The sequence below is a fragment of the Erwinia sp. INIA01 genome, from assembly GCF_025947915.1.
In the GTDB taxonomy this organism is placed as follows: Bacteria; Pseudomonadota; Gammaproteobacteria; order Enterobacterales; family Enterobacteriaceae; genus Erwinia; species Erwinia coffeiphila.
The window spans coordinates 1-57,671 of the sequence record NZ_JAPDNC010000003.1 but is presented as its reverse complement, the minus strand read 5'-3'; the positions used below and the strand labels follow the sequence as shown (position 1 = coordinate 57,671).

52 protein-coding genes (1 of these 52 running past the window's edge) are annotated in these 57,671 nt (G+C 58.8%); 28 read left to right on the top strand and 24 right to left on the bottom strand.

Going from position 1 to position 57,671, the window contains the following annotated elements; genetic code table 11:
- The 10 genes from purF to OMR58_RS05865 all read right to left on the bottom strand — a co-directional run.
- A protein-coding gene (gene purF, locus OMR58_RS05910; RefSeq protein ID WP_105591245.1) for an amidophosphoribosyltransferase crosses the window boundary here: on the bottom strand, positions 1–923 show its 5' portion. Its footprint begins 595 nt before the window's first position; only the first 923 of its 1,518 coding nucleotides appear in the window; it begins with the start codon at positions 921–923; its stop codon lies off the left edge, out of view.
- A gap of 35 nt (positions 924–958) precedes the next feature.
- Complete coding sequence (gene cvpA, locus OMR58_RS05905) at positions 959–1,444, bottom strand: colicin V production protein (protein ID WP_105591244.1); 486 nt, start codon at positions 1,442–1,444, stop codon at positions 959–961.
- 294 nt (positions 1,445–1,738) lie between these two features.
- On the bottom strand, positions 1,739–2,506 hold the full coding sequence (gene dedD, locus OMR58_RS05900; RefSeq protein ID WP_264545452.1) for a cell division protein DedD: 768 nt from the start codon (positions 2,504–2,506) through the stop codon (positions 1,739–1,741).
- Positions 2,496–3,758, bottom strand: a complete 1,263-nt coding sequence (gene folC / locus OMR58_RS05895) for a bifunctional tetrahydrofolate synthase/dihydrofolate synthase (RefSeq protein WP_200546147.1) — start codon at positions 3,756–3,758, stop codon at positions 2,496–2,498. Before folC ends, dedD begins: the two co-directional genes overlap by 11 nt.
- Positions 3,759–3,824: 66 nt before the next feature.
- Entirely contained in the window at positions 3,825–4,736 is a 912-nt protein-coding gene (gene accD / locus OMR58_RS05890; RefSeq protein ID WP_200562933.1) for an acetyl-CoA carboxylase, carboxyltransferase subunit beta, read from the bottom strand.
- A gap of 168 nt (positions 4,737–4,904) precedes the next feature.
- Positions 4,905–5,567, bottom strand: coding sequence for a DedA family protein (locus tag OMR58_RS05885; protein WP_123335254.1), 663 nt, complete (start codon positions 5,565–5,567; stop codon positions 4,905–4,907).
- 29 nt (positions 5,568–5,596) lie between these two features.
- Entirely contained in the window at positions 5,597–6,412 is an 816-nt protein-coding gene (gene truA, locus OMR58_RS05880; protein ID WP_105591239.1) for a tRNA pseudouridine(38-40) synthase TruA, read from the bottom strand.
- Complete coding sequence (locus tag OMR58_RS05875) at positions 6,412–7,422, bottom strand: aspartate-semialdehyde dehydrogenase (RefSeq protein ID WP_264545451.1); 1,011 nt, start codon at positions 7,420–7,422, stop codon at positions 6,412–6,414. The genes truA and OMR58_RS05875 overlap by 1 nt, the downstream gene beginning before the upstream one ends.
- A 106-nt stretch (positions 7,423–7,528) precedes the next feature.
- Positions 7,529–8,665, bottom strand: coding sequence for a 4-phosphoerythronate dehydrogenase PdxB (gene pdxB, locus OMR58_RS05870; RefSeq protein ID WP_264545450.1), 1,137 nt, complete (start codon positions 8,663–8,665; stop codon positions 7,529–7,531).
- Between the two features lie 81 nt (positions 8,666–8,746).
- Positions 8,747–9,523: an AraC family transcriptional regulator gene (locus tag OMR58_RS05865; protein ID WP_264545449.1), complete on the bottom strand. Its 777-nt coding sequence runs from the start codon at positions 9,521–9,523 to the stop codon at positions 8,747–8,749.
- Positions 9,524–9,630: 107 nt separating this feature from the next.
- Here OMR58_RS05865 and OMR58_RS05860 point away from each other — a divergent pair, with 107 nt between their 5' ends.
- Both OMR58_RS05860 and flk read left to right on the top strand, forming a co-directional pair.
- Positions 9,631–10,527, top strand: a complete 897-nt coding sequence (locus tag OMR58_RS05860; protein WP_200546141.1) for a DMT family transporter — start codon at positions 9,631–9,633, stop codon at positions 10,525–10,527.
- Between the two features lie 111 nt (positions 10,528–10,638).
- Positions 10,639–11,649 carry a flagella biosynthesis regulator Flk gene (flk, locus tag OMR58_RS05855; protein ID WP_264545448.1) on the top strand — a complete coding sequence of 337 codons (1,011 nt, stop codon included), beginning with the start codon at positions 10,639–10,641 and terminating at the stop codon, positions 11,647–11,649.
- Positions 11,650–11,841: 192 nt separating this feature from the next.
- On the opposite strand, the gene OMR58_RS05850 is transcribed toward flk, so the two are convergent.
- A complete protein-coding gene (locus tag OMR58_RS05850; protein WP_264545447.1) occupies positions 11,842–12,291 on the bottom strand; it encodes a rhodanese-like domain-containing protein in 450 nt (149 codons plus the stop codon).
- Between the two features lie 90 nt (positions 12,292–12,381).
- On the opposite strand from OMR58_RS05850, the gene pdxR reads away from it, so the two are divergent.
- Entirely contained in the window at positions 12,382–13,815 is a 1,434-nt protein-coding gene (gene pdxR / locus OMR58_RS05845) for a MocR-like pyridoxine biosynthesis transcription factor PdxR (protein WP_264545446.1), read from the top strand.
- Here pdxR and OMR58_RS05840 read toward each other — a convergent pair.
- Positions 13,805–14,989 carry an MFS transporter gene (locus OMR58_RS05840; protein ID WP_205066299.1) on the bottom strand — a complete coding sequence of 395 codons (1,185 nt, stop codon included), beginning with the start codon at positions 14,987–14,989 and terminating at the stop codon, positions 13,805–13,807. The genes pdxR and OMR58_RS05840 overlap by 11 nt on opposite strands.
- Before the next feature lie 581 nt (positions 14,990–15,570).
- On the opposite strand from OMR58_RS05840, the gene OMR58_RS05835 reads away from it, so the two are divergent.
- The 15 genes from OMR58_RS05835 (at position 15,571) to OMR58_RS05765 (ending at position 33,403) form a co-directional block, all read left to right on the top strand.
- Positions 15,571–16,557: an autoinducer 2 ABC transporter substrate-binding protein gene (locus OMR58_RS05835; RefSeq protein WP_105591230.1), complete on the top strand. Its 987-nt coding sequence runs from the start codon at positions 15,571–15,573 to the stop codon at positions 16,555–16,557.
- 52 nt (positions 16,558–16,609) lie between these two features.
- Complete coding sequence (locus tag OMR58_RS05830; RefSeq protein ID WP_200562949.1) at positions 16,610–18,109, top strand: sugar ABC transporter ATP-binding protein; 1,500 nt, start codon at positions 16,610–16,612, stop codon at positions 18,107–18,109.
- Entirely contained in the window at positions 18,102–19,088 is a 987-nt protein-coding gene (locus OMR58_RS05825) for an ABC transporter permease (protein WP_200562951.1), read from the top strand. Before OMR58_RS05830 ends, OMR58_RS05825 begins: the two co-directional genes overlap by 8 nt.
- A 1-nt stretch (position 19,089) precedes the next feature.
- Positions 19,090–20,043 (top strand): ABC transporter permease, encoded by a 954-nt coding sequence (locus tag OMR58_RS05820; RefSeq protein WP_200562953.1) that lies wholly within the window; start codon positions 19,090–19,092, stop codon positions 20,041–20,043.
- A 15-nt stretch (positions 20,044–20,058) separates the two neighbouring features.
- Entirely contained in the window at positions 20,059–21,696 is a 1,638-nt protein-coding gene (locus OMR58_RS05815) for an FGGY-family carbohydrate kinase (protein WP_105591226.1), read from the top strand.
- Positions 21,693–22,301 (top strand): KpsF/GutQ family sugar-phosphate isomerase, encoded by a 609-nt coding sequence (locus tag OMR58_RS05810; RefSeq protein ID WP_105591225.1) that lies wholly within the window; start codon positions 21,693–21,695, stop codon positions 22,299–22,301. Before OMR58_RS05815 ends, OMR58_RS05810 begins: the two co-directional genes overlap by 4 nt.
- 158 nt (positions 22,302–22,459) lie before the next feature.
- Positions 22,460–23,644, top strand: a complete 1,185-nt coding sequence (gene uxuA / locus OMR58_RS05805) for a mannonate dehydratase (RefSeq protein ID WP_105591224.1) — start codon at positions 22,460–22,462, stop codon at positions 23,642–23,644.
- A 107-nt stretch (positions 23,645–23,751) separates the two neighbouring features.
- Entirely contained in the window at positions 23,752–25,218 is a 1,467-nt protein-coding gene (locus OMR58_RS05800; RefSeq protein WP_264545445.1) for a fructuronate reductase, read from the top strand.
- Between the two features lie 16 nt (positions 25,219–25,234).
- Positions 25,235–26,647, top strand: a complete 1,413-nt coding sequence (uxaC, locus tag OMR58_RS05795) for a glucuronate isomerase (protein WP_264545444.1) — start codon at positions 25,235–25,237, stop codon at positions 26,645–26,647.
- A gap of 88 nt (positions 26,648–26,735) precedes the next feature.
- Positions 26,736–27,518, top strand: a complete 783-nt coding sequence (gene uxuR / locus OMR58_RS05790; RefSeq protein ID WP_264545443.1) for a Uxu operon transcriptional regulator — start codon at positions 26,736–26,738, stop codon at positions 27,516–27,518.
- 15 nt (positions 27,519–27,533) lie between these two features.
- Positions 27,534–28,124 carry a TetR/AcrR family transcriptional regulator gene (locus OMR58_RS05785; RefSeq protein WP_200546129.1) on the top strand — a complete coding sequence of 197 codons (591 nt, stop codon included), beginning with the start codon at positions 27,534–27,536 and terminating at the stop codon, positions 28,122–28,124.
- Positions 28,125–28,491: 367 nt separating this feature from the next.
- Positions 28,492–30,297: a beta-glucuronidase gene (uidA, locus tag OMR58_RS05780; protein ID WP_264545442.1), complete on the top strand. Its 1,806-nt coding sequence runs from the start codon at positions 28,492–28,494 to the stop codon at positions 30,295–30,297.
- Positions 30,298–30,303: 6 nt separating this feature from the next.
- Complete coding sequence (uidB, locus tag OMR58_RS05775; protein WP_105591219.1) at positions 30,304–31,701, top strand: glucuronide transporter; 1,398 nt, start codon at positions 30,304–30,306, stop codon at positions 31,699–31,701.
- A gap of 20 nt (positions 31,702–31,721) precedes the next feature.
- The gene (locus OMR58_RS05770) at positions 31,722–32,999 is read left to right on the top strand and encodes a glucuronide uptake porin UidC (protein WP_264545441.1); all 1,278 of its coding nucleotides are present in this window, start codon (positions 31,722–31,724) and stop codon (positions 32,997–32,999) included.
- Between the two features lie 137 nt (positions 33,000–33,136).
- Entirely contained in the window at positions 33,137–33,403 is a 267-nt protein-coding gene (locus OMR58_RS05765) for a YceK/YidQ family lipoprotein (RefSeq protein ID WP_264545440.1), read from the top strand.
- Positions 33,404–33,438: 35 nt separating this feature from the next.
- Here the strand turns inward: OMR58_RS05765 and fabB are convergent, their stop codons facing one another.
- Positions 33,439–34,662 carry a beta-ketoacyl-ACP synthase I gene (gene fabB, locus OMR58_RS05760; protein WP_200562972.1) on the bottom strand — a complete coding sequence of 408 codons (1,224 nt, stop codon included), beginning with the start codon at positions 34,660–34,662 and terminating at the stop codon, positions 33,439–33,441.
- A 159-nt stretch (positions 34,663–34,821) separates the two neighbouring features.
- On the opposite strand from fabB, the gene mnmC reads away from it, so the two are divergent.
- The 6 genes from mnmC (at position 34,822) to OMR58_RS05730 (ending at position 42,551) form a co-directional block, all read left to right on the top strand.
- The gene (gene mnmC / locus OMR58_RS05755; RefSeq protein ID WP_264545439.1) at positions 34,822–36,822 is read left to right on the top strand and encodes a bifunctional tRNA (5-methylaminomethyl-2-thiouridine)(34)-methyltransferase MnmD/FAD-dependent 5-carboxymethylaminomethyl-2-thiouridine(34) oxidoreductase MnmC; all 2,001 of its coding nucleotides are present in this window, start codon (positions 34,822–34,824) and stop codon (positions 36,820–36,822) included.
- A gap of 162 nt (positions 36,823–36,984) precedes the next feature.
- The gene (locus OMR58_RS05750) at positions 36,985–37,458 is read left to right on the top strand and encodes a (2Fe-2S)-binding protein (RefSeq protein ID WP_264545438.1); all 474 of its coding nucleotides are present in this window, start codon (positions 36,985–36,987) and stop codon (positions 37,456–37,458) included.
- Positions 37,455–39,707: a xanthine dehydrogenase family protein molybdopterin-binding subunit gene (locus OMR58_RS05745; RefSeq protein ID WP_264545437.1), complete on the top strand. Its 2,253-nt coding sequence runs from the start codon at positions 37,455–37,457 to the stop codon at positions 39,705–39,707. The genes OMR58_RS05750 and OMR58_RS05745 overlap by 4 nt, the downstream gene beginning before the upstream one ends.
- A complete protein-coding gene (locus OMR58_RS05740; RefSeq protein WP_264545436.1) occupies positions 39,704–40,999 on the top strand; it encodes a c-type cytochrome in 1,296 nt (431 codons plus the stop codon). The genes OMR58_RS05745 and OMR58_RS05740 overlap by 4 nt, the downstream gene beginning before the upstream one ends.
- Complete coding sequence (locus tag OMR58_RS05735) at positions 40,996–41,580, top strand: nucleotidyltransferase family protein (protein WP_205066316.1); 585 nt, start codon at positions 40,996–40,998, stop codon at positions 41,578–41,580. The genes OMR58_RS05740 and OMR58_RS05735 overlap by 4 nt, the downstream gene beginning before the upstream one ends.
- Entirely contained in the window at positions 41,577–42,551 is a 975-nt protein-coding gene (locus tag OMR58_RS05730) for an XdhC family protein (RefSeq protein ID WP_347710564.1), read from the top strand. The genes OMR58_RS05735 and OMR58_RS05730 overlap by 4 nt, the downstream gene beginning before the upstream one ends.
- A gap of 61 nt (positions 42,552–42,612) precedes the next feature.
- Here OMR58_RS05730 and OMR58_RS05725 read toward each other — a convergent pair whose 3' ends face one another.
- The 3 genes from OMR58_RS05725 to OMR58_RS05715 form a co-directional block, all read right to left on the bottom strand.
- Positions 42,613–42,891 carry a YfcL family protein gene (locus OMR58_RS05725; RefSeq protein ID WP_105591211.1) on the bottom strand — a complete coding sequence of 93 codons (279 nt, stop codon included), beginning with the start codon at positions 42,889–42,891 and terminating at the stop codon, positions 42,613–42,615.
- A 34-nt stretch (positions 42,892–42,925) separates the two neighbouring features.
- On the bottom strand, positions 42,926–43,471 hold the full coding sequence (locus OMR58_RS05720) for an elongation factor P hydroxylase (RefSeq protein ID WP_200562984.1): 546 nt from the start codon (positions 43,469–43,471) through the stop codon (positions 42,926–42,928).
- 67 nt (positions 43,472–43,538) lie between these two features.
- The gene (locus OMR58_RS05715; protein ID WP_264545435.1) at positions 43,539–44,360 is read right to left on the bottom strand and encodes an AraC family transcriptional regulator; all 822 of its coding nucleotides are present in this window, start codon (positions 44,358–44,360) and stop codon (positions 43,539–43,541) included.
- Between the two features lie 131 nt (positions 44,361–44,491).
- Between OMR58_RS05715 and iolE the strand changes: the two genes are divergently transcribed.
- Together iolE and OMR58_RS05705 are read left to right on the top strand one after the other, a co-directional pair.
- The gene (gene iolE / locus OMR58_RS05710; protein ID WP_264545434.1) at positions 44,492–45,385 is read left to right on the top strand and encodes a myo-inosose-2 dehydratase; all 894 of its coding nucleotides are present in this window, start codon (positions 44,492–44,494) and stop codon (positions 45,383–45,385) included.
- A 9-nt stretch (positions 45,386–45,394) separates the two neighbouring features.
- Entirely contained in the window at positions 45,395–46,567 is a 1,173-nt protein-coding gene (locus OMR58_RS05705; RefSeq protein ID WP_200562990.1) for a Gfo/Idh/MocA family protein, read from the top strand.
- 217 nt (positions 46,568–46,784) lie between these two features.
- Here the strand turns inward: OMR58_RS05705 and OMR58_RS05700 are convergent, their stop codons facing one another.
- From OMR58_RS05700 to prmB, 4 genes are read right to left on the bottom strand one after another with little or no spacing between them, the layout of a single operon-like run.
- Complete coding sequence (locus tag OMR58_RS05700) at positions 46,785–47,582, bottom strand: sulfite exporter TauE/SafE family protein (RefSeq protein WP_264545433.1); 798 nt, start codon at positions 47,580–47,582, stop codon at positions 46,785–46,787.
- Positions 47,583–47,614: 32 nt separating this feature from the next.
- Positions 47,615–48,439 carry a penicillin-insensitive murein endopeptidase gene (mepA, locus tag OMR58_RS05695; RefSeq protein WP_264545432.1) on the bottom strand — a complete coding sequence of 275 codons (825 nt, stop codon included), beginning with the start codon at positions 48,437–48,439 and terminating at the stop codon, positions 47,615–47,617.
- Positions 48,440–48,444: 5 nt separating this feature from the next.
- Complete coding sequence (gene aroC, locus OMR58_RS05690) at positions 48,445–49,530, bottom strand: chorismate synthase (RefSeq protein ID WP_105591203.1); 1,086 nt, start codon at positions 49,528–49,530, stop codon at positions 48,445–48,447.
- A 26-nt stretch (positions 49,531–49,556) separates the two neighbouring features.
- The gene (gene prmB, locus OMR58_RS05685) at positions 49,557–50,489 is read right to left on the bottom strand and encodes a 50S ribosomal protein L3 N(5)-glutamine methyltransferase (RefSeq protein ID WP_105591202.1); all 933 of its coding nucleotides are present in this window, start codon (positions 50,487–50,489) and stop codon (positions 49,557–49,559) included.
- A 201-nt stretch (positions 50,490–50,690) separates the two neighbouring features.
- On the opposite strand from prmB, the gene smrB reads away from it, so the two are divergent.
- Positions 50,691–51,242 carry an endonuclease SmrB gene (smrB, locus tag OMR58_RS05680; protein ID WP_105591201.1) on the top strand — a complete coding sequence of 184 codons (552 nt, stop codon included), beginning with the start codon at positions 50,691–50,693 and terminating at the stop codon, positions 51,240–51,242.
- A 92-nt stretch (positions 51,243–51,334) separates the two neighbouring features.
- Here the strand turns inward: smrB and sixA are convergent, their stop codons facing one another.
- The 4 genes from sixA to OMR58_RS05660 form a co-directional block, all read right to left on the bottom strand.
- Positions 51,335–51,817, bottom strand: a complete 483-nt coding sequence (gene sixA, locus OMR58_RS05675) for a phosphohistidine phosphatase SixA (protein ID WP_105591200.1) — start codon at positions 51,815–51,817, stop codon at positions 51,335–51,337.
- 170 nt (positions 51,818–51,987) lie between these two features.
- Entirely contained in the window at positions 51,988–54,144 is a 2,157-nt protein-coding gene (gene fadJ, locus OMR58_RS05670) for a fatty acid oxidation complex subunit alpha FadJ (protein WP_264545431.1), read from the bottom strand.
- Entirely contained in the window at positions 54,144–55,454 is a 1,311-nt protein-coding gene (gene fadI, locus OMR58_RS05665; protein WP_264545430.1) for an acetyl-CoA C-acyltransferase FadI, read from the bottom strand. Before fadI ends, fadJ begins: the two co-directional genes overlap by 1 nt.
- A 177-nt stretch (positions 55,455–55,631) precedes the next feature.
- Complete coding sequence (locus tag OMR58_RS05660) at positions 55,632–55,928, bottom strand: YfcZ/YiiS family protein (RefSeq protein ID WP_200562998.1); 297 nt, start codon at positions 55,926–55,928, stop codon at positions 55,632–55,634.
- Between the two features lie 372 nt (positions 55,929–56,300).
- Between OMR58_RS05660 and fadL the strand changes: the two genes are divergently transcribed.
- Positions 56,301–57,584 (top strand): long-chain fatty acid transporter FadL, encoded by a 1,284-nt coding sequence (gene fadL / locus OMR58_RS05655; protein WP_200563000.1) that lies wholly within the window; start codon positions 56,301–56,303, stop codon positions 57,582–57,584.
- Positions 57,585–57,671 lie beyond the last annotated feature (87 nt).

Sequence of the window (57,671 nt, the reverse complement as noted above, 5' to 3'; positions counted from 1 at the left end):
TCGCAGGAGGTTTCAGGGATTGGGATCACCACGTCGATGTCCAGATCTTCCCATTCGCGGGCGATTTTCTCACCCAGCTTGGTGCCCATACGCACACGTGCGCTGTACACCGAAATCTTGTCGAGGAAGGAGTCCGGGCGCGCGAAGTAAACGTACTCGAACAGGCACGGGTTAACCTTTGGATTCTCAGCGCACTGGCGGGTAAACAGCTGACCTTTTTCAGTCACGTAAACCGCTTCGCCTGGGGCAACATCGCGCAGGAACTCAAAGCCCAGCGTATCCAGCGCCACGCTTTCAGAGGCCACCATATACTCGGTACGGCCATCAACCAGCGCGCGCTTGCCGATCACTAACGGACGAATGCCGTTCGGATCGCGGAAAGCAACCAGACCGTGACCGATAATCATCGCTACGCAGGCATAGGCACCGCGCACGCGCTGATGCACAGCGGCAACGGCGGAAAAGATATTTTCGGCTTCCAGCGGGTCCTGTTGGAAACGATCCACTTCCTGCGCAAAGATGTTCAGCAGGATTTCAGAATCCGACGTGGTATTAACATGACGGCGACCGGTTTCAAACAGTTCTTTACGCAGCTCGTGCGCATTGGTCAGGTTGCCGTTATGGGCCAGTGTAATCCCGTAAGGAGAGTTCACATAGAAGGGCTGGGCTTCAGAAGCGCTGGAGCTTCCTGCGGTTGGGTAACGCACGTGGCCGATACCCATATTACCCTGCATACGTTGCATGTGGCGGGCTTCAAATACATCGCTGACCAGACCGTTTGCTTTACGCAGGCGGAAGCAATTTAATGCATCGATGGTAACGATGCCTGCGGCATCCTGCCCACGGTGCTGAAGCACCGTTAACGCGTCATAAATCGACTGGTTGACCGGCATAAAACCGGCGATCCCGACAATACCGCACATATTGACATTTCCTCATAGCCGCAACCCCGGTGCGATTACCGGGGCAAAAAACTCGACGTACTCTTCAGGTAGTCAAAGAACCACCCGATAATGTAACTGAACTGAGGGATTAACTTCGACTGCTGCCAGTCGAGGCTTTTGGAAAAGCCGGTGAATGTATCGAGGAAAAACAGCATAGCGGCCACAATCAGTACGCCACGCAGTGCCCCAAAACAGACGCCCAGTACTCTGTCGGTACCCGACAGGCCGGTTTTCTCAACCAGCGAACCAATTACATAGTTAACGATTGCGCCAACGATTAGCGTGGCAACAAATAACACTGCAATGGCGATTCCATTCCGAATCAGCTCGTCTTCAAATCCTGTGAACCAGACGGCAAGGTAGGAGAAGTAATGACTGGCGACAAAGAATGCGCATCCCCAGGTGACGAGAGAAAGTGCTTCCCGAATAAACCCACGGATCAGGCTAACCAGAGCCGAAAAAGCTATAACCGCAATAATGACGTTATCTATCCAGACCATGAACTCTTCCAGTGACAGTAATCGTGAAAACGCCCCTGCATCCAGTTCGGGGCGAATTCTAACAGAAAAAGAAAACGTTTGCGTAGGGTTTTCCTGCGTCGTTTTAAATAAACGAAAACGCTGAAAAAACCGTCGGGTGGGCGACATTCCTGCCGCTCACCACGCCAGAATGCAATTCGTTGATTTGCTTTATATCATGTTGCCTTCGGCCAGACACAGCCCGGTGCCACACCGCGCTTCAACGGGTGGCACCTGTTACAGCTATTGTTGTTTCCGCTCAATCCGCAGGGGCGACTAGCGTGCACCCCAGGGCTTGACGACGCCACCAAGGCCGGAAATGCCCTGTAGCTCACCGACTGCCGCCTGCATTTTGGCTTTCGATGCATCCGGACCGACGTAGATACGGGTGATCTGTCCGGCAACCGGCGTTGCTGGCACGGTGAAAGCACGATAGCCCGAAAGCCGCAGCTGCGCGACGATTTCGTTAACCTTGGCCGCATTTTTCAGCGCACCCAGCTGGACCACATACGCCTGGCCGGTCGGTGCGGCTTCAGCGGCAGCCGGTTTCTCAGCAGGCGTTTCCACCTTAGGCTGAGTCTGCTGCTGCTGCTGAACAGGAGGCTTCTCAATCGGCTTCGGCTTATCGACCGGTTTTTCCACCGGTTTCGGTTTCTCTACCGGCTTCGGCTTTTCAACCACTTTCGGCGGCTGCTGTACCGGTTGCTGGACCGGCTGTTGCTGCACCGGCGGCGGCGAAACCAGCGTGGGCTGATTGTTCGACTTCGGCGCGGTCGATCCGCTGTCGGCCTGCGAGGAATTTTCCCCGTCGGCACGGCTGATGGCTTCGCTTGCCCCTTCCGGCGGCTGCGCCGGCAGCGACTGCGTTACCGGCGGTGCCAGTTCGGTCTCCTGCTGGTCGCCTGGTTTCGGCACCAGCGGAATGGCCGCGAACTCTTCCTTATAGTGTTTCTTTTTACCATCCAGCAGGCCAGGCAGCACGATCACGCCCAGCGCAACAATAATAACGGTGCCGACTAAACGGTTTTGAAACTTACTTGCCACTGCCGTTCTCCGCTGTCATCGTTTCCATTACGTGTGCGACGGTGTGGAATGACCCACACACCAGCACAATGTCCTGTTCCGCCGCCTGCTGCATCGCCTGATGCCAGGCATCGGCCACGGAGCCAAACGCCTGCGCCCCGCTAAGATGGGCAATCAGCTGCTCGGCAGAAGCACCGCGCGGGCCTTCCAGCGGTGCGCAATACCAGTAATCCACCTGCGGACTGAGGCAGGCCAGGGTCCCGGCGATATCTTTGTCGTGCAGCATCCCCACTACCGCGTGAACTTTACCGCGCTGCGGCAGTTCCGCCAGCCGACCGGCAAGATACGCGGCCGCGTGCGGGTTATGCGCCACGTCCAGAATCACCTGCGGTGAATGCGCCACGGTCTGGAAGCGGCCGGGCAGGATTGCCTGATGCAGACTGGCACGAATAGTGGCCTCATCAATCGACAGACCCGACGCCCGCAGTGCAGCCAGCGCGGTGGCGGCATTCGGCAGCGGCACCTGCGGCAGCGGCAGGTTTTCAATACTGCCGCTGGCATCGCGGAACGACCAGCCGCCGTCGGTCAGGCTGTAAGACCAGTCGCGATCGCGCTGCTGCAGCTGCGCGCCAACCTCTCGCGCCACGTCGGCAATGGTTGACGGCATATCAGGTTCCCCGACGATGGCCGGTTTCCCCTGGCGAAACACTCCGGCCTTTTCACGGCCGATGCTTTCGCGGTCCGGGCCAAGCCAGTCAACGTGGTCCAGCGCAATGCTGGTGATCGCCGCAACGTCCGCATCAACGATATTGGTCGCATCCAGCCGCCCACCCAAACCGACTTCGAGAATGACCACGTCCAGCTGCGCCTGCTTAAACAGCCACAGCGCCGACAGCGTGCCGTATTCGAAATAGGTCAGCGAGGTCTCTCCGCGCCCGGCTTCAATGGCCGCAAACGACGCGGTATGCGCCGACTCGGCCAGCTCTTCGCCCTGAATGCGTACACGTTCAGTGTAGCGGATTAAATGTGGAGAGCTGTACACGCCCACGCGATAACCGGCAGCCATCAGTACGGTTTCCAGCGTGCGGCAGGTGGTGCCCTTGCCGTTCGTACCGGCAACGGTAAAGACCTTCGGAGCGGGTGTTAACAGATCGAGTGAGGTGGCAACCCGGCGGATACGATCCAGCCCGAGTTCAATAGCCTGAGAGTGTAAATGCTCAAGATAATAAAGCCACGTGGCAAGAGGCGACGTGGCTTGAGGAAGATTATCCATGTGTCCCGTTCACAAAGTTACGGTTCATTGGTGAAAGAGGCCCGAAGACCTCTTTCTCATCATCGGTCAGGCCTCTTGGCTCTGTGGGCCGGTCGCTTCGGCCTCTTTGACTTCTTCTTCCTGCGGGGCAGGCAGATTCATCATTTTAGCCAGCAGGCTGGCCAGTTTGAAGCGCATAACCGGGCGGCGAACGATCATATCAATCGCGCCTTTTTCAATCAGGAACTCACTGCGCTGGAAGCCCGGTGGCAGTTTCTCACGTACCGTTTGCTCAATAACGCGTGGACCCGCAAAGCCGATCAGCGCTTTTGGTTCAGCAATATTCAGATCGCCCAGCATCGCGAAGCTGGCGGAGACGCCACCCATGGTTGGGTCGGTCAGCACGGAGATATAGGGCAGACCGCGCTCCTGCATCTTAGCCAGTGCAGCACTGGTTTTCGCCATCTGCATCAGCGACATCAGCGCTTCCTGCATACGCGCACCGCCGGAAGCGGAGAAGCAGATCATCGGGCAGTTATCTTCCAGCGCCCGCTCAACCGCACGCACGAAGCGCGCGCCAACCACGGAACCCATTGAGCCACCCATAAAGGAGAACTCAAACGCCGCAGCAACAACCGGCATCCCATGCAGGGTACCTTTCATCACGATCAGCGCGTCGGTTTCGTCGGTCTCTTTCTGAGCAGCCGCAAGACGATCTTTGTATTTTTTGGAATCCCGGAACTTGAGCACATCTTTCGGTTCCAGCTCGCTGCCCAGTTCAGTGGTTGAACCTTCGTCCAGTAGGCTGTTCAGACGGTCACGACCATGCATACGCATATGGTGATCGCATTTCGGGCAGACTTCCAGATTACGCTCCAGCTCGGCACGATAAAGAACCTGCCCGCAGCTGTCACATTTGGTCCAGACGCCTTCAGGAATGCTTGCCTTACGCGATGGGGTGATTGTGCTCTTATTGAGAATTCGTTCAATCCAGCTCATTGATGACCTTTCTGTTTGAACCTGGTTCCCCGCAGGGTAAGCCAGTTTTTCTTTTTTGTGCCGCAAAAAAGCCGGCGGCACAAACCATAAATTGTCGCTCATTAAACCATAACCGCCCGTGACTGTGGATAAAAATCTGGTCGGACGGGTATCGCCTGATGATTTCTGTTACTGCTGTTTCTGCTGACGCGCCGCGCGGCGATGACGCCACACTTCGATTACACCCGGCAGAATAGACAGCAGGATAATCGCCACAATCAGCAGCTTAAGGTTTTCCTGCACCATCGGCATGTTACCAAACAGATAACCGGCATAGGTAAACAGCAGCACCCACAGCAGCGCGCCCGATACGTTGTAAATAGCAAAATGACGATAGGACATTTTACCCATTCCGGCCACAAACGGCGCGAAAGTACGAACGATTGGCACGAAGCGAGCAAGAATAATCGTTTTCCCACCGTGACGCTCGTAAAATGCGTGGGTCTTATCAAGATAGCTGCGGCGGAAAATTTTCGAGTTCGGGTTACTGAACAGCTTATCGCCGAACAGCCGCCCGATAGTGTAGTTCACCGCATCGCCAATAATCGCCGCGACCACCATCAGTGCCACCATGGTGTGAACGTTAAGATCGTTACCCGGCAGTGCAGCCAGCGCCCCGGCCACGAACAGCAGCGAATCGCCCGGCAGGAACGGCGTCACCACCAGCCCGGTTTCGCAGAACAGGATCAGGAACAGGATGGCGTAAACCCACACGCCGTACTGCGCCACCAGTTCCGCGAGGTGGACGTCGATATGCAAAATGAAATCGACAACAAAACGAATCAGTTCCATAAAGGCTTCCTTTAGAAATCCAGGCCAGATTAATCCCCGAGGAACAAAGGTCCCATCGGTGGACGAGGTAAAGCAAAACGATCGGGGTAATCTACCGCGACCAGATACAACCCTTCCGCACGCGCCGTCGCGGCCGCCAGCGTCCGGTCTTTCGCCGCTAACAGCTCGGCCATCCAGCCTTCATGCTGATTCCCGCAGCCGATTTCCATCAGGCTGCCGACGATATTGCGCACCATATGGTGAACAAAGGCGTTGGCTTTGATATCAACCACCACGTAAGCGCCGTGGCGGCTGACGTTCAGATGCATCACGTTACGCATTGGCGTACGCGACTGGCACTGCACGGCGCGGAACGAGGTGAAGTCGTTCTCGCCCAGCAGGCACTGACCGGCGCGCTGCATTTTTTCTACGTCCAGCGGATGATAAAAATGGGTCATGCCGCCGCCGAGGATCGCCGGGCGCAGCCGCTGGTTGTAAATCACATAGCGATAGCGCCGCGCGGTGGCGCTGAAGCGCGCGTGGAAATCATCCGGCACCGCATGAACCCAGCGCACGGCAATATCGCCCGGCAGATTCGTGTTGGCACCGAGCGTCCACGCCGCGTCCTTGCGCTGTACGGTCGTTTCAAAATGCACCACCTGACCGGTGCCGTGGACGCCCGCATCGGTGCGGCCGGCGCAGAACACCACCACCGGATGGTTGGCGACCTTTGACAGCGCCTTCTCCAGCTTTTCCTGCACGCTGCGCACTTCGTTCTGTCGCTGCCAGCCATAATATTGGCTGCCATCATATTCAATGCCCAGCGCCAGCTTATACACCGTCTGTGGCACGTTGATGTCCGACATCAGTACATATACTCCTGCACCAGCCTCTCGGCCGTTTTCACCGCCATCAGCGCGCCGCCAAAGCGCACGTTGTCGGCCACTGACCAGAACTGCAGCAGTTCCGGGATGCCGTAATCGTTGCGCAGGCAGCCGATGCTCAGGTGCGCGCTGCCGGAGGCATCCCCCACCGGCGTCGGGTAATCCGTTTCATCGGTGACGTTGATATCTTCCGCTTCCAGCAGGATTTCACGCGCTTCTTCGGCGGAAACCGGGCGCAGATTTTCGATATGTACAATCTGGGCATTGCCGTAGAACACCGGCGCCTGCACGGTACTGACCGCAATCGGCAGGCCTTCGTCCTGCAGTACTTTACGCACCTGCTCCACCAGCTGCCGCTCCTGCGCCACGCTGCCTTCCGCATCGGCCAGCAGCGGCAACAGGTTAAATGCCAGTTGGCGGCCAAAGTGGCTCTCTTCCACCGGCATACCGTTCAGCAAACGCGCGCTCTCACCGGCCAGCGAATCTACCGCCACCTTACCGTGGGAGGAAACCGCCAGCAGGTTGGTCACCTGTAAACGGCCCAGCCCGGCATTATCAACCAGCGGCTTGATCGCGCTCAGCAGCTGGCTGGTTAAGCCATCGGCCACGGTAACAATGTTGCGGTTACGGTAGTCGGCCAGCACCTGCGGGTTAACGTCCGGTACCACCAGCGGCACATCCGGCTCCAGCGCGAACAGGTCGCTGCTGTCGATGACCAGGCATCCGGCGTTGGCAGCATCGTCCGCATAGCGGGCGGAAGCTTCACGGCCAGCGGCGAAAAATGCCAGCTGCGCCTGCGACCAGTCAAAGTCTGCCGCATCGGTCACCCGCACCGATTTACCCTCGAAGCGCAGCACTTCGCCCGCACTGCGCTCGCTTGCCAGTAAATACAGCTCACCAACCGGGAACTGGCGTTCAGCCAGTAATTCCAGTAAAGCTCCCCCTACTGCGCCTGTTGCGCCCAATAGCGCGATATTCCAGCCGTCAGACATGTTGGTTTACTCCAGATAATGACATAAAAAAAGTGCGGTGCCGGAACACCGCAATGTTTCAGAATACTTCCCATAAAGGGAGGGGAACGCACGGTTTTACAAATACTTACTCACCGGTCGCATTAAAACCCAGCTTCGCCAGCAGCGAGACCGTTTCGGCGTTGTCGCACACGACCCGCAGCGATGACCATTCACGGCGTTCCAGATAGTTCTTCCTCAAACGGTCAAACTCACCCGGAATGGCGGCCACATGGCGCAGCGGTGCGTCATCGCGGCGCACATCATACACCAGATGCACCAGGCGTTTCAGTGTTGGCTGATCCAGCTCGCCGCGCAGGGTGATGGTGCCAAATTCCGGGGCGGGCAGCAGGGTATCCAGCGGCACCTGCTGCGGCTGGCCGATAAACTGCGTCCAGGCTTCAAACACCTGAGTAGTCCCGCGCGCCTTCCCTTCCAGGGTATAACCCGCGATATGTGCGGTAGCGATATCCACTTTATCCAGCAGCGGCAGCGACAGTTCCGGCTCCGGCTCCCAGACATCCAGTACCACGCTCAGATCGTCGCGCTGCTCCAACACGTTCAGCAGGGCAGCGTTATCCACCACCGGGCCACGGCAGGCATTGATCAGGATAGTGCCGGGTTTTAACGCCAGCAGCAGCGCTTCGTCGGCGATGTGCAGCGTCTGGTACGGTCCCTGCTTGAAGAGCGGGGTATGGAAGGTGAGCACATCGGCTTCGGCCACCAGCGTTTCCAACGGCAGGAACTCGCCCGCATCCCCACGATCGGCGCGCGGCGGATCGCAGAGCAGCGTACGGATGCCTAATGCTTCCAGCCGCGCCTGCAGGCGTCCGCCAACGTTGCCAACGCCAACGATGCCGACGGTGCGATCTTTCAGCAGGAAGCCGTCGCGCTCGGCCAGCAGCAGCAGCGCGGAGAAAACATATTCCACTACGGCAATCGCGTTACAGCCGGGAGCCGCAGAGAAGGCGATATCCTGCTGGCTGAGATAGTTCTCGTCGATATGATCGGTGCCTGCCGTTGCGGTGCCGACAAATTTAACCGGCTTACCGTCCAGCAGTGCGGCGTTCACTTTGGTTACCGAGCGCACCATCAGGCCGTCGGCATCATCCAGCTCCGCCGCCGGGATTGGGCGTCCGGGAACAGCAACCACAGTGCCGGTACGGCTGAACAGTTCACGCGCATACGGCATATTTTCATCAACGAGGATTTTCACTAGCGGCATCCAGTCTGGCTCAATAAGGAGCGCTATTCTGCCATAAAGCCCCCTGCCGAATAACCCCCCGTTTGCCCGAAAGCTGCCCCCTCAGATGCGCTGGCGATAGCGCTCCGGCGTGGTGCCTGACTGCTGATGAAACATCACAATCAGCGCCGATGCCGAACTGTAGCCCAGCTCCAGCGCCACCTCCTGTACACTCTTGCCCTGTTCAAGCAGCGCCACGGCGTGCAAAAAGCGCAGGCGCTGCCGCCACTCGCTAAACGACATCCCCAGCAGCGCCTGGCAGCGGCGCGACAGCGTGCGTTCGGTGGTGTACACACGGCTGGCCCACTGCGCCAGCGTGGTGTCATCGGCCGGATTCAGCTCCAGCGCCTGTAACACCGGGGCCAGATATTTATCGCTGGTCGACGGCAGGTAGCTGGGGCCGATCTGCGCATGCCGCAGCTGATCGAGCAGCACCTCCCCCAGACGGCGATCTTCTGCCGTTTCCGGCACCAGCAGTTCGCGCGCGGCGATATCGTCCATAATGGCGTGCACAATCGGACTGACTCTGAGCAGGCAGGCACGATCGGGCAGCTGATGGCAAAGCGAACCGGCGATGTTCAGCGTGCGGAAAAAGGCCTGGCGGTGGTTATAGCTGGCATGTATTTTCCCCGGAGGTATCCAGATGGGAATATTGGCCGGGGTTAACAGACGCTCGCCCTCCACCTGCATTTCCAGCACGTTGCATTTGACAAAGATCGCCTGGCCCCAGCTGTGGCTGTGGGGCAAATACTCCGTCTGGGCGTTGGTCTGCTCATAGCGGAAAAACAGCGTCATCTCGGCGGCATTCTCCGGCGGGGTGTACGTCAGTTGCTGAATCATCTTGTCCGGTCCCAGAGCAATAATGTCTGATTGTCGTTATTTGTTTTCAATGAGACAAGATTACACTTCCCCCCTCTGGACTGTGAAGACAACAACGCGAGAACCTGATGAATTTTATGTTTCCCCTGCTGGCCGTACTGATCTGGTCAATTAATGCCATCGTCAGCAAAATGTCGGCCAGTGCGATCGATCCTGCGGCGATCTCCTTTTATCGCTGGCTGATTGCCCTCGTCGTTCTGGCCCCCTTCGCGCTACCCGGCGTCTGGCGGCACCGGCAGCAGATCGCCCAGGTTTGGTGGAAACTGCTGATCCTCGGCCTGCTGGGCATGGTGCTCTATCAAAGCCTGGCGTACTTCGCAGCGCACAGCGTCAGCGCGCTGTTTATGGGTATTCTTAACGCGTTGATCCCGCTGCTGACGGTGTTATTGAGCATTTTTATCCTGCGGCTGGCACCCACAGTGGGCATTCTGCTGGGCAGCGTGCTGTCATTCGGCGGGCTGGTATGGCTGGTCAGCCAGGGCAATCCGGCACAGCTGCTGACCCACGGCATGGGCAAAGGTGAGCTGATGATGTTCGCGGCGTCCACTTCCTACGCGCTGTACGGTGTGTTAACCAAACGCTGGGCGATCCCGCTACCGAACTGGCAGAGCCTGTGGATGCAGATCCTGTTTGGCGTGCTGCTGCTGACGCCAGGTTTCCTGATGGCACCGGATGTATCGCTGAATATGCACAATATTCCTCTGGTGCTGTTTGCCGCTATCCCGGCCTCGATCATTGCGCCATTCGTCTGGATTCAGGGCGTGATGCGCCTCGGGGCCAGTACTGCCAGCATCTTTATGAATCTGGCACCGATTTTTACCGCCGTTATCGCCGTGGGTTTCCTGCATGAAAGCCTGCATGCCTACCACTTTATCGGCGGCGGCGTGACCCTGCTTGGCGTAATCCTTGCCCAGCAGCTGAGAATGCCGCTCGCACGCAGCCATCAGGATAAAAAACAGGGATAATGCACCTTATTCCCGCCCGGTGGCCTTTCGATCGCCGGGGGGGATTGTTATCATATGGCATTATTTTCTCTGTTACGGCACGCCCCGGAACCCGACTGAAGGATTTTCGCCATGCAACCGTTAAGTGGCCCCGGAGCGCCATCTCCCGGCGATCGTCCGACGATCGCCCCTCTGTCCGATACGCCGCGCAGTGCCTCCGGCGACCAGCCGCTCTCCCCTGCCCAGCGCACCACGCTGGAACGCCTGATCGTCAAGATCATGTCTCTCAGTTCGCTGAAATCCGTTGAGCTGTGGGCCGGGCTGCGTCATGAGGTGGGCGTGAAAAACGATGCCGGACTGCTGGCTCGCCATTTTCCGCTGGCCGAACAGTTCCTGAATACCCGTCTGGCACAGGTGCAGAATACTCACGCCACCCGGCAGCTTCAGCAGCAGCTGACCGAGCTGCTGCCCGCCGGGAATAATCGACAGGCGGTCAGCGATTTTATCCGCCAGCAGTTTGGCCAGACCGTGCTCAGTTCACTGAACCCCGATCAGCTGCGCCAGGTGCTGACCATGCTGCAAAACGGGCAGATGACAATTCCGCAGCCGCAGCAGAATCGGGTGACCGATCGCTCGCTGCTTCCGGCCGAGCATCAGGCGCTGAATTTGCAGATTGCCCGTCTGGCGGCCGCGACCGGTGAGTCACCGGTGAAGCTGTGGGCAGCGCTGATGAAGGTGGTGAACCTGCACAGCGGCGATCCGATCCCTTCACGATTTTTCCCACTGCTGACCCAATACCTGCAGGCCAGCCACACGCTGAGCCAGCACGGCAACCCGACGCTAGGCCAGCTGATCGCCGCACTGAAACAGCCGCCGGATGCCGCCGAGCTGCGCCTGTTGGACGATCGCTGCCAGCAGCGCTTTAACGCGCAGCCGTTGACGCTGTTGAGTACCGCCCAGGTGCAGGATTTGCTGAATGCGCTGTTTAAGCATCGCGCCGCGCAGCTGCGTGCCGGGGAAGATGTCACGCCGCAGCCGCTGTGGAGCACGCTGCCGCCGGTACTGCAACCCTTCACCCGCCGCCCGGTGTTTACCGCCTTTTCGCTGCTGCTGGTCGTGCTGCTGCTCTGGGTACTGCTTTAAAGGCACCCAACGATCTTCAACAGCTGGTCTGAAACACGCATTTAGCTGCCGCTAATGGGCAGCTTCGCGTCAATCTTCGCCGCTAAGCAATTGCGGCTCGTCATCTTCGGTTCTGTCAGCGCAGTGAAACAATGGCCGTCACCGGCAGCGATTTACCCATCAGCGTTCTGTAATGCTATCGTTTGCTGGTGTTCAGCAGCCGCAGTCGGGTAGCGCTGCCGCTTCCGGCCAGCTGCCCGGCGCGTCACCGGTGGCCACCGGATGACCGTCGCGCAGCCAGAAATCCAGTCCGCCAATCAACTCTTTGACCTGAAACCCCGCCGCCGCCAGCTTCCATGCGCCTTTGGTTGAACCGTTGCAGCCGATGCCGTCGCAATAGGTCACGTATACCCTGCTGCGATCGAGCGCCGCCAGAGTTTCGGCGGTCATAGTGCGATGGGGGAAACTGACAGCCCCACAGATATGCCCGGCCTGATACTGTTCCGGTGAACGCGTATCGATTGCCACAATCTCTTCGATCCCCTGCGCTAAATCCTGCGCCAGATCCCAGGCATCCGCATACCAGGCCAGCTTTTGCCGCAGATGGGCTTCGCTCTGGTCGGGTGGCAGCGGCGGGAACTGTAAAACGGCGGATGACGTCATAATGAATATCCTCTTGCAGTAAGTCCTGCCATGATAGGGCCAGATTGGCCTTAACAGTAAGACCATTAATTAACAGAGGATAAGACCCATATGCCGCATAACGCCGTGCCGTTTCTCGCACTGCTGGGCCAGCAGCAGGCCGCTACGCTGCGCGAGCGCGTCTGCGCGATGCTGCGTAAAGCCATCCGCAGCGGTGTACTCGGCCATGCTGCGCGTCTGCCCTCTTCCCGCCTGCTGGCGCAGGATCTGGCGATATCCCGCGTAACGGTTGAAGCCGCCTATGCCCAGCTGGAAAGCGAGGGCTATCTGAGCCGACAAACTGGGCGCGGTACTTTTGTGGCCAGCGATTTACCTGCTGCCCCCGTCAGGCCGGTGACGTCTCCACCGGTTCAGCTTTCCACACGCGGCGGCCTGATCGATCGCGGCGGCGGCTGTAACGACCCGCAGTTTCCGCAGGCCTTTGCTGCCGGATCGCCCGATCTGCGCGCTTTTCCGCACCGTACCTGGCGGCGGCTAATGCAGCAGCGGCAAAGGCTGGAGGGGGAAAAGCTGATGGGCTACGGCGATCCGCAGGGATTACCGCAGCTGCGAGAGGCGGTGGCGGACTACCTTGGGCAGTCGCGCGGCGTCCGATGCAGCGCCGGGCGAGTAATGATCCTTACCAGCTCACAGCAGGCATTGCAGATGATTGCGCTGCTGCTGTGCGACAGCGGCGACCCTGTGTGGCTGGAGCATCCGGGCTATGCCGGGGCCTGGCATGCCTTTCGCAGCGCCGGGGCGCAAGTGAGTGGTATCAGCGTGGATGAACGCGGCGCGGTGCCCGCTACGCAGGCTGCACCCAAGCTGGTATATCTGACGCCTTCCCATCAGTATCCCACCGGCGTCACCCTCAGCCTGCCTCGTCGACTGGCGTGGCTGGAGTTTGCCCGCCGCAGCGGCTGCTGGCTGGTTGAAGACGACTACGACAGCGAATTTCATTACGACGGTAATCCGCAGCCTGCGCTACAGGGGCTGGAGGATAATGCGCGGGTGCTGTACCTCGGCACCTTCTCCAAGGTGCTGTTTCCCTCACTGCGGCTGGCGTATCTGGTGGTGCCCGATGCGCTGATCGCCCCACTTTGCCGCCTTCGCAGCATGATGGACGGCCACAGCGCACAACTGATGCAGGCGGTGACCGCCGATTTTATTCAGCACGGCCACTTTGCCGCCCACCTGCGGCTGATGCGCCAGCTGTACGGCAGCCGCCGCGACCTGCTGCGCCGGGACCTGGCGGAAAAGCTGGGCGACAGGCTGACGCCACTGGCCCATCAGGGAGGATTACAGCTCACCGTGCAATTAAACCACGGCGGCGAACGGCGGCTGACGGAGCAGGCCGCCGCGCAGGGGCTGCTGCTGCCGCGCCTGTCGCCGCTGTATCACCAGCCGGGCAGCGAGGCGCGCGAGGGATGGATACTGGGATACTCGGCGCTGCAGCCGAATGAAATCACCCAGGCGGTCGATAAGCTGGCTCGTCTCAGCTACTAACCGCGCTGCGGGCGAAGCTGAAGGTGACGATGATACCCAGTGCCGCACAGGCGGCTCCGGCAAGAAACACCGAACCGTAGCCGAAGGTGGTAGCCAGAATACCGGTCAGCGGGCCGCTGGCACCGTAGGCGATATCCTGGAAGGCGGAAAATCCGCCCAGTGCGGTACCGCGCACCTGGGGTGCGACTCGCTTCAGCACCTCAACGCCCAGCGACGGGAATACCAGCGAACAGCCGCAGCCGGTCAATGCTGCCCCGGCCAGCGCCACCCAGCCGTTCGGCGCAATGCCCAGCAGCAGCAGGCCCAGCGCCTCAACGCCCAGCGAGACCAGCGCAACCCGCGCGCCACCCAGCCGGTCCGGCAGACCACCGAAGAAAATTCGCACCATCACAAACGCCACGCCAAACGCGGTGAGCGCAAATCCGGCATTGCCCCACAGTCGGTCGGCAAAATAGAGCGAGGTAAACGTACCAATTACCGCAAAGCCGGTGCCCTGTAGCGCCAGCGCGCAGCCGGGCTGCATAATCTGCCCCACCACTTTCCACAAAGAGGGGCGTTCGCCACCCAGCACCGGCACCGCTCTGATGCTGAAATTAATCAGCAGCGCCACCAGCGGCAACAGGATCGTCGCCGCGCCCAGCGCCATAAAGCCCCACTGGCTGTGCAGCATCAGGCCCAGCGGTGCCCCGGCGGCCAGCGAGCCGTAAATTGCCATGCCGTTCCACGACATCACCTGACCGGAGCGTTTCGCCCCCACCAGTCCCATTCCCCAGGTCAGATTACCGGTCAGCAGCAGGCTTTCACCGAAGCCGAGCAGCAGCCTGCCCGCCACCAGCAGCGCAAACTTTCCGGCCACCGGCAGCGGCAGAAAAGCCGCCAGCAGATAGGCCACACCAACCAGCGCCAGCGCCAGAATCCCCTGCACGGTGGTGCGTTTAGCGCCGCGCTGGTCGGCCAGCCTGCCGGCATAGCCGCGCGTCAGCAGCGTGGCAAAAAACTGAATGCCAACCGCGATGCCCACCATCACGTTGCTGAGGCCCAGCTCCTGATGGACGTAAAGCGGGATCACCGGCAACGCCAGCCCGGCGGTCAGATAGGTAAGGAAAACGGCAAACGAAATCCGCGCCAGCTCGCGGGTAGCCTGCGCAGGGCGCGCTTCAACACTGACCGACATGCTTACTTCTCCTGAGGAAAACCCACGCTGCCCGCTGAAGGATGCGGCAATGATATGGAATTTTTTTTTCAAAGAAAAAAATATTGGCTGTTAAATTTCATTTCGTCAATAAATGAAAACGGAGATCGTGAGATGCCTCGCATTCACAAATTTTGAGGGGTTGGCTGCGCTTTGTATGAAAATAACGTAACTATTTCCAACTTTATTCTCGTCAGACAGAGCGTAGCCGGAAGACAAAATGGGATAATCCTCACAATTCCGATAACAAAATCGCCTGAATTATGCTCTGAAAGCCCATTCATGCCCGAGACAGCGGACTCATCCGGCCATATGATACTAAAATGTTATGAAAAATAAATTAATTAACAAATCAATAACTTAAATTTGGAGTAAAATTACCACTGGATGCAATAAATTAACAAATATTTAACCAAATTAGTTGCATAAATAAACATAAAAAGTTAACGATCACATAATCTCCTTCCGCTCAGCTCCTCCGCAAATCGTTCTTGCTATCCTGGTGCCGTTGTTAAAACCCCGTTACCTGACAAAAACACGCCCTACAAAACAAAGGTACTGCTATGAAATTCAATCTCGCATTACTGAATGCATGTGTTGTTTCCGCCTGCATGCTGTTAACCACCCCGCTGATGGCCGCGGAAAAACACGATATTGCGCTGGTCGCCAAAGTGACCGGCATTCCCTGGTTCACCCGCATGGCCGTAGGCGTGGATGAAGCAGCGAAAAAACTCGACGTCAACGCCTATCAGGTGGGAGGCTCCACCGCCGATCCGGCGCAGCAGGTTAAAGTGATTGAAGACCTGATCGCCAAAAAAGTCGACGCGATTATCGTGGTGCCCAACGACGCCAAGGTACTGGAGCCGGTGCTGAAAAAAGCCCGCGATCAGGGCATTGTCGTGCTGACCCACGAATCACCGGACCAGCAGATTGGCCAGTGGGATGTGGAAACCATCGACAGCGTGAAGTATGCCGAGAAGAACATGGATGAACTGGCCAGCGCGATGGGCGGTCAGGGCGGCTATGCCATTTACGTTGGTTCGCTGACCGTGCCTCTGCACAATGCCTGGGCGGATGCGGCGATTAAATACCAGAAAGAAAAATATCCTAACATGCACGAAGTCACCTCCCGCCTGCCGGTGGCGGAAAGCATTGATAAATCCTACGCCACCACGCTTGACCTGATGCGCACGTACCCGGACCTGAAAGGCATTATCGGCTTTGGTTCACTCGGCCCAATCGGTGCCGGTCAGGCCGTGAAGAGCAAGCGTGCGAAAAACAAAATTGCCGTGGTCGGCATTGCGATGCCGGCTCAGGCAGCGCCATACCTGGCCTCCGGCGATATCAAAAAAGCGCTGCTGTGGGACCCGAAAGATGCCGGATTCGCGCTGGTCAGCCTGGCAGATCAGCTGCTGGACGGCAAACAGGTCACGCCTGACCTGACCATCGACGGCATCGGCAAGGCGGATGTGGACATGGAACATCACGTCATCCGCTTCAACCGCATTCTGGAAGTCACCAAAGACAACGCAGCATCCCTCGGCTTTTGATTGATTCGGGCCAGCGCTTGCTGGCCCCTCCCCAACACCAGGGCACTAACTTATGGCCACGCAAAATACCTTTATTTCGCTGGAAAATATCAGCAAATCGTTCCCGGGCGTACGCGCGCTGGATAACGTCTCGCTGACGCTGAATCGTGGTGAAGTCCACTGCCTGGCCGGGCAAAACGGCTGCGGTAAAAGCACGCTGATCAAAGTGATATCCGGCGTTTATCAGCCCGATAAAGGCTCGCATATCAGTGTTGACGGCAAGCGTTTCCCGCGCCTGACTCCGGCGCTCTCCTCATTCTACGGCGTGCAGGTGATTTATCAGGATCTGTCGCTGTTCCCGAACCTGACAGTGATGGAAAACATCGCCATCCACCGCATGCTGCCGGGCGGCGATCTGCTGGTCAATCGCCGCGCGATGCGCCAGCTGGCGGTGGACACCATGAACCGCATCGGGGTTAACCTCGATCCGTCTCGCAAAGTGGAAAAGCTGTCGATCGCCGATCGCCAGCTGGTCGCCATCTGCCGGGCGCTGGCCGCCAAAGCCAGCCTGGTGATTATGGATGAGCCCACCGCCTCCCTGACTCGTCATGAAGTTAACGGCCTGCTGCGGGTAGTCAACGAGCTGAAGGCCGCCGGGATCTGCGTGGTATTCGTCAGCCACAAGCTGGATGAGGTGATGGAAGTCTCCGACCGCATCAGCGTGATCCGCGACGGTAAGCTGGTCGGCACCTGGCAGGCCAGCGAGCTGGACAGCGATGAACTGGCGTTTCTGATGACCGGCCAGCGCTTCAGCTTTAGCCACCTGCCGCAGCGCGCCGACGGCGACGAAACGCCGCTGCTGGAGGTGCGCAACCTCAGCCGCCGCAACGAGTATCAGAATATCAATTTACAGCTGCGGCGCGGGGAGATCGTCTCTATCGTCGGCCTGCTGGGGGCCGGACGCACCGAACTGTGCCTGTCGCTGTTTGGCATCAGCAAACCGGACAGCGGTGAGCTGATCGTTGACGGCCAGCCGGTGACGCTGCGCCACAACCGCGACGCCATCCGCCACGGTATCGCCTACGTTTCGGAAGATCGCCAGAGCGAAGGGCTGATTATGCCGCAGTCGATTTTCGACAACCTGCTGGTGTCGATCTTCGATCGTCTGCGCGGCGGGCTGGGCCTGATGGATCGCCAGAAAGCGCGGCAGCAGGCGGCCGATCTGATCCGCGAACTGAATATCAAAGTCTCCGACAGCCAGCTGCCTGTGCAGACGCTCTCCGGGGGTAACGCCCAGCGCGTGGCGATCGGTAAATGGGTGGCGACGCAGCCGAAAGTGCTGATCCTCGACTCGCCGACCGTTGGTGTCGATATCGCTAATAAAGAAGGGATCTATCGCATTGCACGCCAGCTGGCCGAATCGGGCATGGCGGTGCTGATGATCTGCGATGAGATCCCGGAAGCTTACTACAACAGCCATCGGATACTGGTGATGCGCAAAGGCGAGCTGGTTGCCAGCTTCGCACCACACCAGTGCCGCGAAGAAGAGATCGCCGGGGTGGTCAATGAATAATAAATTACGCCAGCTTATCGGCTATCACGAGTTCTGGCTGGGCATGCTGATCCTGCTGCTGGCGGTGGGCCTCAGCCTGCGCACCAGCGAATTCTTAACCCTCGGTAACCTGACCGACGTGGCCACCAGCTATGCCATTCTCGGCATTCTGGCCTGTGGTCTGTTTGTGGTGCTGATTGCCGGTGGGATCGATATCTCATTCCCGGCGATGACCGCCATCGCGCAGTACGTCACGGCCAGCACCATGCTGGCGCACGGCGGCAATCTGATCAGCGTGTTTGCCGTAGCAATGGCCGTCGGCCTGCTGCTGGGTATGGTGAACGGGCTGCTGGTTTACCTGCTGCGGGTTCCAGCGATTATCATCACCATCGCCACGCTGAATCTGTTCTATGGCCTGCTGGTGTGGTTCACCGGTGGGACCTGGCTGTACGGCTTCCCGGACTGGTTTATGAACGGCATCAACTGGTTCTCCTTCACCGCCGCCGACGGCTATGAATACGGCCTGACGCTGCCGCTGCTCTGCCTGCTGGGCACCTTTATTGTGACCGGATTCCTGATGAACTACACCCGCCTTGGTCGGCAGATCTTCGCCATGGGCGGCAACCGCGAATCGGCGGCACGCCTCGGCATTAATCTGCGCGGCCTGCACCTACGGGTGTATGGCTATATGGGCCTGCTGGCGGGCGTGGCTGCGGTCGTTCAGGCCCAGACTACCCAGTCGGTGGCACCTAACTCACTGGTCGGCTATGAGCTGACGGTGCTGGCGGCGGTGGTGCTGGGTGGCACCAGCATGAGCGGCGGGCGCGGCTCGCTGACCGGGACGCTGCTTGGCGTGCTACTGCTGGCCTTCCTGCAAAACGGACTGACGCTGCTGGCCGTCTCCTCCTACTGGCACATGGTCTTCAGCGGCGCGATTATTCTGTTCAGCGTCAGTGCAACGGCGTGGAATGAGAAACGCAAACAGGTTAAGGGGAATTAAGATGCAAAGTCTGCTGAAGGTTTTGCCAGGCGACCGGATTATTCGCCTGCAGCTGTTGATGATCGCCATCGTGCTGGTGCTGTTTTCCCTGACGCTGGGTTCACGCTTTTTTAGTTTAGGTAACTTCCAGTCTATCGCCGGGCAGTTGCCGGTGCTGGGACTGCTGGCGCTGGGCATGGGCGTCACGATGCTGACGGGCGGTATCAACCTGTCGATTATCGCCAGTGCCAACGCCTGTTCGCTGGTGATGGCGGCGATTATCGTTGCCCATCCCGATCAGCCGGCCTGGCTGGCGATTGCCCTGCTGGCCGGGCTGCTGCTGGCGGTGGCTATCGGCGTACTGAACGGCGTGCTGATTGCGGTGATCGGCGTGTCCCCGATTCTGGCTACGCTCGGCACCATGACGCTGATTGCCGGACTGAATATTCTGCTGACCAACGGTGCGGTGATTTCCGGCTTCCCGCCGGTAATTCAGGCGATTGGCAACAGTTCGCTGGCGGGCATTCCGCTGTCGCTGCTGCTGTTCCTGGCCGTGGCCGCCCTGCTGTGGCTGCTGCTGGAGCGCACCACGCTGGGCCGCAGCATCCTGCTGCTCGGGTCGAATTTACAGGCCACCCGCTTTAGCGGCGTGAATACCACCCGCGTGCTGATTACCGTTTACGTTCTGTCAGCTCTGATGAGCTGGGGCGCGGCGCTGCTGATGATGTCGATGTTTAACTCGGCGAAGGCGGGCTACGGCGAGTCCTGGCTGCTGGTAACCATTCTGGCCTCGGTGCTGGGAGGCATTAACCCGGACGGCGGATTTGGCCGGGTTATCGGGCTGGTGCTGGCGCTGATTGTCTTACAAATGCTGGAAAGCGGACTGAACCTGCTGGGGGTCAGTAGCTACCTGACCATGGCACTCTGGGGCGGCGTACTTATCCTGTTTATTGCGCTACAGAATCGCAAAAACTGATTATCGAGGGAAAAAATGAGCAGCTATTACATTGGTGTGGATGTAGGGACCGGTAGCGCACGCGCGGGCATTTTCGATATTACCGGCCGAATGATGGGCCAGGCCAGCCGCGAAATCGCGCTGTATCGCCCGCAGGCGGACTTCGTTGAACAGTCCTCGGATAATATCTGGCAGGCCGTGTGTCAGTCGGTGCGCGATGCGCTTAACCAGTGCAATATCAACCCGGTACAGATCAAGGGGCTGGGATTTGATGCCACCTGTTCGCTGGTGGTGCTGGATAAAGAGGGGCAGCCGCTGACGGTCAGCCCGTCCGGCCGCAATGAGCAGAACGTGGTGGTGTGGATGGATCACCGCGCCATCGTGCAGGCCGAGCGCATCAACGCCATGCAGCATGAAGTGCTGGACTACGTGGGCGGGGTGATCTCCCCGGAGATGCAAACACCGAAGCTGATGTGGCTGAAACAGCATATGCCGGGCAGCTGGAATAATATCGGCCACCTGTTCGACCTGCCCGACTTTCTGACCTGGCGCGCCACCGGCGATACTACCCGCTCGCTCTGTTCGCTGGTCTGTAAGTGGACCTATCTGGCGCACAAAGAGGGCTGGGATGCCAGCTACTTCCGCGAAATCGGCCTGGAAGACCTGCTTGAGCACGATATGGCGAAGATCGGCAGCGAAGTGAAAAGCATGGGCGAACCGCTGGGCCGCGGTCTGACCCAGCGCGCCGCACTGGAGCTGGGGCTGCTGCCGGGCACGGCGGTCAGCGCCTCGATCATCGATGCCCACGCCGGGAGCCTGGGCACGCTGGGCGCCTCCGGCCCTTCCGGCGAGCTGGCTGACTTTGACCGCCGCATCGCGCTGATTGGCGGCACCTCAACCGGGCATATGGCCATCTCTCGCGAGCCACGTTTTATCAAGGGCGTCTGGGGGCCGTACTTCTCGGCGGTGCTGCCGGACTTCTGGCTGAACGAAGGTGGCCAGTCGGCTACCGGCGCGCTGATTGACCATATTATCCAGTCGCACCCGTGCTACACCACGCTGCGTGAACAGGGCAAAAGCCAGGGGAAAACCATCTACGAGGTGCTGAACGAGCTGCTGCGTAAGATGGCTGGAGAGGTTGACCAGATCGCTTTCCTCACCCGCGATATCCACATGCTGCCCTACTTCCACGGCAACCGTTCCCCGCGCGCTAATCCGCATCTGACCGGCATGCTGACCGGGCTGAAGCTCTCCCGCACGCCGGAAGATATGGCGCTGCAGTATCTGGCCACGATTCAGGCAATCGCGCTGGGCACCCGCCATATCGTCGAAACGATGAACCAGAGCGGCTACAGCATCGATACCATTATGGCGAGCGGCGGCGGCACCAAGAACCCGATCTTCGTGCAGGAGCACGCTAACGCCACCGGTTGCACCATGCTGCTAGCCGAAGAGAGCGAGGCGATGCTGCTGGGCGGCGCGATAATGGGCACCGTGGCTGCGGGCGTGTACGACACGCTGCCGGAAGCGATGAACGCCATGAGCCGCATCGGCAAGACCGTGACGCCGCAGACCAACGAAATCAAACGCTACTACGATCGCAAGTATCAGGTGTTCCGCGAGATGTATCACGACCAGATGAAGTATCGCCAGATGATGCAGGAGGGCTCATGAGTTCCCTGCCCGACTGGGAACAGGCCACGGCGGCCTGGCAGACCTACCGCCAGGCGCTGGAATCCCTGGAAAGCGAACTCGATCGCCAGCAGTGGCAGGCGGTGCTCGACGCGCTGGCGAGCTGTCGCGGAAAAATCGCGGTCACCGGCATCGGCACCTCCGGCATTGCCGCGCGCAAAATCGCCCATATGCTGGCCTGCATTGAGCATCCGGCGATCTGGCTGAGCGCGGCCGATGCCGCCCACGGTGATATCGGTTTTCTGCGCGAAGGCGACGTGTTGATTATGCTGTCGCGCGGCGGCAACTCGGACGAACTGACGCGGCTGCTGCCGACGGTCAAAGCGAAAGGCACCACGCTTATTGCCGTCACTGAAAATGCCGCGTCGGCCATTGCGCAGCAGGCCGACCTGCTGCTGCTGATACCGAAAAGTCAGGAGGTCGACCCGTTACAGATGCTGGCAACCACCTCAATTATCAGCGTACTGGCGGTTTTCGACGCGATGGTGGCCGCACTGATGAGCCGCAGCGGCTACAGTAAAGAGACGCTACTGGCCGTGCATCCCGGCGGTAACGTCGGTAAGGTGCTGCGTGAAGCGCAGGAGTAATCGTTAAAAATGCTACACAGGTCAACCAATGAAAGATAATTGGTTGACTTCACTTCCCACCTGACCGATTTTATCTGCCAGCAGATGATCTTGCGTCCGCCAGCCTCGCGGCGGATGCGTCATCACCCCGTTCACCGCAGATAAAAGAGGAATTCAACATGAAACAGACCTGGCGCTGGTATGGCCCTGACGATCCGGTAACCCTGGCCGATGTGCGCCAGGCGGGCGCTACCGGCGTAGTCACTGCCTTGCACCATATCCCCAACGGCCAGATCTGGTCGGTGGAGGAAATCCTCAAGCGTAAAGCCATTATCGAAGCCGCAGGACTCGTCTGGTCGGTGGTGGAAAGCGTGCCGATCCATGAAGAGATCAAAACCCACAGCGGTCAGGTCGATCTCTGGTGCCGCAACTACCAGCAAACCCTGCGCAACCTGGCGCAGTGCGGTATCCGCGTGGTGTGCTACAACTTCATGCCGGTGCTGGACTGGACGCGAACCGACCTCGAATACCTGCTGCCGGACGGCGCGAAGGCGCTGCGCTTCGACCAGATTGAATTTGCGGTGTTCGAGCTACATCTGCTGAAACGCGCAGGCGCGGAAGCGGACTACACGCCGGAAGAGATTCGTGAAGCCGCAGAACGCTTTGCCAGCATGAGCGACGCGCATAAAGAGCGGCTGGTACGTAACATTATTGCCGGTCTGCCGGGTGCCGAAGAGGGCTATACGCTGGAAGCCTTCGGCCAGGTACTGGCAACCTATGACGGGATTGATAAAGCCAAACTGCGCGAAAACTTCGCTTACTTCCTGCGGGCAATCATTCCGGTGGCGGAAGAAGTGGGTATCCGCATGGCGGTTCACCCTGACGATCCACCGCGCCCGATTCTCGGCCTGCCGCGCATTGTCTCGACCCGTGATGACATGCAGTGGATGGTGGAAACGGTCAGCAGCCCGGCTAACGGCTTTACCTTCTGCACCGGTTCCTACGGCGTGCTTGCCGAGAACGATCTGGTGGCGATGTTCAAAGAGTTTGCGCCGCGCGTCTGGTTCGCCCACCTGCGCTCCACCCGCCGCGAAGAAAATCCGCGCACCTTCCATGAGGCCGCGCATCTGTACGGCGACGTGGATATGTATGCGGTGATCAAGGCGATTGCCGAAGAGGAGCAGCGCCGCCGGGATGAAGGCAGTGACGATCTAATCCCGATGCGCCCCGATCACGGTCACCAGATGCTGGACGACCTGCATAAAAAAACCAACCCCGGCTATTCAGCCATTGGCCGTCTGAAAGGACTGGCCGAAATGCGCGGCGTTGAATTAGCGATTCACCGCGCCTTCTTCACTCAGTAAACCGTTGCGGCAGGGGGCCTCCCCTGCCGATATCACACTTTCCGGCCTTATCGTCTTACCCGCAGACCCTGCCGCCGCGCAGGCGTAGCGGATAACAGGAGTTTGCTATGGAACAGAACCTCGTTAGCGGGGCGGTTAACGCTGCACGCCCGAGCTGGGACGCTTCACGCCTTGTGCCGCGCATCGTCCACCTTGGCTGCGGCGCGTTTCACCGGGCGCATCAGGCGCTTTATACCCATCAGCTGCTGAGCAGCAGCGACAGCGACTGGGGAATCTGCGAAGTCAGCCTGATGTCGGGACGCGGCGCGCAGCTGATTGGCGATCTGAACGCGCAAAACCGGCTGTACACCGTTGCCGAACGCGGTACCGGTGGCACCGAACTGCATATTGTCGGCGCTGTGGCAGAAGCCCTGCATCCGCAGTCCGACGGCTGCCAGGCAATCCTGGAGGCGCTGGCCCGGCCGGAAACGGCGGTCGTCTCGCTGACCATCACTGAAAAAGGCTACTGTACCGGTGCCGCCAGCGGTCAGCTGGACCTGAACAATCCGCTGATTCAGCACGATCTTGCCGATCCGCAGCAGCCGCAGTCGGCAATTGGCTATCTGGTCGAGGCGCTGGCTATTCGCCGCCATCGGGGGCTGCCGGGCTTTACCGTGCTCTCCTGTGATAATGTGCGTGAGAACGGCCACGTAGCCAAAGCGGCGGTCACTGGCCTGGCGCAGGCGCGAGATGCCGAACTGGCCGCCTGGATCGCGCAACACGTCACCTTCCCCTGCACCATGGTCGACCGCATTGTCCCCGCCGCGACCGCTGAAACCCTGGATGAGATTGCGCAGCAGCTCGGCGTTTACGACCCCTGCGCCATCGCCTGCGAGCCTTTCCACCAGTGGGTCATTGAAGACAACTTCGTCAACGGCCGCCCGGAGTGGGATCGCGTCGGTGCGCAGTTCGTCAGCGATGTAGTGCCCTTTGAGCTGATGAAGCTGCGGATGCTGAACGGCAGCCACACCTTCCTGGCCTGCCTGGGATATCTGGCGGGCTACCGCACCATTGCGGAAACGGTCAGCGACCCGGCGTTTCGCCGTGCGGCCCGTTCGCTGATGCAGGATGAGCAGGCACCGACGTTGACCATGCCACCGGACACCGACCTGTCCGGCTACGCCGCGCGGCTGATTGAGCGCTTCAGCAACCCGGCGCTGAAGCATCAGACCGCACAGATCGCCAGCGACAGCAGCCAGAAGCTGCCGCAGCGGCTGCTCGATCCCATTCGTCAGCATCTGCGCGAGGGCAGCGACTGGCGCTACCTGGCGCTGGGCGTGGCCGGGTGGATGCGCTACGTCGGTGGCGTTGACGATCGCGGCGAGCGCTATGCGGTGGTTGACCCGCTGGCCGCCACCTTCGCAGCCATCCACCAGCAGCCGCATACCCCGGCAGAGCGGGTTCGTGCCCTGCTGGACATCGGCGATATCTTCGGCAGCGACTTACCGGCGCACCCGCACTTTGTTGATGCGATTACAGTGGCCTACTGCCAGCTACTCAATGACGGAGCCGCCGCAGCGGTTGCCGCACGCTAACCTCTGGGAGGAACTGATGAGCAGATTTATGAGTGAGGATTTTCTACTGCATAACGGCACCGGGCGCGAACTGTACCATCGCTATGCGGCAGCCATGCCGATTTTTGATTACCACTGCCACCTCAATCCGCAGGAAATTGCCGAGGATCGGCGTTTTGAGAATCTCAGCCAGATCTGGCTGGCGGGCGATCACTACAAATGGCGGGCGCTGCGTGCCGCCGGAGTCGATGAATCGCTGATTACCGGCAGCGAAAGCAGTGATTACGAAAAATATCTCGCCTGGGCGAATACCGTGCCGCGCACGCTGGGCAACCCGCTCTATCACTGGACGCATCTGGAGCTGCGCCGCCCGTTTGGCATCCGGGATACGCTGTTCGGGCCAGATACCGCGCAGGCCATCTGGCAGCAGTGTAACCAGCAGCTGGCCACGCCGGAATTTTCCGCGCGCGGGATTATGCGCCAGATGAACGTGCAGATGGTCGGCACCACCGACGATCCCATCGACTCGCTGGTTTACCATCGCCAGATAGCGGAAGACCCGGGGTTTTCCGTTGAGGTTGCCCCGAGCTGGCGACCGGACAAAGTCTTTAAAATCGAGCTTGCGGGCTTCGTCGACTATCTGCACCAGCTGGCCGCAGCAGCGGACGTCAGCATCAGCCGCTTTGAGCATTTGCGCACCGCGCTGACCAGGCGGCTGGATCACTTTGCCCGCCACGGCTGTCGGGCGGCCGATCACGGCATTGAAACGCTGCGCTATGCGCCTGTGCCGGACGACGCGCAGCTGGACCGCATCCTCAGCAAGCGCCTTTCCGGCGGCGAGCTGAGCGAACTGGAAACGGCGCAGTTCAGCACCGCCGTGCTGGTGTGGCTGGGGCGGCAGTATGCGGCGCGCGGCTGGGTAATGCAGCTGCATATTGGTGCTATCCGCAACACCAATACCCGGATGTTCCGGCAGCTCGGTGCCGACAGTGGTTTTGATTCCATTGGTGACGGGACTATCGCCTGGCCGCTCTGCCGCCTGCTGGACAGTATGGACGTTAGCAACGAGCTGCCGAAAACCATTCTCTACTGCCTCAACCCGCGCGATAACGCGGTGCTGGCGACGATGATCGGCAATTTCCAGGGAGCGGGGATCGCCGGGAAGGTGCAGTTTGGTTCAGGCTGGTGGTATAACGACCAGAAAGACGGCATGACCGCGCAGCTGACCCAGCTGGCACAGATGGGCTTCCTCAGCCACTTTGTCGGCATGCTCACCGATTCGCGCAGCTTCCTCTCCTACACCCGCCACGAGTACTTCCGCCGCCTGCTGTGCAATATGATCGGCCAGTGGGTAGAGGACGGCGAGCTGCCGGACGATGAGACAATGCTCAGCGGACTGGTTGAGGACATCTGCTTTAAAAACGCGCGGCGCTATTTCGCCATAGCGTGATCTTCCCCACGGCAGACGCAGAAACTGGCTGACCCATTATGCTATAGTGGCCGACATCAATCGGTGACTGCGGATGCCTGTACAGAAGATGAAAGCGGATAGCACGATAAAACAGACCGGCCAGCAGCGCCCCTATCAGGAAGTGGGGACCCTGCTGCGTAACATGATTGCCCAGCAGCAGTATGCGGTGGGCGACAGGCTGCCCCCCGAGCGTGAAATCGCCGAACGGCTGAACGTCAGCCGAACGGTGGTGCGTGAAGCGCTGATCATGCTGGAGATCGAAGGCCTTGTCGACGTGCGGCGCGGCGCGGGGATCTTCGTTACCGATATGCCTGCTGAGCCATCCGACGCGGTTCCGGCGGCGGTCACCTCCGAGAGCGCCGCCGGTCCGTTCGAGCTGCTGCAGGCGCGCCAGCTGCTGGAGAGCAATATTGCCGAGTTTGCCGCCCAGCAGGCTACCCGCGACGACATCATTAAAATGCGGCGCGCATTGCAGATCGAAGAGCAGGAGCTGGTCAGCGACGACCACGAAAGCGGCGATATGCAGTTTCATCTGGCGATTGCCGAAGCCACCCACAACAGCATGCTGGTTGACCTCTTTCGCCAGTCCTGGCAGTGGCGTGAAAATAATCCGATGTGGACCCAGCTGCACAGCCATCTGAAAGATACCCACTACCGTCAACAGTGGCTGACCGACCATCAGCAAATCCTCGCGGCGCTGATTAAGAAGGATGCCAAAGCCGCCAAGCAGGCCATGTGGCAGCACCTGGAAAACGTCAAAAACCGACTGCTGGAGTTCTCCGACGTTGATGACATCAATTTTGACGGCTACCTGTTTACCTCATGGCCGTTAAATCACCTTAATTCCTGACGTTGAGCGAGCAGCATGGATTCTGAAAACACTCCGCCTTCCCCAACCCGGCTGCGCGTGCTGGCTGCGGCCCGCGCCTGTTTTTCCCGCGATGGCTTCCACGGCGCGTCGATGAAAAACATCTGCAAAGCCAGTGAAATCAGCCCCGGTACGCTCTATCACCACTTCCCGAGTAAAGAGGCGCTGGTGGAGGCAATCATCGAGGAAGACCAGCTGCGCGCTTTCTCACGCTTTGCTCAGGATAAACCCGATAGCGACCTGGTGGAGACGATCGTCAACAACCTGCTGGCGGTGCGCGAGGAAGATCGCGCACAGCGTGCGCTGGTGGTAGAGATTATGGCCGAGGGCATGCGTAACCCACTGGTGGCGGAGATGCTGGACCGCAAACATCAGGCGATTATGGCGATGATCGAGTCTCGCCTTCGGCAGGCGCAGCAGCAGGGCGCGGTGGCTGCCGATCTCGATCTGCCCGCCACGTCCAGCCTGCTGCTCTCCCTGACCTACGGTATTCTGGCTGATACCGGCACCGGTTCCGCGCTGAGCGAAGCGCAGCGCCGCCGGGCGCTGTCGGCGATGATAAACGGCGTGCTGCGCCCGGTTGGCTAAACGGCGCGGCCAGCCAGCACTCAGCACTCAGCACTCAGCACTCAGCACTCCATTTCTTTAAATAATTACCGTTAAAACAGCAACATGAGACTAATGTCATCGTGCTATTTTTCACACCTCGCACTCGAACGAACGTTCGATTGATCATCTGGCGAAGAAAGTCAATGACCCTCAATCGACGAACGTGAACTCCCTCTCCTTTCCATCTGTTGGCGCGCGGCTTTTATGATCCATCCACCATCGATCGCTTCTGCCGATAACGATCCTGAGACGTGCATGGTATTTGTTTAAGCCGTCAGCAATTTGGTTGACCATTTTAAAACTGGTTAACCTTTACGTTTTTTAAACCTGTAATGGAGAGAGATCGATGTTAAAACCCATTGAAACCCGTAGTCGCGAAATCAAAACGCTGGATGGCCTGTGGGACTTTGCCGTTGACCGCGACAACCAGGGAATGAGCCAGCGCTGGTGGCTTCAACCGCTGAATGACAGCCGCAGCATTGCGGTTCCCGGCAGCTTTAACGAGCAGTTCGCCGATGCGGAAATCCGTAATCACGTCGGTAACGTCTGGTATCAGCGCACGGTGATCGTCCCGGCAGGCTGGCAGGATCGCCGCATGGTGCTGCGCTTTGACGCGGTCACCCATTACGGCAAGGTATGGGTGAACGATCGCGAAGTGATGGAACATCAGGGCGGCTATACCCCGTTTGAATGCGTGATTTCCCCGCAGGCCAAACCCGGCGAGAGCATCCGCATCACCGTCTGCGTCAACAACGAGCTCAGCTGGCACACCATCCCGCCGGGCACCATCGTGCAGGACGATGCCGGTAAACGCGAGCAGCTCTACTTCCACGATTTCTTTAACTACGCCGGTATCCATCGCAGCGTGATGCTTTACACCACCCCGGAAACCCACGTCCGCGATATCCACGTGGTTACCGAACTCGCCGACAACCACCAGCAGGCCACCGTCCGCTACAGCGTGGCGGCAGAAGGCAAGGTGCGCGTGGTACTGAAGGACAGCCAGCAGCAGATCGTCGCCGAAAGCGAGGGAGCCAGCGGTGAACTGCAGGTGAATGCGCCGCATCTGTGGCAGCCTGGCAATGCCTATCTCTATACCCTGTGGGCCACGGTCAGCGACGGCAGCAGCCACGACGAGTATCCGCTGCGCGTTGGTATTCGTACGGTAAAAGTGGTGGGCGAACAGTTCCTGATCAACGATCGACCTTTCTACTTCACCGGCTTTGGCCGACATGAAGACGCCGATATTCGCGGTAAAGGATTCGATCACGTGCTGATGGTGCACGACCACGCGCTGATGAACTGGATCGGGGCCAACTCCTACCGGACATCGCACTATCCTTACGCCGAAGAGATGCTCGACTGGGCGGACGAACACGGTATTGTGGTGATTAACGAAACGCCGGCGGTGGGGCTGAATCTGGCGCTGGGCATCACCTTTGACGGCGCGGCCAAACCAGCGCAGCTGTTCTCCGACGAAGCGGTCAACGATGAAACCCAGCGGGCACACCTGCGGGCGATTGAAGAGCTGATTGCCCGCGATAAAAATCACCCGTCGGTGGTAATGTGGAGCATCGCCAACGAGCCGGATGCCAACCAGCAGGGTGCCCGGGACTACTTTGCTCCACTGGCTGCAGCCACGCGCGAACTGGACCCTACCCGCCCTATCACCTGCGTTAACGTGATGTTCTGCACCGCCGAGAGCGACACCATCACCGATCTGTTTGATGTGGTATGCCTGAACCGCTACTTCGGCTGGTACACCCAGTCGGCGAATCTGGCGAAGGCGGAACGCGCGCTGGAATCCGAGCTGCGCGCCTGGCAGGAGAAGCTGCACCGACCGATTATCATCACCGAATACGGTGCCGATACGCTGGCGGGGCTGCACTCGTCCTATCAGGAGATGTGGAGCGAAGAGTTCCAGAACGCCTTCCTCGATATGTATCACCGGGTCTTCGATCGCGTCAGTGCGGTAGTGGGCGAACACGTGTGGAACTTTGCCGACTTTGCCACCTCGCAGAACATTATTCGCGTTGGCGGTAACAAAAAAGGCATCTTCACGCGTGACAGAAAGCCGAAATCTTCCGCATTTATTCTGCGCGATCGCTGGACCTCGCGTACTCCGTTCACCAAACCCGGCGATGCGGAGTAATCCCCGATGAAAAATAGCCTCACATGGAAAAATATTGTGGGCTATGGCTTAGGCGACGTTGCTAACAACTTCGCCTTTGCTATGGGCGCGATGTTTTTACTGAACTATTACACCGATACCGCCGGTATTCATGCGGCCGTCGCCGGAACCATGCTGCTGGTGGTGCGTATTTTCGATGCCGTCGCTGATGTGGTGGTGGGCAGAGTGGTGGACAGCACCCGCAGCCGCTGGGGAAAATTCCGGCCGTTTATTCTTTTCGGCGCAGTGCCACTGATGATCTTCAGCATCCTGGTGTTTTCCGTGCCGTCATTTTTAAGCGACGGACAGAAGATTTTCTATATCTATCTGACCTATATGGGACTCGGAGTCTGCTATTCACTGGTGAATATTCCCTACGGATCGCTTTCCACCGCCATGACCCAGAACCCGGAGGAGCGCGCCAGGCTGGGGGCTGCCCGCACGATTATGGCCTCGTTTACCTATACGCTGCTGGCCTTCGTCATCTCCCCGGCTATCGGCGGCGGACACGGTGAGTCGCAGTCCACCTACACGCTGTATACGGCGATTCTGGCGGTGGTCGGCGTGGGTCTCTACTGGATGTGCTTTGCCAGCACGCGGGAGAACATCACCCGCACGGTCGAGCAGCCGTCGCTGCGCATCAGTCTGCGCACGCTGAAGAGCAATCGCCCGCTGATTATTCTGTGCCTGGTGGCGATAGCCACTCTGACCGGCACCTTCTCGCTCAGTGCCGCCGGGCTGTACTACGTGCGCTATATCCTCAACGATATGAGCTACTTCAGCGTGCTGATTTTTATTCAAACCTTCCTCGGCGCGGTACTGGCCGCCCCGCTGGTGCCACGGCTGGTCAGGCGCATCGGGAAAAAATCGACCTTCCTGCTCGGCTCGGGGATTGCCGCCTGCAGCTATCTCACGCTGTTCTTTTTCCTCTCTGCATCGCCGTACGTCGCTTTTGCCCTGTTTGCCTGCGCGTCTTTTGGTGCCAGCCTGTGCATGACGGTGATGTGGGCGCTGGAGGCGGATACCGTGGAATACGGCGAATATCGCACCGGGGTGCGCATTGAAGGCTTAACCTACTCGCTGTTCTCCTTCACCCGCAAATGCGGCCAGGCGCTGGGCGGCTCCCTGCCCGCGTTTATTCTCGTGTCGTTCGGCTATGTTTCTAACCAGCCGCAAACGGCGGAAGCGGTGATGGGCATTAAACTGTCGGTGGCGGTTATCCCCGCGCTCTTTATGCTGCTGGCTTTTATCGGGATGGTCTTTTATCCGCTGACTGAAAAACGCTATCAGCAGATATTAATTGAGATTGAACAGCGCAAGAAAAATAGCCAGGAATTCTTAGAGACACTGGAAGAAAACCAGGTCTACCGCCGCAGAACAGAATAATAACCCATTCGGGGTGAATAATGATGACACTGATAGCGAGAAATACGCTGATCGGCGGCTGCGTGCTGCTCTGCAGCTGGCCACTGTATGCATCCTCATTTAATCAGCAGGATGATGATGAGGTAAGACTGCGTTTGAGAAACGAACTGCGCCGGGCAGACAAACCCAGTGCAGGCAGCGGGCGGGATATTTACGCCTGGGTGCAGGGAGCGGCGCTGGAATATAACAGCCGTTATTTTCAGGATCGGCTGGGCGTGGATATCGGGGATTTTTACGTATATAAGCTGGGCGCACGAAATAACTGGAGTTCACGCTGGTATCTTAACGGCACGGACAGTTTTAATCGCTATACCGCCGCGTTGAAATTTAAAGTTTCCGAGCAGCTGTATATTAAAGCCGGACGGATGGTCACCGACAGTGCCTATACCGGCGGCAAGGATCTGTTAATTATTAATTCGTCGTCGCAACGAACGGTGCCGACATTATCCGATGCGGTATTAATGCAATATCGGGTCGATGATGAGCTGGATATTTATGCCATGTATCGCCACGGGATTTATACCTATCCCGACGTGGCGGAAGGAGTACACAAAACCGGACCGGTTAACCCGGCAACCTATCGCCACGACACGCTCCGGCCACAGTATATCGCCGCGCTGGCCTGGCAGCACCAGTGCGATAACGCCGGGCTGGCCGTTTCCTGGCAGGAGGACGTGGCGGCGCAGGTGATGACCAAAGCCGCGCGGTGCTTCCCGCTGGCGGGCGACGGACAGGCGACGATCAAGCCCGAATTTATGGCGTTTTATGCCCGGCTTAACGGCACCAGCGCGGGCTATGACGGACCGGATAATGCGTGGGTGATGAGCGGGCAGTTGAGTTATATCGTACCGCGCGGTCGACTCTCGTTTGGCGTGGGTAAAACCGGTAATAAACCCAACGGGCTGAGCGGTATTGATACCGATTTGGGCTATCCGTTCGATTTAAGCATCGACCGCAACCACAGCGATATGTGGTCGGTACAGCTTGGCGGCACGCTGAATCTGCCGGGTGATACGTTTGTCGGCATCGCCCCGATTCTGACCCACGGCTATGAGGATACCCGCCACCGGGTGACCATTAACGGGCTGAGTACCAATCTACTGTTTGGCTATCAGCCACAGGACGGGCTGTTCAAGGGCGCGAAGGCGCTGCTGGTGCTGAACAAAGCCCGGGAACATCGCAACGGCAGTGCTTTTGGCGATCGGCTGGACTATTACGATATCAAGATGAATCTGCAGTACGATTTTATGCTCAAGTAACCCCGCGATGGCGTCAGAAGTAAGTGGTTGACGCCGGACGCTCCCCCCGCAGATAAACGTTATCCGCACGTATCGCCCAAACCCTTTTTGCGATCCTCCGTAAGTTGTTTACGCCCATCGCACACAGGGAACCAACTATGTTACGGATGCTCACGCTGATGATTTGCCTGACGGCCCTCGCCGGCTGCGCCACCATGGACAGCAGAACCCCGGAAAACTATCAGAGAAACTCATTCTATTCAGGCACGCAGCAGGATTATCACTGCTTTTTTGATTCGGCGCTGTGCGCGCTCGATCTGCCGCTGTCGGTAGTGGGTGACACGCTAATGACCCCGTTTGACGGCTGGTACTGGTATCAGACGCCTGATGACGGCGGGAAGGGAAACAGCAAGGTCGAGGATTGAGTGAACGGGGGTGAGAGCTCACCCCCGCTAAAAACTTACTTCAGCTTGCGCATCACCAGGGTGGCGTTGGTGCCGCCGAAACCGAAGCTGTTGGACATGACGGTGGTCAGTTCACGCTCGGTTGGCTTGGTGATGATATCCAGGCCTTCAGCCGCCGGGTCCAGTTCGTCGATGTTGATACTTGGCGCGATAAAGCCGTGTTCCAGCATCAGCAGCGAGTAGATAGCTTCCTGCACGCCTGCGGCACCCAGAGAGTGGCCGGTCATCGCTTTGGTCGCCGACATCGCCGGGGTTTTGTCCGGGAAGACCGCACGGATTGCGCCCAGCTCTTTCACGTCGCCTACCGGAGTAGAGGTGCCGTGAGTGTTGAGGTAATCAACCGGCGTATCCACGCCTTCCATTGCCATACGCATGCAGCGCATTGCGCCTTCGCCCGATGGCGCAACCATGTCCGCACCGTCAGAGGTCGCACCGTAGCCGACGATTTCAGCATAGATGTGAGCGCCACGCGCCAGCGCGTGCTCCAGCTCTTCAACCACGACCATGCCGCCGCCGCCAGCGATAACGAAGCCGTCACGGCTGGTATCGTAGGTACGGGAGGCTTTTTCCGGGGTTTCGTTGTATTTGGTAGAGAGTGCGCCCATGGCGTCAAACTCACAGGACATTTCCCAGCACAGCTCTTCGCCGCCGCCGGCAAACACGATGTCCTGCTTGCCCAGCTGGATCTGCTCAACCGCATTACCGATGCAGTGGGCAGAGGTCGCACAGGCGGAGCTGATCGAGTAGTTCACGCCGTGAATTTTGAACGGGGTCGCCAGGCAGGCAGAAACGCCGGAAGCCATGGCTTTGGTCACCATGTAAGGACCGACACCGCGCAGGCCTTTCGCGCGCATACCGTCAACGCTGGCCGCCTGATAGAACGGGGAACCGCCGCCGGAACCGGCAACCAGACCCACGCGTGGATTATTCTGATACTGCTCTACAGTCAGGCCGGAATCCTTTACGGCATCCTGCATAGCCAGGAAAGCATAGATAGAAGCGTCGCTCATAAAGCGCAGCATTTTGCGATCGATACGCGCGGAGATATCGTCCTTAGACAGTTTGACGTTACCCCAGACGTGACTACGCATGCCCGAATCTTTCAGCTCCTGCGAGAAGGTAATACCGGAACGTCCTTCGCGTAATGACGCCAGAACTTCTTCCTGGTTGTTACCGATACTGGATACGATTCCAAGGCCAGTAATCACAGCACGTTTCATTCAATACCTCTTCTACTTCTCTATTATTAGGATTCGACACGCACTCTAGCTTACAGATGTACGCCGAACAAGTCCGATCAGCGTTTTCCCTGTGTAAATTTGCGTAGCCTGGCTCACATAGTTAGAATCCCGCCACCGCCTGAGCAATGAGCCTTTGCCGTGAAAACCGCCCCAATTGAGTATGCTGCGCTAAGCTGGAACGAACAGGGTACACCTGTATCCCGAGCGTTTGATGACGTCTATTTCTCCAACCAGAATGGTCTGAAAGAGACCGAATATGTCTTCCTGGACGGCAACGGCCTGCCCGATCGTTTTGCTCAGCATCCGCGCGATCTGTTTATCGTCGCCGAAACCGGGTTTGGCACCGGCTTAAATTTTCTCACCCTGTGGCAGGCGTTCGATCGCTTCCGTCAACAGCAGCCCGATGCCCCGCTCCAGCGGCTGCATTTCATCAGCTGTGAGAAATTCCCGCTTAATCCTGACGATTTAGCCGCCGCGCACGCCAGCTGGCCGGAGCTGGAACCCTGGGCACGCGCCCTGCGTGAACAGTGGCCTTCCGCGCTGGCGGGCTGCCATCGCCTGTTGTTGGACGGCGGGCGAGTTACCCTGGACCTGTGGTTTGGCGATATTAACCAGCTTATTCACACTTTTGATGACACGCTGAACCAGCAGGTCGACGCCTGGTTCCTGGACGGCTTCGCGCCGTCGAAAAACCCGGATATGTGGACCGATGCGCTGTTCGCCTGCATGGCGCGGCTGGCCCGTCCTGGCGCAACGCTGGCTACCTTTACCTGCGCCGGATTCGTCCGCCGCGGGCTGCTGGCAGCAGGGTTTAGCGTCAGCAAGCGCAAAGGCTACGGACAAAAGCGTGAGATGCTGGTCGGCCATCTGCCCGCTGCCATTGAGTTACCCATGCAGGCGCCGTGGTATGCCCGCCCTGCGGCCAGCGGCGACGATATCGCCCTGATTGGCGGCGGTGTTGCCAGCGCACTGCTGGCCCTTGCGCTGCTGCGTCGCGGTAAGCGCGTCACGCTCTACAGTGAAGCATCCGCGCCCGCCGAAGGGGCTTCCGGCAATCGTCAGGGGGCACTCTATCCTTTACTGACCCATCACGATCCGGCGCTGGCGACGTTCTTCCCCGCCGCCTTTACCTTTGCGCGGCGTATGTACGATGCGCTGGACGTTCCTTTCGAGCACGACTGGTGTGGCGTAACCCAGCTCGGCTGGGATCAAAAAAGCCAGGATAAGATTGCCAATATGCTGAGCATGAACCTGCCGCCGGATATCGCTCGTGCAGTGGGTGCCGCAGAGGTTCAGCACATTACCGGTGTGGCAACCGACTGCGGCGGCATTACCTATCCTGCGGGCGGCTGGCTTTCCCCCGCCGAACTGACCGCCGGACTGATCCGTCAGGCCTGCGAACAGGGAATGACAGTGCAGTGGCAGTGCGAGCTGATCGGATTAAACCGCCAGCAGGAGGGGTGGCAACTGAGCTTCCGCCAGCAGGAACCCGTGCAGCATCGCAACGTCGTGCTGTGCAACGGCCACCGTATTGCCGATCTCGCTCAGAGCGAAAAACTGCCGGTTTATGCCGTAGGCGGCCAGGTCAGCCACGTCACCGGCGGCAGCGGACTGGCGGCCCTGAAGCAGGTATTGTGCTATGACGGTTACCTGACACCGGTCAGTCCGCAGTACCAGCAGCACTGCATCGGGGCCAGCTACCGCCGCGGCGACAGCAATACTGATTATCGCGATGAGGATCAGCGGGAAAACCGTGAACGCCTGCTGCGTTGCCTGCCGCAGGCGCAGTGGGCGAAAGAGATTGATACCAGCACGAAGTCCGCACGCTGCGGCGTACGCTGCGCCTCGCGCGATCATCTGCCGCTCATTGGGGCGCTGCCAGACTACGATCGGCTGGTTGCGCAGTATGCGCAGCTTTCACAACATCCGGAGCAGGCCGAACCATCCCCGGTGCACGAGGGGGTCTTTGTGCTGGGGGCGCTGGGTTCTCGCGGCCTGTGCAGCGGCCCGCTGGCGGCAGAGGTGCTTGCCGCGCAGATGTGCGGCGAGCCGATACCGCTGGACCACGCCACGCTGGCCGCAACCAATCCCAATCGCTACTGGGTGCGTAAACTGCTGAAGGGGAAAATGCTGCGATAACCCCACGCTTTATGTAATCGTGCGCTTACCGGGAAATACGCTTAACAACAGGCACAATTATCGCCTAAAATTTTAAAACCCATGCTTATTTCATGGTTTTTATTATTTCAGGGCAGGCGCTTTTATGATGGACGTGCCTGACCATCAACGGACGATTCAGCTATGCACTTCACGCTTAACGGCAAGCACGTCGAGATCGACGATGCGCTGTCTGATACCCCCCTGCTTTATATTCTACGAAATGATTTCCAGTTGAATGGCCCAAAGTACGGCTGCGGCATTGGTGAATGTGGCGCCTGTACCATTCATATCGACGGTCTCGCCGCGCGTTCCTGTAGTATTCCCGCCGCCAGCGCGGCAGGTAAGTCAATCGTCACGCTGGAAGGCCTGGCTGAAGGAACGCAGCTGCACCCGGTTCAGCAGGGATTTGTTGATGAACAGGCCGCACAATGCGGCTACTGTACCAACGGCATGATTATGACCCTGGTTGCGCTGTTTACCCGCCAGCCTGATGCGTCTGAACAGCAGATAAAAAGCGAGCTGGCGTTTAATCTCTGCCGCTGCGGCACGCATTTGGAAATACTGCGCGCGGCGGAAAAAGCACGGGAGATTATTGCCGGAGGCCAGCAGCCATGAACCAGTTCGCCCTTACCCGACGCCAGCTGCTGCAGGCCGGTGGTATTCTCAGCGTCAGCGCCATGCTGCCGCACTCCGTACTGGCATCCGGCCTGACCGATGCCGTTTTTCCTGTCAGTGAACGTTCTGTGGGCCAGTTAGACAGCTTTATTGCGCTTTCTGCCGACGGCAGCGTGACCGCATTTAACGGCCATGTCGATCTGGGGACCGGCGTACGCACTGCGCTGGCCCAGTACGTGGCCGATGCGCTGGACGTGGAGTTCAGCGCGGTGACGATGATCCTTGGAGATACTTCGCTTACCCCCGATCAGGGACCGACGATCGCCAGTTCCACGCTCCAGGTGACGGCCATTCCGCTGCGAAAAGCCGCCAGCCAGCTTCGTCTTCAGCTGATTCAACTGGCCGCAACGGCAATGAACGCCCCCACGGCACAGCTACAAACGCAAGCAGGATGGGTTATTGATAGTCGTAACCCGACCCGACGATTGAGCTACGCTCAACTTGCTACTAATAAAGACGATCATCAGCCTCTCAATCCCAATACACCATTACATACAGCGAATCCGCGCTATGTCGGTCAGCCGGTCGCCCGCGTGGATATTCCGGCCAAAGTTACCGGCGGGCTGAGCTGGGTTCACGATTTACGCCTGCCCGGCATGTTACATGGCCGCGTTATCCGTCCCCCTTATCCGGGAACCGACAGCAGCGCCCCACTGGGCCACAGCCTGATTTCCGTGGATGAAAGCTCCATCGCTCATCTGCGGGGCATCGTCAAAATCGTGGTTAAGCATGATTTCGTTGGTATCGTTGCCCGCCGCGAAGAGCAGGCCATCGCCGCCATGCGTACGCTGAAAGTCACGTGGCAGCCCTGGGCGAAGGTACCGGCGCTCGATCCTGAAAATCTGGCGATGGCCCTGACTGACTGCAAAAAAACGCCGCGTATATTGCGTGAGGATATCGGGGTTGATACAGCCCTGAACGAGCGACACATCAACGTTGATGCCGATTACGTCTGGCCATACCAGATGCATGGTTCTATCGGGCCTTCGTGCGCGGTGGCTAATGTCACTGCCAGCCAGGCGGTGATCTGGTCCGGCACGCAGAATCCGCACGATCTGCGCCGCGATCTGTCGCTATTGCTGGAAATGGATACCCGCTGGATTGAGGTAAAACGGATGGAAGCCTCGGGATGCTATGGCCGCAACTGTGCAGATGATGTCTCGGCAGATGCCGCCCTGCTGTCGCAGGCGACCGGCTATCCGGTTCGCGTACAGCTGATGCGCGAACAGGAAGCCGCCTGGGAACCCAAAGGCAGCGGACAGCTGATGCGCGTGCGCGGCGGGCTGGACGAGGTGCTGAAGGTATCCTGCTACGAGCTGCATACCTGCTATCCCTCCAATAACGCCACAACCCTGCCGCTGCTGCTCACACGCAAGGTCGACAACAAACCCGACGTGCAAACCATGGGCGACCGCTCCGCTATTCCACAGTACAGCTTCCCGCAGATGCGGGTGGTTTGTGAAGATGCCGCACCGCTGGTACGTGCCTCATGGATGCGCGGCGTGTCGGCCCTGCCTAACGTGTTTGCTCACGAGAGCTGGATGGATGAGGTGGCTTTCCTCGCCGGACAGGACCCCATCGCATTCCGCCTGCCTTTGATAGAGGATGAACGCGCGATCGCCCTGATTAATGAGGTGAAAAAACTGTCAGGCTGGCAGGAAGGACCGGCTCATCGCCATCAGCAGCAGGGAGAACTCCTGCACGGGCGCGGATTCGCCTGGGCGCGTTATTTCCACAGCAAGTTTCCCGGCTTCGGTGCGGCCTGGGCCGCGTGGGTCTGCGATCTGACCATAAACAGCCGCACCGGAGAAGTGCGAATTGATAAGGTGTTTGTTACGCACGACTGCGGGCAAATGGTCAATCCGGCCGGTGTTCGCCATCAGGTGCACGGCAATATTATCCAGTGCTGTAGTCGGGTGTTAAAAGAAACCGTCACCTTTGACGATCGCGGCACCACCTCCGTGGAATGGGGAAGCTATCCGCTGCTGCGTTTTGATGAACTTCCGGGGGTGGAAATCCAGCTGATGGATTATCCCGAACAGCCCGCGATGGGAGCAGGAGAATCCGCCTCCGTTCCCGGCGCCGCGGCCATTGCCAATGCGCTATTTGACGCCACAGGAAGGCGATTCCGTGCTCCTCCGTTTACTCCGGAGCGGGTACTACAGGTTTTACAGGGAGCAAAAAAATGAACCGCTGGAAAAAAAAAGCACTTTCGCTGTCGGCCCTGGTTCTGGCCGCCGGTGCGGTGCTGCTGGTATTTAGTCTGCAGCCTGAGATCGCACCGGTTGCGCCACCGCAGGCCAGCCAGTTTAGCGCCGAGCAAATTGCACGCGGAAAAACGCTGGCCGCACTGGGAGACTGTAAGGTTTGCCATACCCGTGCGGGTGGCCAGGTCGATGCAGGAGGAATGGCGTTTAACACGCAGTTCGGTACTATTTACAGCAGTAATATTACGCCGGATGTCGCTACCGGCATTGGCAGCTGGTCCTACCCCGCGTTTAAACGTGCAATGCGTTACGGCATTAACCGCGAGGGGCATTACCTCTATCCGGCGTTCCCCTACACCTCATTTACCCTCACCCGTGATGACGATTTGCAGGATCTTTACGCCTGGTTGATGGTTCAGCCAGCCGTAAGTTATCGTCCGCCAAAGACTGAGCTGCACTTCCCCTTCAATGTTCGCCAGGGAATGTTCGCCTGGAACTGGCTTTTTCTTACCCCCGGACCGTTTCCAGTAAACCCGCAGCAAAGTGAGGAGTGGAACCGGGGTGCTTATCTGGGTGAAAGCCTTGGCCACTGTAGTGCCTGCCATTCACCGCGGAATCTGGCGGGGGCAGAAAAAGACGGCAGCCACCATCTCAGCGGCGGCATTGTCGACGGCTGGAGCGTCCCGGCCCTGAATTCCCACTCTCCCGCTCCCATCGCATGGAACCATCAGCAGCTGATGCAATTTATGCGTACGGGCTTTGCCTCGTCTCACGGGGTGGCCGCCGGACCGATGGCTCCGGTGATTGCTGAAGGACTGTCGCAGCTGCCGGAAGACGATCTGAAGGCGATAGCCACCTGGCTTGCCAGCTTCCAGCCGCCGTGGCCGGACCACGGAAAAGAAGTCAGCATTCAGGCCGAGCAGCAAATGATGCTGGCAAACTCACCGGGAGCCCGCCAGTTTGCGGGGTCCTGCATGGCCTGCCACGCGCAGAATACCGGTCCGAAACTCTACGGCGTGCGCCCTTCGCTGATGCTGAACAGCAATCTGTATAGCGACAGTCCCGATAATCTGATCCGTATAGTGCTGGATGGCATCCAGAATCCGGCGACCCCAGAGTTGGGCAGTATGCCGGGATTTCGTTATCAGCTGAACAATCAGCAGATAGCCGTTTTGCTGAATTATCTGCGTACCGACCTGGCCCAGCGCGCTTCGTGGCCGGACCTGCAGAAGCGTATTGAGCAGATTCGCCAGCAAACGGAGGATAAATCGTGATTGCCAGCACCGGGATACTGCTGATGGCGGCGGGCTTAAGCAGCCGCTATCGCCAACTGAGCGGTCAGCACAAACTTCAGACCACCCCCGCCGACGGTAACCCGCTCTCCTTACTGGAGCGTAATCTGCATCTGGCGACCACCGTAGCAGGCGGCCAGGTCAATGTGGTTCTGCGGCCGGAAGACCGCGAATTGATCGCCCTCGCCCGCCGCTACCACTGCGCGGTCACGCTGCTGGCCAGTCGCGGTTTAGGCAGTTCGATTGCCGCAGGCGTGGCCAACCGACCCTGGTGGACCGGCTGGCTGGTGATGCTGGCCGATATGCCGTGGCTACAGCAGAATACGGTGATGCGGGTCTTTCAGGCGCTTCAGTTTGCCGATACCGTGCGTCCGATGTGGCAAAATCAGCCGGGGCATCCGGTTGGCTTTGATCGAACGTTGCGCCACTCTTTGCTGGCGCTGAAGGGCGATGAAGGCGCACACACCATTTTAGCGCGGCATCCCCCCCTGCTGATTGACGTCAGCGATCCCGGCTGCGTGTGGGACGTTGACGTGCCGGCCGACTGGCAACGAGAGCAATGAACATGCATTCACCGGATATCAGAGTGCTGGAGTTTGCGCTGAGCGAGGCCGGACAGCACCGGGATCTTTGGTTGTGTACCGTGCTAGACACGTGGGGATCGTCACCGCGCTCCCCTGGTGCGCTGATGGCGGTCAGCCAGACGAATACGTCGTGCGGATCGCTCTCCGGCGGCTGCATTGAAGAACATTTTATGCAGCGGCTGGCGCAGGGCGCATATCGCAACCCCAGCCAGCTCATGCGATACGGGGCGGGAAGCGATATCCCTGAGATTTCACTCCCCTGCGGCGGTAGCCTGGAGGTACTGGTGGAATATCTGCCTGCCACCGCCGAAACGTTAGATTATCTGCACCGCATGCTGCTGGCCCTGCGCGGTGAGTTCCCGCAGGAAAAAACGCTGGCACCCGGCGAACCCGCGATTCTCACCCCCTGCCCACACCCGCGCCCTGGTCCCGTTGTCCACCTTCAGGGCGCGACGCTTCGCCTGCGGCTGGCTCCGCCGGTGCAGGTGATTATTGCCGGGCTGTCGCCGGTGGCGGAGTACTGCATCGAATTTGCCCGCGCGGTAGGTTTCACCGTGCTGATCTGCGAACACCGTGACGCGCTGCGGACGGCATTCGGCCCGCAAAAAACCCTGGCGGATTTCCCCGCCCGCTATCTTGAGCGGCACGGTTGCAGCCCGAACAGTGCGGTACTGTGCCTGACCCATGATGCGCGCATTGACGATCTGACACTGATGGAGGCCTGCCGGACTCCGGCTTTTTACATCGGGGCGCTGGGTTCGCGGCGAAACAGTGAAAAACGTCTGGAAAGGCTGAGGAAAATTGCCGACCTGGACGAAGCTCAGATGGCGCGAATTCGCGGTCCGGTTGGCCTGGCTATCGGCAGTAAAACCCCCGCTGAAATCGCGCTGGCAATTATTGCTGATATTGTCCGGGTTAAAAACGGCGTGGGAATGAGTTGCGGAACGTAATACAGAAAAACCACAGCGGGAAGTCATGTGACCCACCGCAGTGGTTTTACTTCACAGCACGTTAAGAAGGCTGACGTGCCTGACGGAACAGATTTTCCCACATGCCGATCACCAGCGCCTGATCGCGCGGCGACAATTCGGACTGAATGGTACTTTCCAGGCTGCGCTGAACATGAGCCTGTAACGCTTCAGGCGTATGGTCGCCGGAGAGTTCAATTTCAGCCACCGCCACGGTCAGATGACCACGCAGATAACCGCTGGCAAACAGCTCGTCGTCGCTGGCGTGTTCTACCATGTCATCAATCAGGCCCAGAATACGCGCCTCGAATTCATCGATCATATCATTCCTCTGTAGGCAATTCGTTCCACGCGCATTACAAGTCTTCCGGCCAGGGAAACAGTTCCGCAGTCAGCGGTGGAGTAGTATAAAACGAGCGAAGTTCAGCAATCAGACGCGCCGGGCGGGCGGGTATCCCCTGCTCCAGATACGTCATAACCTGCGCATGAACCTTGCGCTGAAAAGCAATGCGATCTGGCTCACAATCGCCTTCAAGATTGTCACAGCTTACGTTGAACGGAAAGCCAGCGGCAACAGAAAACAGCCACTCCAGCGCCTGCGGCTTAATCTCCGCCGCTTCAAACTGACTCTGGGTGTTCGCATCACGCCCGTCCGGGCAATACCAGTAGCCGAAATCCACCAGCTTGCGGCGCTCGGCACCGGCAATGCACCAGTGCGAAATCTCGTGCAGCCCGCTGGCGTAGTAGCCATGGGCAAACACCACCCGATTCCACGGGGATGTCTCGTCTGCCGGAAGATAGATCGGCTCATCGTCGCCTTTAATCAGGCGGGTTTGAAAATCATCAGCAAAGCAGCGATCGAAGATCTCAATCAGCTGCTGATAGTGGTGTTGCGTGCTCATAGCTGTTTGTCGTCAAAGTAAAAAAACGCGCAATTGTCGCATTATGTCAGCCCGGTTACGAGCACTATTACAACGTCTGCGACTGGCGGCGAAAGGCCAGCGGAGCCAGGCCGTAGTGCTCTTTAAAGGCGCGGGAAAAATGGAACGGGGAAACAAATCCGCACTGTTCGGCAATCAGCGCCACCGGCAGTTCGCTGTGGATCAGCTGGCGACCGGCGTGGCGAAGACGCACATCGCGCAGGTATCGTGCGGGAGTCTGGTGTAAATGGCGGCGAAACAGCGCAATAAGATGATTAACCGAACAGTGCGCCTGGGCGGCAATATCCTCCAGCGCCAGCGGATGTTGATAGCGCATCGCAATATAGCGGCAGGCTTCACGCACCCCTTTCGGCATGGTTTGCTGCGTATCACCGTGAGAATGGTCACCGCGCGAGGCGTAATAATAAAGCAGCGTTTCCGCCAGCGAAATCAGCGCGCGGGCGGCACCGGCCGGCTGCGCCGCCAGGCTCATCCCCAGCTCCATCAGTTGTTCAACCTGGTTATCAAAGGCAATCGTCGGCGGCAGGCGCTGCAAATCACGGTTGAAATCCCCCGGCAGCGCGGCGAAATCCAGCTGGCACCAGATATGTTCGCTGGGCTCGCTGGGATCGAAGCGGAAAAACTCGCGCTGTCCTGGCAGCAGCAGCGCCAGCATACCCGGCTGTAACAGCAGCGGCCGGTCGTCAATTTCAATGGTCACGCTGCCGCTTAGCATGGCGATAAACTGGATGCCGCGCTGAACGCGCGGACCGTGAGTTTCCCCCGGACTGTAGCGCGACAAACCAAAATATCCTTCTACCGGCGCGACGGGTAGTGTGATTTCAGATATTTTTCTCGCAACTCTGGTCATGTACCCTCCCGGGCCTGTCAGGCTATCTTTTCCCCCATCTTCAGCCGTATGACGGCTAATGCAATCTCGATGCTGATACAGGCACTGATTTTGCGACGCGGATCAAACTTTGATTTAAGACAGGAGAAATGATGAGCAATACCAATGTCCGACTTGGCGTCAGCCCGCTGGCGTGGACCAACGACGTGCTGGAAGATCTGGGCGACAACGTCTCTGCCCTGCAGTGCATGCAGGAAGCCGCCGCGATCGGCTATCAGGGCATTGAGCTGGGGCGTAAATTCCCGCGCGAGCTGTCCACTCTTCAGCCGCTGCTGCAGGAAACCGGCCTGTCGCTGGCCTCCGGCTGGTTCTCCGGCACGCTGGCCGATATCAGCGTGGAGCAGGAATTACACAACGTGGCCGATCATGCCCGCCTGCTGAGCGGCCTCGGCTGTAAAGTGATGGTCTACGGCGAGTGCGGCGGGATGCCGGGTGATACGCCGCTGGATATCGGCATTTCCCACTCTCCTGCACTCAGTGCGATCGACTTTGACGCCTATGCACGCCGGATGAGCCAGTTCTCCTCGGCGCTGTATCAGGAGTACGGCCTGAAGCTGGCCTACCACCACCATCTGATGATGCTGGTGGAACACCAGGATGAGATCGAGCGCTTCTTCTCCGCTACCTCTGACGACGTCGGCATGCTGCTGGATACCGGCCATGCGGTAGCCGCAGGCAGCGATTTAACCGCGCTGATTAGCCGCTTCGGCAGCCGTATCTGCCATATCCACCTGAAGGATATCCGCCACGAGCGCATGGCGCAGGTCTACGAACAGGATCAAAGTTTCAACGAGGGCGTGCGCGGCGGCATGTTCACCGTACCGGGCGATGGCTATATCGACTATCAGCCGGTGGTCGACTACGTCAGCAGCAGCGGCTATCGCGGTTGGCTGATTGTGGAAGCCGAGCAGGACCCGCTAAAAGCGCCACCGGTCCCGACCGTGACCCGCGCCTTCAATCATGTTAACCACCTCTTCTCGCTGTAAGGAATCATCATGTCTGACACACTGAATATTGGCCTTATCGGCTCCGGTTTTATGGGCCAGGCGCATGCCGATGCTATCCGCCGCGCGGCGCTGCTGTACCCCAACCTGCCCAAAACGCCGGTACTCTACGCGATTGCCGATCAAAATCAGGCAATGGCAGAACAGGCGGCAAAACGCTTCGGCGCCCTGCACGCTTTCGGTAACTGGCGTGAAATGCTCCAGGACCCGAATATCGACGTGATTGATATCACCTCACCTAACCACCTGCATCATCAGATGGCGCTGGAAGCGATCGCCGCCGGTAAACACGTTTACTGCGAGAAGCCGCTGGCCGTCACCGAGCCGCAGGCGCGCGAGATGGCAGAAGCCGCACGCAAAGCCGGGGTGAAAACCATGGTGGCGTTTAACAACATCAAAACTCCGGCGGCTCAGCTGGCAAAACAGCTGATCGAACGCGGCGAAATCGGCACGCCGGTACGCTTCCGTGGCACTTTCGATCAGGGCTTCTATAACGATCCCGAACTGCCGTGGTCCTGGCGCTGCTCACAAGAGCTGGCCGGTTCCGGTTCGCTCGGCGACCTGGGCGCGCATACGCTGTCGGTCGCGCAGTATCTGATGGGCGGCATCAGCGAAGTGTGCGCCAGCGGCCAGACGTACCTGAAAACCCGTCCGGTCCCGGGCGTGGACAGCGGCTATGCCAGCAAGGTTGAAGCCAATGCCGAGCGCCGTGAGGTGGAAAACGACGATCAGATGCAGTGCCTGGTTAACTTCAACAGCGGAGCCGCCGGAGTGATTGAATCCTCGCGTATTTCAGCCGGGCGCATTTTCGGCGTCTACTGGGAAGTTTCCGGCACCGAAGGCACGCTGTATATGGACGGCGAGCGTTTTAACGAACTGCAGGTGTTCCGCTTTAACGATGATAAGCGCGACCGGGGCTTCAAAACCCTGTATGCCGGTAGCCAGATCCCATCCTACTCCGCCTTCTTTGGCTTTGATTTTGGCGGCGGTGGCCTGGGCTACTTCGACGTCAAGGTGCTGGAAGTCCATGACCTGGTACAGGGCATCTGCCGCGATGACGACTGCTATCCGAACTTTGCCTTCGGCTGGGAGAACCAGCGGATACTACAGGCGATTGAGGATTCGATGGATGAGCGCCGCTGGGTCAACGTGAGCCGGGGATAACACCCTTCGCATCGCCCTTCCGCAGCCCGGAAAAATAAGCCCGGGCTGACAGACGAGCCACGAGATAACAGGGAACAGGAGAAGAATGTCTCCAGCAGATAACGGACTGAATCTCGCGTAAGGAAAGCGGTTGCTTTGTCAGGCGCTACGACGGTTAAATTTTGCATAACCGTAGGGGTAGCGCCTGATTTTTTCGTATCCGACAGAATGATCCAGCCTACAGCGCGTGGAACCAGGCGATAATTTCCGCACCGTGGCTGTCAAACAGCAGCTTAGCGCTCATCACCGCGGAAACAATCACGATCATCGGGCGGATCAGCTTCTGGCCTTTACTCAGCACCATTCTGGCCCCCAGGCGCGCACCGCACACCTGCCCCGCCAGCATCACCACGCCCACGCCCCACACCACCTTGCCACCCAGCATAAACAACAACAGCCCGCCGAGATTCGAAGTGAAGTTCAGCACTTTGGCATGCGCGGTCGATTTCGCCAGGTTGTAGCCGCACAGGGTGACGAACGCCAGGGCATAAAACGATCCCGCACCCGGCCCGAAGAAGCCATCATAGAAACCGACGCAGCCCCCGGCGACCAGCGCAAACGGCAGGCCGTACAGGCGACGATGGCGATCCTCTTCGCCGATGCGCGGCATCAGCAGAAAGTACAGGCCAATGGCAATTACCAGCAGCGGCAGCAGCTGGCGCAGAATATCGCCTTTAACGTGCTGCACTAGCAGCGCGCCGCAGATCGATCCCAGAAACGTCAGCGCGATATTCAGCTTCTGCTCGCGCAGATCCACCGCCTTGCGGCGAATAAAATAGAGACTGGCGGAGAACGAGCCGCCGACGGACTGCAGCTTGTTGGTGGCCAGCGCCTGCGCCGGAGAAAGCCCGGCGGCCAGCAGTGCCGGGACGGTCAGTAACCCACCGCCTCCGGCGATTGAGTCAATAAAACCGGCAAGTAATGCCACCAGAAACAGCACCCCCAGTAACCACGGGGCAACGGCAAACCACTCCATCTGAGTTCCTTAAATCCTGAATGTAACGGCAATCACAGCAAATGCCGATCCAGCAGCGCCTGGCAGGCCTGCGGCAGCGGTGGCGGCTCGCGTTTTACCGGCGGAGTCGTACCCGGCTTAGGCGGAGCAAACCAGCTTTGCAGCTCGGCTCCGCAGCCGTCGCCCGCAGGCGGCAGCGGCTGATCCTCGCACTGCAGGCTACCCGCCGGGCAGCGCAGGCGCACGTGCATATGTGCACGGTGCTGGAACCACGGGCGCACCTTGCGCAGCCAGTCACGATCGGCACCGGCATCGGCACACAGCTGCTTTTTGATCGCCGGATTAACGAAGATACGCGTGACCTCATTATCCTTCGCGGCCAGCTTGATCAGGCTGTCTATCTGCGGCTGCCAGTGGCGGGCAACGACGTTTTTACCGTCGGCGCTGACCAGATCCAGCGGCTGCGGCTTCAGCAGCATCTGCTGAGACCAGCGCTGCTTCGGCAGCTGGAGCCAGATATCCACGTCCAGACCGGACTGATGGCTGGCGTGGCCGCTGCTAAAACGCCCACCGGCCGCCATGCCCATATCCCCCACCAGCACTTCGCCCAGACCCAGCTGGGTGGTGCGCGTGCTGAGGCGCTGGATAAAGGCGATCAGATCGGGATGACCAAAATAACGACGCTGATCGGTGCGCATCACCTGATAACCCGGTGCCTCCAGCGGCAGCGCCTGAGCGCCGATAATACAGCCGTTAGAGAACGCGCCAATCGACTGCGGCGCACCGCTAATCGGCTGACGGATCGTCTGCCACGGCGTGGCCGCCAGGGAAGCCGCAGAAATCAGCAGGGAGCACAGCACAAGCAGCGTCTTTTTCATCGTCGTTACCAGCGTGGGATATCGGTGTGAACGTCCGCATTCTGCGCGCGGTGGCGCAGCAGATGGTCCATCAGCACAATCGCCATCATCGCTTCAGCGATCGGCACTGCGCGAATGCCCACGCAGGGATCGTGACGCCCTTTGGTGATCATCTCGACTTCTTCACCGCTGCGGGTGATGGTCTGACCCGGTACGGTAATGCTGGACGTCGGTTTCATCGCCAGGTGCGCAATAATGGTCTGGCCGCTGCTGATGCCGCCGAGAATACCGCCCGCGTGGTTGCTCTGGAAACCGTTAGCACGGATTTCATCACGATGCTGGCTGCCGCGCTGGTTAACCACCGCGAAACCGTCACCGATTTCAATGCCCTTCACCGCGTTGATGCTCATCAGCGCGTGCGCCAGGTCGGCGTCCAGGCGATCGAAAACCGGTTCGCCGAGGCCCACCGGAACGCGCTCCGCCATGACCGTCACTTTTGCGCCAATCGAGTCGCCCTCTTTTTTCAGGCCGCGCATCAGTTCATCCAGCGCTTCGATTTTGTCCGGGTCCGGGCAGAAGAACGGGTTCTGCTCAACCTGATCCCAGTCCTTCAGCTCGCAGGCAACGTCGCCGATCTGCGCCAGGTAGCCGCGCACTTTAATACCGTGCTTCATTTCCAGATATTTTTTAGCAATGGCTCCCGCCGCAACGCGCATAGCGGTTTCACGGGCGGATGAACGGCCGCCGCCGCGATAGTCGCGGAAGCCATATTTTTGATCGTAGGTGTAATCGGCATGGCCCGGACGGAACAGATCTTTGATCGTACCGTAATCCTGTGAACGCTGGTCGGTGTTTTCGATCAGCAGGCCGATGCTGGTGCCGGTGGTGCGGCCTTCAAACACGCCGGAAAGGATTTTGACCTGATCCGGTTCGCGGCGCTGGGTGGTATAGCGCGAGGTGCCAGGGCGGCGACGGTCAAGGTCGTGCTGCAAATCGGCTTCGGTCAGTGGAATGCCCGGCGGCACGCCGTCAACGATACAGCCGAGGGCGATACCGTGTGATTCACCAAACGTCGTTACCCGAAATACTTGTCCAATGGTATTACCCGCCATGCTGGCTCCTCGCTCTGTTTTTCTAATTAGTCTTTGTAAATTTTGAAGTGATGCTGGGCATCGATAATCTGTTGTTTAGTAAGCATAAACACGCCGTCACCGCCGTTATCGAACTCCAGCCAGGTGAAGGGCACATCCGGGTACTGTTCAATCATGTGCACCATGCTGTTGCCCACTTCGCAAATCAGCACGCCGTCATCGCTCAGATAGTTTGGCGCACAGGCCAGAATGCGGCGCACCAGCTTCAGGCCGTCGCGCCCTGCGGCCAGGCCCAGTTCCGGCTCGTGGCGATATTCATCAGGCAGATCGTCCATATCGTCCGCATCGACGTACGGCGGATTGGTGACGATCAGATCGTACTGCGTTTCCGGCAGTCCGCGGAACAGATCGGCACGGATCGGCGTAACGTGCTGGTCAAGACCGTGAGCGCTGATGTTCTGCTCGGTGACCGCCAGCGCGTCGGTTGAGATATCTACCGCATCCACTTCCGCTTCCGGGAAGGCGTAGGCACAGGCAATGGCGATACAGCCGCTGCCGGTGCACATATCCAGAATGTGGCGCGGCTCATCGTTGATGATGCCGGAGAAACGGTTGTTGATCAGCTCACCCACCGGCGAGCGCGGAACCAGCACCCGCTCATCAACGTAAAATTCATGGCCGCAGAACCAGGCTTTATTGGTCAGATAGGCCACCGGAATACGCTCGTTAACGCGGCGAATCACCCGCTCAACAATGCGGTGACGCTCGCTGGAGGTCAGACGCGCGGTGCGCATATCTTCCGGGATATCCAGCGGCAGGTAGAGCGTTGGCAGCACCAGCTGAACGGCTTCGTCCCAGGGATTGTCGGTGCCGTGGCCGTACCAGATATCAGCAGCAGAAAAGCGGCTGACCGACCAGCGCAACATATCCTGAATGGTGTGCAGTTCATTCACTGCTTCATCGACGAAAATTTTGTCCAAAGTGCCCTCCGCAGGCCGTTCGTTAAACCCGGGCGCTAGTTTGCCACGAAGACGCAGATAATTCAGCGCGAGGGGGAGAAAAAGCTGAGATTTGTTTAGTCCCCGGGGGAAGAAAAGGTAGACTAGCGGCTGAAAACAGTATGATGATGCTGAATGCTGGCCTGATGCCCGCGCTATTCTGAGAACAAGCAGTGAGTTGAGATGAGTAAAAAAGAGAAACTGAGCGTGGAGGACAAGGCGCTGTTTCGCGGGCTGATGAGCGGGACGCGCAAGCTGGCGCAGGACACCATTGTGCACAAACCGCCGCGTAAAAAAATCAGCGAAGTGCCGCAAAAACGCCTGCTGTCCGAGCAGATGGATGCCAGCCACTACTTTTCCGATGAATTCCAGCCGTTGCTGGCCAATGAAGGCCCGGTTCGCTATGTGCGATCCGACGTCAGCCACTACGAGTTAAAAAAACTGCGGCGCGGCGACTATACGCCGGAGATTTTTCTCGATCTCCACGGTTTGACACAGCAGCAGGCCAAGCAGGAGCTCGGTGCGCTGATTGCCGCCTGTCGGCGCGAGCATATTTTTTGCGCCAGCGTGATGCACGGGCACGGCAAACATATTCTGAAGCAGCAGACGCCACTGTGGCTGGCCCAGCATCCGTGGGTCACGGCGTTTCATCAGGCACCAAAGCTGTTCGGTGGCGATGCGGCCCTGCTGGTGCTGATTGAAGTGGAAGAGTGGACGCCGCCGGAGCTGCCGTAAAGGCCTCGGCCCTTGCGCAAGACGTCGGGACTAAAAGGTGGGCGGGACAATATGGGCCGACCGCAGAACGAGGCCGACCCCGGAGCCGTAAGCTAGATCGCTTTGGCAAGTTTGGCGGGTGAAACCTGCCACTCAAGTTTGCCCTGGGCGCTGTCCGGATCGAAATCAACGCAGGCAATGGCGGAAGTAGAAAACATCGGCGGCGCTTCCTGCGGGCACAGTTCTGCAACCAGATACCCCACCAGCGGCAGGTGCGAAATCACCAGCACCGATTTTACGCCTTTATCAGCCAGCACCTGCAGGTAGCATGCCACCTGGGCGGGGTCGCCACCGGGCGTCAGCTCCGGCAACACCTCTTCACCCGCCGGCAGCGCCAGCGCTTCACGCACGGTGTTAAGGGTCTGCTTTGCACGCAGGTAAGGGCTCACCAGCACACGTTCGATATCCACAGACTGACCGTTAAGCCAGGCCGCCATTTGACGGGACTCGTCACAGCCGCAGTGGGTCAGAGGTCTTACTGAATCACTGGCTGCATCCAGAGCCGCATCACCGTGACGCATTATAAAAACTTGCATATAGCACCGCTGTTGTTAAACAAAAACGCCGGAGGTACAACGCCACCGACTCTTCATTCAGAGAATGAACGGTGTGTTGTACCTAATGCCTTTAGTATAGTCAACCGATTGTTTACTTAGTGAGCGACCGGTATAACAACCCAACAGAGCAACCTACTTATCGGTCAGAATTAACCCGCTGAAACGCCGCCGCTATCCAGCGTAACATCCGGTCCGTAGAAGGTTTTCTGTTCTTCCATCATTTTTTTCAGCCGTTCACAGGGGGCGAAGCGAGAACCGAATCGCTGCTCCAGCTGCTCAAGGGCCGCGACCACCTGAGCGATGCCCATCCGGTCCATGTAGCGGAACGGCCCGCCGAGAAACGGTGGGAAACCAATGCCGAACACCGCACCGATATCGCCATCCCGCGCGCTGCCCACCACCTGTTCATCCAGAGTGCGGGCCGCCTCGTTGAGCATCATCATCACACAACGCGTAGCAATATCTTGTGCGCTAAGACAAGGTTTTGGCGACAGCTTCAGCAGGCGATAGATCTCCGCATCGGCCTTTTTCTTCCCACCCGGGCGTTTGCCGTAAAGATAAAAGCCCCGACCGTTTTTTCGCCCTTTACGGTTATCGTGAAGCACCGCGCCCAGCGACGAAGGCAGCGCAAAACGTTCACCCCACGCCTTTTCCAGCACCGGCATAATATGCGTGCCGACATCAATGCCGACTTCATCCAGCAGCTGCACCGGGCCAACGGGGAAGCCAAACTTCACCAGCGCATCGTCAATCGCTTCGATCGGTTCCCCGGCCAGCAGGCAGTGCATCGCCTCAATCACGTAGGGGGCAAGGATACGGTTAACGTAAAAACCGGCTTTATCCGCCACCACAATCGCCGTTTTGCCCTGTTTTTTCGCCAGCGCCACCGCCGTTGCTACGGTCACATCGCTGGTGCCCGCGTGCGGAATGACCTCAACCAGCGGCATTTTTTCCGGCGGGCTGAAATAGTGCAAGCCAATGACATTTTCCGGCCGCTGCGACCCGGCGGCGATATCGGCAATCGGTAGCGAAGAGGTATTGGAGGCAAAGATCGTCTGCGGCCCACAGTGGGCTTCAACTTCCGCCACCATTTTTTGCTTGAGAGTCAGGTCTTCAAACACCGCTTCAATAATCACATCGCGCTGGCTGAAGCCCTGATAATCGGTCGATCCGGTAATCAACGCCATCTGCTGCTGTCGCCCGGCATCCGTCAGATGGCGACGTTTCACCGCTTTGCTTAATACCTGCCAGCTGGTTTTCAGCGCGTGGTTGATGCCCTGCGCATTAATATCCTTGATGCGCACCGGCAGCCCGGCGCGGGTGGCGGTCACGCAGGCGATACCGCCGCCCATCAGTCCCCCGCCCAGTACGCCAATGCTGTGCAGCGTTCGCGGTTTGCCTGCGGCTCCCGGATCTTTTTTCAGCGCGGTGGTGGCAAAAAACAGCCCGCGCAGTGCGGCGGATTCCGGCGTCATCGCCAGCTCGCCAAATGCCCTCGCCTCCGCTTCGTAGCCGCTGCTGCTGCCCTGTTCCAGTCCCTGGCGCACTACCGTCAGGATTTTATCCACCGCCGGATAGTTGCCGTGAGTCTTCGCCTGCGCCCGGCGTTTCGCCATGCTAAACAGCAGCGCCCTGCCCGCCGGGCCACTCAGCAGCCGCTCGCGCAGCGGCAGCGGTTTTCTTGCCTCACGCGCTTTCAGCACCGTCTTTACCGCCGTTTCCAGCAGGATAGCGTGCGGCACGGCTTCATCCACCAGCCCGCATTTTAGCGCCTGCCGTGGGCGCAGCGTTTTTCCACTCAGGATCATGTCCAGCGCCATCGAGGCACCGATTAATCTCGGCAGGCGCTGCGTGCCGCCCGAACCCGGCAGTAAACCCAGCTGCACCTCCGGTAATCCCAGGCGGGTTTTCTCATCAAGGCTACAGACGCGATGATGGCAGGACAGCGCCAGCTCAAGACCGCCGCCAAGACAGGCCCCGTGGATCGCCGCCACCACCGGCACCGGCAATCCTGCGATTTCGGCCATCACCTTCTGCCCCTGCTGTGCCAGCTTTTCCGCCTGCTGCGCGCTATCGCATGCGGCAATCATCGCGATGTCCGCACCGGCAATAAACGAGTCCGCCTTGCCGGAAACGATCACCAACCCGGCCAGCTGCGGATTGGCACAGGCGCGCTTGAGTACGCTGCGGATCTCTGCGGCAAATTCCGCTTTCAGGGTGTTCATCTTCTCGTCCGGCACGTCGATGGTAATCACCCCGACGTTGTCCAGCCGCATCGTCAGAGTAAATGCTGATGACTGTTCCATTATTCCGCCTCCAGAACCATTGCCGCGCCAAGACCACCCGCCGCGCAGGCGGTCACCAGTCCCAGACCGCCGCCGCGACGCCGCAGCTCATTCAGCGTTTGCGTGATCATCCTCGCTCCGGTGGCCGCGAATGGGTGGCCGTAGGCGATAGAACCGCCCAGCACGTTAAAGATCTCTTCATTGACTTCGCCCAGCGCGTGCGGGCGATTCAGCACCTCGCGGGCGAAGCGCTCGTCGGCGAACATTTTAAGATTAGCGAGGGTCTGCGCAGCAAACGCCTCGTGCATATCGATTAGCGTCAGATCGCTGAGGGTGATGCCCGCACGCTCCAGCGCCAGCGGCGAGGACCACGCCGGTCCCAGCAGCATATCCTCACGCACGCCAATCGCGGTGAAGGCGTAGCTGCGCAGATAGCCCAGCGGGGTGATGCCCAGCTCACGCGCGCGGGATTCGGTCATCAGGATCACAGCCGCCGCGCCGTCGGTGAGCGGCGTACTGTTGGCGGCGGTCACCGTACCGTGGCGGCGATCGAACGCCGGCCGCAGGCGAGCATAGTCTTCCGGCCTGGAGTCGGGGCGCACGTTGTTGTCCTGTTCCAGCACTGCCTGCCACGGGGGAGTAAAGGCGGTCATCACCTCCTGATTCAGCAGCCCCTGCTGCCAGGCACGCGCCGCGCGCTGGTGCGAGCGGTGTGCCAGCGCATCCTGCTGCTCACGACTGATACCGTGGCTTTTTGCCATCTGTTCGGCGGTATCCCCCATGCGCAGTCCGGTGGAGTATTCGGCAACGGCAGGCGGCACCGGCAGTAAATCGCGCGGGCGCAGCTGGCTGAACAGCTTGAGTTTTTGTGACAGGGTGCGCGCCTTGTTGAGATCGACCAGCGTTCTTGCCAGTTTGCGGCTGACGCCAATCGGCAATACGGAAGAGGAGTCGGCACCACCGGCGATCCCCACCTGAATACTGCCCGCCATCAGGCTTTCCGCCACGTTTGCCACCGCCTGAAAGCTGGTGGCACAGGCGCGACTGACGCTGTACGCGTCGGTGTGGACGCTCATACCGCTGGCCAGCACGATTTCCCTGGCAATATTTGGCGCTTCCGGCATCTGCACCACCTGGCCAAAGACCAGCTGATCGATGATATCGGCGGGAATATCGCTGCGGGCCAGCAGCTCACTGACCACCATTCTGCCCAGCTCCAGCGCCGGGATGCCGTGGAAGGCCGTCGCCTGCTTAGCAAACGGCGTGCGCAGTCCGTGGGTAATGGCGATGCGGTCGCCCTGGCGCGTCAGCAAAGGTAGCGCTTTGCTCATTATTATCACCTGTTTCGTGTCGATGGACGGCATCACTGCCAAAGAGGTCTGACCTCCTCAGTGTTAACCAGAATATAACGGGGCGCTACGGCGGGAAGAAAAAAATGCGAGAGCAAACACGGTTTAAGGGGAGCATGGCCGCTCCCCATAGCCTGTCAGCACAGGCAAGAGCGTGGTTCAGCGCAGACCAAGCTGGAATATCAGCGTTTCGGCCTGGCAGCTAAAGGTAAAGCTACAGTCGAGCACCACGCCTTCCGGCGTTTCGGTAAACGTACTGTCGATCGTGCAGGGATCGGACTCAACCTCACGCGCTTTCGCTGTCAGCGATGTCAGCATCGCTTCGGCTTCGCTGCGATTAGCAAAAGTACGATTGTAAGCCGCCGTGCAGTCGGTGTTATCCATTACGGTGCCCACATCAACGCAGCAACAGGCTGCCGTTTCGCTGGCGCTACAGCGGTTAATTGCGTCGGTCATTTCATCCTCCGGCATGCCGCGACAGGAAGGCGGCAGGTTAATTTAAGACTAAATCCATTTTACGCCTGACGCTTTTCCCGCTCCAGCAGACGCGCGAAATGAGTCCGTGAAGTGATGAAAATCACACTATTATTTGATCCACCGCAATCAGCGGCGTTGTTCAAAATTTCTACCTGTAAGTTTTTGTTAGGCAGATCTCTTTTCTTGCATCATTTTGGAAATAAGTCGAAAACATTATTGCAACATCTGTACAGGTCGGACCTATACTTGGGCCACTGGTCTGATTTGTTGCCTGTCAGTCAGTCCCTACAATCCGCGATCCCTTGTTACTTCAGGTAACAGAGTTTAATAAAATCTAATGAGGTTGTGGTTATGAACCATAAAAACCTGTTTACGAAATCCACACTTGCCGTGGCAGTGGCCCTTGTTTCTTCAAATGTGTTTGCGGCTGGCTTTCAACTGAATGAATTTTCCTCTATTGGTTTAGGTCGTGCCTACTCCGGTGAAGGCGCGATGGGTGATACCGCCGCGTCCGCCAGCCGTAACCCTGCAACCATGGCGCTGATGGATCGCCCGATGTTCTCCGTCGGCGCGGTGTTTATCGATCCCGGTGTTGATATCGACGGCCAGTCGGCCAGCGGCAACAGCCTGGATGCCAGCAATATCGCCCCAACCGCCTGGGTGCCGAATATTCACTACGTGCAGCCGCTTAACGATCAGTGGTGGGTTGGCGCCAGCGTCACCTCTAACTACGGTCTGGCTACCGAGTTCAACGACAGCTATACAGCAGGTCCGTACGCCGGTAAAACCGACCTGACCACCATGAACTTTAACCTCAGCACCGCCTACCGTCTGGATCAGCACTTCAGCTTCGGCGTGGGCTTTGACGCGGTTTATGCTCGTGCCAAAATTGAACGCTACGCCGGTGAATCCCTCGGCTCGCTGGGTATCCCGGCTAACACCCAGATTGCCCATCTGAAAGGTGATGAATGGGGCTACGGCTGGAATGCCGGTATTCTGTATGAAGTGGATGACAATAACCGCTTCGGTCTGACCTACCGTTCAGAAGTGAAGATCGATTTCGACGGCGATTATCGCAGCAGCCTGCCAAGCTCGATTAACCCACTGAATCAGGCGTTGGGCCTTGGCCTGCCGTTTGGTACCGACGGTAATACGATTCCTGGTGCACTGACGCTGAACCTGCCGGAAATGTGGGAACTGTCAGGCTTCCATAAGGTGGCACCGAAGTGGGCCGTACACTACAGCCTGGCCTACACCAGCTGGAGCCAGTTCCAGGAGCTGAAAGCCACCGGCACCAGCGGCCAGCAGCTGTTCTACAAAGATGAGAGCTTTAAAGATGCTTACCGCATCGCGCTGGGTACCACCTACTATCATGACGATCACTGGACATTCCGTACCGGTATCGCCTTCGATGACAGCCCGGTTCCGGCACAGACCCGCTCTATTTCCATTCCCGATCAGGACCGTCTGTGGCTGAGCGCCGGTACGTCTTATGCCTTCAATGAAGATGCATCGGTTGACGTCGGCGTTTCCTATATGCACGGCCAGCACGTCACGGTGAAAGAAGGCCCTTATACCTTTAACTCTACCGGTAAAGCGTGGCTGTACGGCGCGAGCTTTAACTACAAGTTCTGATTACCGTTCATGACTAGTCCTGATTTAGGTTGACAACGTTCTGCCTGTAAAACGCCCGATGAACCTCATCGGGCGTTTTGTATTTCA

Bases quoted from the DNA above. Each gene is read 5' to 3' on its own strand.
- OMR58_RS05865 (WP_264545449.1), bottom strand. From the start codon at position 9,523: ATGATTCAGCAACTGACGTACACCCCGCCGGAGAATGCCGCCGAGATG.
- aroC (WP_105591203.1), bottom strand. From the start codon at position 49,530: ATGGCGGGTAATACCATTGGACAAGTATTTCGGGTAACGACGTTTGGT.
- OMR58_RS05705 (WP_200562990.1), top strand. From the start codon at position 45,395: ATGTCTGACACACTGAATATTGGCCTTATCGGCTCCGGTTTTATGGGC.
- OMR58_RS05860 (WP_200546141.1), top strand. From the start codon at position 9,631: ATGAATTTTATGTTTCCCCTGCTGGCCGTACTGATCTGGTCAATTAAT.
- OMR58_RS05830 (WP_200562949.1), top strand. From the start codon at position 16,610: ATGGCCACGCAAAATACCTTTATTTCGCTGGAAAATATCAGCAAATCG.
- fadI (WP_264545430.1), bottom strand. From the start codon at position 55,454: ATGAGCAAAGCGCTACCTTTGCTGACGCGCCAGGGCGACCGCATCGCC.
- fadL (WP_200563000.1), top strand. From the start codon at position 56,301: ATGAACCATAAAAACCTGTTTACGAAATCCACACTTGCCGTGGCAGTG.
- OMR58_RS05820 (WP_200562953.1), top strand. From the start codon at position 19,090: ATGCAAAGTCTGCTGAAGGTTTTGCCAGGCGACCGGATTATTCGCCTG.
- OMR58_RS05720 (WP_200562984.1), bottom strand. From the start codon at position 43,471: ATGAGCACGCAACACCACTATCAGCAGCTGATTGAGATCTTCGATCGC.
- folC (WP_200546147.1), bottom strand. From the start codon at position 3,758: ATGGATAATCTTCCTCAAGCCACGTCGCCTCTTGCCACGTGGCTTTAT.
- uxuA (WP_105591224.1), top strand. From the start codon at position 22,460: ATGAAACAGACCTGGCGCTGGTATGGCCCTGACGATCCGGTAACCCTG.
- accD (WP_200562933.1), bottom strand. From the start codon at position 4,736: ATGAGCTGGATTGAACGAATTCTCAATAAGAGCACAATCACCCCATCG.
- sixA (WP_105591200.1), bottom strand. From the start codon at position 51,817: ATGCAAGTTTTTATAATGCGTCACGGTGATGCGGCTCTGGATGCAGCC.
- smrB (WP_105591201.1), top strand. From the start codon at position 50,691: ATGAGTAAAAAAGAGAAACTGAGCGTGGAGGACAAGGCGCTGTTTCGC.
- OMR58_RS05750 (WP_264545438.1), top strand. From the start codon at position 36,985: ATGCACTTCACGCTTAACGGCAAGCACGTCGAGATCGACGATGCGCTG.
- OMR58_RS05730 (WP_347710564.1), top strand. From the start codon at position 41,577: ATGAACATGCATTCACCGGATATCAGAGTGCTGGAGTTTGCGCTGAGC.
- fadJ (WP_264545431.1), bottom strand. From the start codon at position 54,144: ATGGAACAGTCATCAGCATTTACTCTGACGATGCGGCTGGACAACGTC.
- mepA (WP_264545432.1), bottom strand. From the start codon at position 48,439: ATGAAAAAGACGCTGCTTGTGCTGTGCTCCCTGCTGATTTCTGCGGCT.
- OMR58_RS05785 (WP_200546129.1), top strand. From the start codon at position 27,534: ATGGATTCTGAAAACACTCCGCCTTCCCCAACCCGGCTGCGCGTGCTG.
- truA (WP_105591239.1), bottom strand. From the start codon at position 6,412: ATGTCGGACATCAACGTGCCACAGACGGTGTATAAGCTGGCGCTGGGC.
- uxuR (WP_264545443.1), top strand. From the start codon at position 26,736: ATGAAAGCGGATAGCACGATAAAACAGACCGGCCAGCAGCGCCCCTAT.
- OMR58_RS05745 (WP_264545437.1), top strand. From the start codon at position 37,455: ATGAACCAGTTCGCCCTTACCCGACGCCAGCTGCTGCAGGCCGGTGGT.
- OMR58_RS05885 (WP_123335254.1), bottom strand. From the start codon at position 5,567: ATGGAACTGATTCGTTTTGTTGTCGATTTCATTTTGCATATCGACGTC.
- cvpA (WP_105591244.1), bottom strand. From the start codon at position 1,444: ATGGTCTGGATAGATAACGTCATTATTGCGGTTATAGCTTTTTCGGCT.
- OMR58_RS05715 (WP_264545435.1), bottom strand. From the start codon at position 44,360: ATGACCAGAGTTGCGAGAAAAATATCTGAAATCACACTACCCGTCGCG.
- OMR58_RS05800 (WP_264545445.1), top strand. From the start codon at position 23,752: ATGGAACAGAACCTCGTTAGCGGGGCGGTTAACGCTGCACGCCCGAGC.
- OMR58_RS05850 (WP_264545447.1), bottom strand. From the start codon at position 12,291: ATGACGTCATCCGCCGTTTTACAGTTCCCGCCGCTGCCACCCGACCAG.
- iolE (WP_264545434.1), top strand. From the start codon at position 44,492: ATGAGCAATACCAATGTCCGACTTGGCGTCAGCCCGCTGGCGTGGACC.
- OMR58_RS05840 (WP_205066299.1), bottom strand. From the start codon at position 14,989: ATGTCGGTCAGTGTTGAAGCGCGCCCTGCGCAGGCTACCCGCGAGCTG.
- uidA (WP_264545442.1), top strand. From the start codon at position 28,492: ATGTTAAAACCCATTGAAACCCGTAGTCGCGAAATCAAAACGCTGGAT.
- uxaC (WP_264545444.1), top strand. From the start codon at position 25,235: ATGAGCAGATTTATGAGTGAGGATTTTCTACTGCATAACGGCACCGGG.
- pdxR (WP_264545446.1), top strand. From the start codon at position 12,382: ATGCCGCATAACGCCGTGCCGTTTCTCGCACTGCTGGGCCAGCAGCAG.
- OMR58_RS05835 (WP_105591230.1), top strand. From the start codon at position 15,571: ATGAAATTCAATCTCGCATTACTGAATGCATGTGTTGTTTCCGCCTGC.
- OMR58_RS05825 (WP_200562951.1), top strand. From the start codon at position 18,102: ATGAATAATAAATTACGCCAGCTTATCGGCTATCACGAGTTCTGGCTG.
- uidB (WP_105591219.1), top strand. From the start codon at position 30,304: ATGAAAAATAGCCTCACATGGAAAAATATTGTGGGCTATGGCTTAGGC.
- OMR58_RS05875 (WP_264545451.1), bottom strand. From the start codon at position 7,422: ATGTCTGACGGCTGGAATATCGCGCTATTGGGCGCAACAGGCGCAGTA.
- OMR58_RS05810 (WP_105591225.1), top strand. From the start codon at position 21,693: ATGAGTTCCCTGCCCGACTGGGAACAGGCCACGGCGGCCTGGCAGACC.
- flk (WP_264545448.1), top strand. From the start codon at position 10,639: ATGCAACCGTTAAGTGGCCCCGGAGCGCCATCTCCCGGCGATCGTCCG.
- fabB (WP_200562972.1), bottom strand. From the start codon at position 34,662: ATGAAACGTGCTGTGATTACTGGCCTTGGAATCGTATCCAGTATCGGT.
- OMR58_RS05700 (WP_264545433.1), bottom strand. From the start codon at position 47,582: ATGGAGTGGTTTGCCGTTGCCCCGTGGTTACTGGGGGTGCTGTTTCTG.
- OMR58_RS05815 (WP_105591226.1), top strand. From the start codon at position 20,059: ATGAGCAGCTATTACATTGGTGTGGATGTAGGGACCGGTAGCGCACGC.
- OMR58_RS05740 (WP_264545436.1), top strand. From the start codon at position 39,704: ATGAACCGCTGGAAAAAAAAAGCACTTTCGCTGTCGGCCCTGGTTCTG.
- OMR58_RS05660 (WP_200562998.1), bottom strand. From the start codon at position 55,928: ATGACCGACGCAATTAACCGCTGTAGCGCCAGCGAAACGGCAGCCTGT.
- OMR58_RS05770 (WP_264545441.1), top strand. From the start codon at position 31,722: ATGATGACACTGATAGCGAGAAATACGCTGATCGGCGGCTGCGTGCTG.
- pdxB (WP_264545450.1), bottom strand. From the start codon at position 8,665: ATGCCGCTAGTGAAAATCCTCGTTGATGAAAATATGCCGTATGCGCGT.
- OMR58_RS05725 (WP_105591211.1), bottom strand. From the start codon at position 42,891: ATGATCGATGAATTCGAGGCGCGTATTCTGGGCCTGATTGATGACATG.
- OMR58_RS05765 (WP_264545440.1), top strand. From the start codon at position 33,137: ATGTTACGGATGCTCACGCTGATGATTTGCCTGACGGCCCTCGCCGGC.